Source organism: Actinomyces sp. zg328, assembly GCF_009829635.1.
GTDB classification, from domain to species: Bacteria; Actinomycetota; Actinomycetes; order Actinomycetales; family Actinomycetaceae; genus Actinomyces; species Actinomyces marmotae.
The window spans coordinates 1-54,222 of the sequence record NZ_VWPE01000008.1; the positions used below are offsets into that span (position 1 = coordinate 1).

Here is a 54,222-nt window from a genome sequence, read left to right on the forward strand (position 1 = left end):
GGTCGAAAATAGGAGCGAGACCGGTCCGCGGACCGGTCTCGCTCCTATTTTCGACCGGTCTCGGCGTAGGGGGAGGGCGGGTTTAGCGCCGGGGGCCCTGGGCGCGGAGGCGCTGCCGGGCACGAGGGAGGTGCTCAGCGACGTCGAGGGCCGCGATGGGACGGCCCTCACTCCCCCTCCCCAGCCCCTCCCCGCTGGCCAGGCGGCCGGCGTCGGCGTGGAGGCGCACGGCCGCGGCCGCCGCGAGCGCGACCGCGTCCCCCAGGGACAGGCCCGCCGCACCGATGCCGGGCTCACCGCGCTGATGGCCCTCACCGCGCTCGCGATCGGCGCGCACGGCCGCTAGCACCGCCCCGAGGGCTCCCGCGAGAACGTCCCCGCTGCCCGCCGTCGCCAACCAGCCCGGCCCGGCGTCGAGCGAGAGCAGCGGCCCGCCGCCGGGGCGCGCGATAAGCGCGGGCACGGCTTTGAGGATCACCGTCGCCCCGGTCGCCTCGGCGAGCCCGCGCGCGGCCGAAGCGGGGGCGGCCTCGACCTCCTCGCGCGTCGTCGGCTGCCCGAGGCCGCTGAGGAGGGCGGCGGCCTCTCCCGCGTGAGGCGTGAGGACATGCTCTGGGCCGCAGACGAGCCCCTCGGCGATCAGATCGGGCAGGAGCCCGAGCGCCCCGGCATCGATCACCGCCCACTGGCGCTCACCACCGCCCCGGCGCAGCGCGGCGCGCAAGACGCCGCGCAATTCCGCGGCCCGGAGCTGATCAGCACGATGGGTGCCCGGACCAACGACGATCGCCTGGCACCGCCCAGTCGCGGGGACCGCCTCGGGGCGAGAGGCGAGGACGAGGTCGACGGCCCGCCTGGACGCCTGGATCCGGGCCATGCCGGCCCCCGCCCGGATGGCGCCGCTGACGGCGAGGACCGCGGCCCCGGGATAGGCCTCGCTCCCCGCGTGGAAGCCGACGACGCCGCGCGTGTACTTGTGGTCGGCGGCGCCGGGGGCGCGCAGGAGCGCGGCGAGCAGAGCCGGATCGGGGACCAGGGCGAGGGGCTCGCTCCCAGCCGGCACCGGCAATCCGAGATCGACGACGTCCACGCGCCCGCTCAGGGGCGCCGCGGGCGGCAGGAGGTGGGCGCCGCGCGGGCAGGTGAAGGTGACGGTGCGGTCGGCGGCGAGCACAGGGCCCGGCAGGGCGCCGTCGTCCACGCCGACGCCGGACGGGACGTCCACGGCGATGACCCGGAACGCCCGCTCCTCGGGCGCGCCCGCGGCGATGAGGGGCGCGATGAGAGCGGCGGCGGGCGGGCGCAGGGGCCCGCTGGCGCCGATGCCGGTGAGCCCGTCGATGACGAGGTCAGCCGCGACGCCGCCGCCGACGGGCGAGGGGGTGGGAGCGTCCGCGACCGCGACCCCGGCGGCGCGGGCCCGGCTCAGCGCCGGCCCGTGCGGGTGGTCGGTGGCCAGTTGGGCCTCCACGCGGGCGCCGCGGCGGGCGAGGAAGGCCCCGGCGAGGAGGGCGTCGCCTCCGTTGTGCCCACCGCCGGCCAGGACGAGGACTCGACTGCCGGCGACCGCGCCGCGTGACTCGCGCAGTTCGGCGAGGCAGGCGCTGGCGACGGCGTGGGCGGCCCGCCGCATGTACTGGTCGGTGCCGGCGGTCAGCGGCGCCTCGGCCCGCGCGATGGCCCGAGCCGGATGGGCGGCGCGGCGGGCGAGCGTGCCGGTGGTCGCGGGCTCGGCGGCTTCGGGGACGCGGGCGTCGCTCGTGGCGGTGGTCATGGCGGTGGCGCGCTCCTCCTCACTCCACGGTGACGGACTTGGCCAGGTTCCTGGGCTGGTCGATGTCCAGTCCCTTGGCGCCGGCGAGCGCGGCAGCGAAGATCTGCAGCGGAACCACGGTGAGCAGCGGCGCCATGAGGGTGGGGGTGGCGGGGATGCGGATGATGTGGTCGGCGAAGGCGTCGACGGCGTCGTCCCCCTCCTCGGCCACCACGATGGTGCGCGCGCCGCGAGCGCGGATCTCCTGGATGTTGGACAGGACCTTGTCGTGCAGGGTGGGGCGGCGCGGGGTGGGCACGATGACGAAGACCGGCAGCCCCTCCTCAACCAGGGCGATGGGCCCGTGCTTGAGCTCTCCCGCCGCGAAGCCCTCGGCGTGGACGTAGGCGAGTTCCTTGAGCTTGAGCGCGCCCTCGAGCGCCACCGGGAATCCCACATGGCGGCCCAGGAACAGGAAGGAGGAGCGGTCCGCGAGCTCGGCGCCCAGCGCCCGCACGGCGCTCTCCTGCTCATCGAGGATCCACTGGACCTTGTCGGGCATCTCGCCGAGCTTGGCGAGGTAGTCGGCCACCTCGTCGGGCCACTTGTGGCCGCGCAGCTGCGCCAGGTAGAGGCCCAGCAGGTAGCAGGCGGTGATCTGGGCGAGGAAGGCCTTCGTGGAGGCCACCGCGACCTCGGGCCCGGCGTGGGTGTAGAGCACGGCGTCGGCCTCGCGGGCGATGGTGGAGCCGTAGGTGTTGACGATGGCGAGCACGCGACTGCCCTGCTCGCGGGCGTGGCGGATGGCCTGGATGGTGTCCATGGTCTCCCCGGACTGGGAGATCGCCACGGTGAGGGTCTTCTCGCTCACGACGGCGTCGCGGTAGCGGAACTCGTGGGCGAGCTCGATCTCCACCGGCACGCGGCACCAGTGCTCGATGGCGTACTTCGCAACATGACCGGCGTAGGCGGCGGTGCCGCAGGCGATGACGATGATCTTGTCGACGCTGCGCAGGACCGCGGGGTCGATGCGCATCTCGTCGAGCTGGATCTCGCCGCGCTCGTCCACCCGTCCGCGCAGGGTGTCGGCGACGGCGGCGGGCTGATCGTGGATCTCCTTGTCCATGAAGGTCTCGTAGCCGCCCTTGACGGCCGCGGAGGCGTCCCAGGTGACCTCCCAGGTCTTGGGCTCCACGACGACGCCGTCCTTGTCCCACACGGTGACCGAGTCGGGGCGCAGGAGGAGGATCTGATCGTCGTCGACCTCGGCGGCGCGGGAGGTGAAGGCCACGAAGGCGGCGACGTCGGAGCCCAGGAAGTTCTCGCCGTCGCCCAGGCCGATGACCAGCGGGCTGGAGCGGCGGGCGGCGACGATCGCCTCGGGCGCCAGGGGGGTGACAGCCAGGAGCGCGAAGGCGCCTTCGAGGCGCTCGGTGACAGCGCGCATGGACTCCACGAGGACCCGCGCGGGATCGGCCGCGGGATCGGCCGCGGTCGCCTCGGCCAGGCGGGCGGTGAAGTCCATGTCGAGGATGTGGGCGGCGATCTCGGTGTCCGTGTCGGACAGGAGCGGGCGGCCCGCCTCCTCGACCTCGGCGCGCAGGGCCCGGAAGTTCTCGATGATGCCGTTGTGGACGACGGCGATGTTGCCGGCGCGGTGCGGGTGGGCGTTCTCCGTCGTCGGCCCGCCGTGGGTGGCCCAGCGGGTGTGGCCGATGCCGGCGGTGGCGGGGGCGGGCGGCTCGGCCGCGATGGCGGCGCGGAGGTTCTCGAGCTTGCCCGCCGCCTTGGCGACCTGCATCCCGGACGGGCCGACGAGGGCGACGCCGGCGGAGTCGTAGCCGCGGTACTCCAGGCGGCCCAGGCCGTCGAGGAGGACGGATAGGGTGCGCCACTCCGCCTCCGGGGTCGCGGCGGAGGAGATGACGGGGGCGAGGGGGCGGACATGCCCGACGATTCCACACATGGGGTGATCGAATCATGAGTGGAGCGCTCAGGAAAGCGTCATCCGCCGGGTCTTCTGTGATTCACGGCAATCGACTGCGCGGTCCTGCGCGCGAGCTTGACGCATGCGTCAGACTTGGGCAGTGACCTCCTCGCACTCCCCTTACATCGAGCTGTCGCGCGAGCAGTGGAGGGCCCTGGCCTCCTCCACTCCCCTGCCCCTGACGCAGGACGACGTCGTCAAGCTCCGCGGCCTGGGAGACCCCACGGACCTCACGGAGGTCGACGCCGTCTACCGCCCCCTGACCGCGATCCTTCAGGACTACATCCTGACCTCCCGGGAGCGGGCCCGCCGCATTGCCGAGCTCCTGGGCGTCGATGCCCGCCCCACGCCCTTCGTCATCGCGGTGGCCGGATCGGTCGCGGTCGGCAAGTCGACGGCGGCCCGCCTCATCGCCCACCTCCTGGCCCGCTTCCCGGGCACCCCTCGCGTGGACCTGGTGACCACCGATGGCTTCCTCCTGAGCAACGCCGAGCTGGAGGCGCGCGGGCTCATGTCGCGCAAGGGCTTCCCCGAGTCCTACGACCGGCGCGCGCTCGTGGACTTCGTTGCCGCGGTGAAATCCGGGGCGCCCCGCGTGGAGGCCCCCGTCTACTCCCACCAGGTCTACGACATCGTGCCCGGCCGCAGCGTCGTCGTCGAGAGGCCCGACGTCCTGGTGCTGGAGGGGCTCAACGTGCTCCAGCCCGCGCCGAGGGGGCGCGCGGCCGCGGAGCACCCCGATGAGCCGGGGGGCCACCCGATGGGCTCGGTGCTGGCGGTGTCGGACTTCATCGACTTCTCGATCTACGTCGACGCCGATCCCGCCGATATCCGCCGCTGGTACCTGGAGCGCTTCCTCACCCTCAAGCGCACCGCCTTCAATGACCCGGACTCCTACTTCCAGCGCTTCGCGTCGATCCCCGATGACATCGCCCTGACGGCGGCCAGTGGGATCTGGGAGACGGTCAACCTGGTGAATCTGCGGGAGAACATCACCCCTACCCGCGGGCGGGCGACCCTCGTGCTGGTCAAGGGATCCGATCACCACATGCGCCGCGTGCTGCTGCGCAAATCGTGAGCGCGTCGGGTGCGGGGGCCCCGGCCGGCTGACCGGGGCCCCTCCCCTTCGCCTTAGGTCGGCTCAGAGCGCGAGGCGCTCCTTGACGACGCCGGCGAGGCGTCCGGCGACGGCGTCGGCCCGCTCCTGGGTGGCGGCCTCCACCATGACCCGCACGAGGGGCTCGGTGCCGGACGGGCGCAGGAGGACCCGCCCGGTGTCGCCGAGTTCGGCCTCAGCGGCGGCGACGGCGTCCTGGACGCCCTGGTCCGTGCCCGCGGCGCCCTTGTCCACCCCCTTGACGTTGATGAGGGTCTGGGGAAGGCGGGTGACGACGCTGGCGAGCTCGGCGAGGCTCTTGCCGCTGCGCTTGACGCGGGCGGCGATGTGCAGGGAGGTGAGCACGCCGTCACCGGTGGTGGCGTGGACAGTGTCGATGACGTGGCCGGACTGCTCGCCGCCGAGCGTGTAGCCGCCGGCGAGCATCTTCTCCAGAACGTAGCGGTCGCCGACGCCGGTCTGGACGGTGCGGATCCCGTGGTCGCGCATGGCCAGGATGAGGCCCAGGTTGCTCATGACGGTGACCACGAGGGTGTCGGAGCCGAGCGTGCCGTCGGCCTTCATGCCCAGCGCGAGCAGGCCCATGATCTGGTCGCCGTCGACGAGGTTGCCGCGGGCGTCCACGGCGAGGCAGCGGTCGGCGTCGCCGTCGTAGGCCACGCCCATATCCGCGCCCACGGCGGGCACGTAGCGCTGGAGCTGCTCGGGGTGGGTGGATCCGCAGTCGGCGTTGATGTTGAGGCCGTCCGGGGAGGCGTTGATGACGATCACCTCGGCGCCCGCGGCGCGCAGGGCGGCGGGGCCCACGGCGCTGGCGGCCCCGTTGGAGGCGTCGACGACGATCCGCAGGCCCGACAGGTCCGTGGCCACGGAGTCGACGAGGTGGTTGATGTAGTTCTGGTCGGCGACCGTCTCTCCCTTGATGACCCGGCCGACGTCAGCGCCGGTGGGGCGGGCCTCGACGCCCCCGAGCAGCGCCTCGATCTCATCCTCGACGGCGTCCTCGAGTTTGTAGCCGCCGCGGGCGAAGAACTTGATGCCGTTGTCGGGGAAGGGGTTGTGGGAGGCGGAGATCATCACGCCCAGATCGATGTCCTGGGTGGCGGTCAGGTGGGCGATCGCCGGGGTGGGCAGGACTCCGACCCGGGTGACGTCCACGCCGGAGGAGGCCAGGCCCGCGCTGAGGGCGTGGTCGAGGAACTCACCCGAGGCCCGGGTGTCGCGCCCGACGATCGCGCGGGGCCGGGCGCCGCGGGAGCGCGCGCGAGCCTCCTTGGTCAGCACGCGGGCGGCGGCCTCGCCGAGCTGGACGGCGAGGGCGGGGGTGAGCAGGTCGTTGGCCAGGCCCCGAACGCCGTCGGTGCCGAAGAGTCGTGCCATGGATGGGCTCCTCTCGTGTCTGGATTCCGAGGAGCATCCTCCCACTGTCCGCCGCCTCGCGCACCGGCAACGACGCCGTCAGTGCTCTCGCGCATGACGAGCGCCGCCCCGTCGGCCTCGCATAAGAGCGGGCGGACGGGGCGGCGTCGTCGGCGTGGAGGCGGCGGCGCGGGGCCACCGACCCGAACCGGATCAGCGCTTGGAGTACTGCGGGGCGCGGCGAGCCTTGTGCAGACCGGCCTTCTTGCGCTCGACGATGCGGGCGTCGCGGGTCAGGAAGCCGGCCTTCTTGAGGGTCGGGCGGTTGGCCTCGCGGTCAATCTCGTTGAGGGCGCGGGCGATGCCCAGGCGCAGGGCGCCGGCCTGGCCGGAGACGCCACCGCCGTGGATGCGGGCCACGACGTCGAAGCGGCCCTCGAGGTCGAGGATGGTGAAGGGGGCGCGCACGAGCTGCTGGTGCAACTTGTTGGGGAAGTAGTCCTCCAAAGTGCGGCCATTGAGCGTCCACTTGCCGGTGCCGGGGACGAGCCGGACGCGGGCGACGGCCTCCTTGCGGCGGCCAAGGCCGGCCCCGGGGGCGGTGATGGACTGCCCGCGGCCCTCCACAGAGGTGCCGCCGGTCTCGGTGGTGTAGCTGGAGGGGGCGTTCTCCTCATCCAGCGCGTCGATGTCGACAGTGGTCTCAGCCACGATGTGTCCTTTGCTTGTCGCGGGTTGCCGAGCGCTGGAGCGCTTACTGGGCGACCTGGGTGATCTCGAAAGCTTGCGGGTTCTGCGAGGCGTGCGGGTGCTCGGGGCCGGCGTACACCTTGAGCTTCTTGAGCTGGGCGCGGCCGAGCTTGGTGTGAGGCACCATGCCCTTGATGGCCTTCTCGACGGCGCGCTCGGGGCGCGTCGCCAGCAGGTCGCGGTAGGAGACGGCCGTCAGACCACCCGGGTAGCCGGAGTGGCGGTAGGCGAACTTGCGGTCGGCCTTGCCGTTGGTGAGGGCCACCTTGTCGGCGTTGATGATGACGACGTAGTCACCGCAGTCGGCGTTGGGCGTGAACTGCGGCTTGTGCTTCCCACGGAGCAGGTTCGCGGCCTGAGCCGCGAGGCGGCCGAGAACGACGTCGGTGGCGTCAATGACGTACCAGTTCTTCTCGACGTCGCCGGGCTTCGGTGTGTACGTGCGCACGGGCGTTGCCTTCGTTTCTCTTGGCGAGCGGTCACGTCGACGAGCGTTGAAGCGTCGCTGTTCGACGGGACCGCCATGGTCAGGTGAGGTGGTCGGAGCACTCGCGCCCCGGGGCGAGTGGGATGGCACCGCGGTGGCGCGTTCAGCGTGCTGCACGACGGTTGCCCACACTACCGGCGCTTGTTAGGGGGGTCAAAAGGAGGGGCCGCGCTGCCGCCGTGAATCCCGCCACGCCCCCGCCCGCCCGCCCGTCCCCCTCACCGAGACCGGTCGTTATCACGAGCGAGACCGGTCGTTATCACGATCGAGACCGGTCGCGCTTCCACAGCCCGACCGGGACGGAGCGAGCCTCGCCGCCCCTGTGGACGGCGAACCGGTCTCGGTCCTGTTTTCGACCGGTCTCGCTCATGATTTCAACCGGTCTCGGCGCAGGGGGCGGGGAGGGACCGCAGGGCCCTGGCGCGCTCGGCCCGGGCGGCCAGCCCGTCATCCGCGGGGTAGCTCACCCGCTCCAGAGTCAGGCCATGGGCGGGGGCGACCGGCGCCGCCGCGTCCCGGCTCGCGCTCAGGAGGATCCGCGCGGGCCAGTCCTCGCCCCTGCGCCCCTGGCCGACGGCGAGGCAGGCGCCCACGAGGGAGCGCACCATCGAGTGGCAGAAGGCGTCGGCGACGACGTCGAGCACCACCAGGCCCTCATCGGCCCCCTCGCGGCCGGTGGCGCCAGCGGGGACGCGCGACCACTCCAGGCGCTTGAGCGTCCGGATCGTGGTGGCGCCCTCCCGGGGCTTGCAGTAGCCGAGGAAGTCGTGCTCGCCGAGCAATGGCGCGGCGGCGCGGCGCATGGCCCCGACGTCGAGGGCCTCGGGGATCCACAGCACGCTCCCCCGCCGCCAGGGGTCCCGCGACCCGGCTGCGGGGCCGCCATCGGCGATCCGGTAGCGGTAGGCGCGCTCGGTGGCGGAGAAGCGCGCGTCAAAGCCCTCGGGGGCCTCGCGAGCCCCGCTCACGACGATGTCGCTCGTCCCCCTGGGCGCGGTCCCGCCTCTCGCATTAGCGGCGCTCTCGCGCGCCTCGCGGGCCAGGACACCGGCCAGCCGGGTGAGCAGCGCCTGCCCGGGCGCCCGGTCGGAGCGGCCGGGGAGCGCCCGCCAGGCCGCCGGGGCGACATCGAAGTGCGCGACCTGGGCCGCGGCGTGAACGCCCGCATCCGTCCGCCCCGCGACGGTCAGCCGCACGGGCACGCGCAGCACCGTGCCGAGCGCCTCGGTGAGCACCCCCTCCACGGTGCGCAGGCCCGGCTGCGCGGCCCAGCCCGCGAATCCCGCGCCGTCATAGGCCAGATCCAGCCGCACGCGCACCAGCGCGTCGTCGCCGCTTAGCTCCTTGGACTCCTCCATGCCCCTATTCGACCACGGCGCGAGCGCTTCCCGAGCAGGCCGCCCCACCGCCCCGCTGCCCGACCCCGGCCCCGGCCCCGGCCCGGCCAACTCGGGGCGTCGTCCCTACCTTGGAGGTAGCGTCGTCCCCGTGAGCACGAATCCCGGGGCCCCGAGCCAGGCGAGCCAAGCGAGTCATCCCAGTCCTTCCTCAGTGACCACGTTGTCCGTCGACTGCGGGGGCGGCGGCATCAAGGCCTCCGTCCTCGACGCCGAGGGGACCATCTGCTCTCGCGCCGTGCGCACGCCCACCCCCTACCCGCTCCCCCCGTCGAAGCTGGTCGAGACGATCGCCGGCCTCGCCGAGCAGCTGCCCCGGGCCGACCGGGTGACGGTGGGGATGCCGGGGATGATCCGCCACGGCGTCGTCGTCGCCACCCCGCACTACATCACGAAGGACGGCCCGCGATCCAAGGTGCTCCCCGAGCTCGCCGAGGCGTGGCACCGCTTCGACATGGGCGCGGCCATCGCGCAGCGCCTCGGCCTGCCCTCGCTCATCCTCAATGACGCGGAGGTCGCCGGCGCCGGAGTCGTCACCGGCCACGGCCTTGAGATGATCGTGACCCTGGGGACGGGCCTGGGAAACGCGGTCTTCGACAACGGCGTCCTGGCCCCGCATGTCGAGGTCTCCCAGGGCCCCGTCCGCTGGGGCCTCACCTACGACGACTACATCGGTGAGCACGAGAGGCTGCGCCTGGGCGACGCCCATTGGTCGCGCAGGGTGCGCCACGTCGTCGACGGCCTGCGCCCCATGTACCTGTGGGACCGCCTTTACCTCGGGGGCGGTAACTCCCGGAGGATCACGGCGCTCCAACTCACCCGCATGGGCGACGACGTCGTCGTGGTGCCCAATGAGGCGGGGATGACCGGCGGGGCGCGCTGCTGGACCATGGCTCGCCCCTGAGCCCAACCGCGCCCGGCGGCTCCCGCGCCCGGCGGGCGGGCCCCTCGGCCGGACCGCCCGCCCGAGGGCCCGCCCGCCAACGCAGGCATGAGAACCCGCCCGCCAGCGCAAACGCGAGGGGCCCACCCGGATGGTCCGGGTGGGCCCCTCGTCTCAGTCCGGGTCAGTTTTCACTGGCCGGGACCGGGTGTGGATCAGGCGCGGCGTCCGCGACGAACCAGGACGACGCCGCCGCCGATGACGGCGCCCGCGATGAGCGCCGGCACCAGGATGCTGGCACCGGTCTTCGCCAGCGAGGGCTTCGACGTCGGCTGGCTGTTAGCCGGGGCCGCGGGAACGGCGTGGCTCTTGGGGGCCTGGGTGCCGAGCTGCTGCGGGCCGGGCGCCGCGGCAGCGGCCTGGGTGGTGGCCGGGGCAGTGGGGGCGGCAGGGTCCTTCGGGGCCTGGGGGCCGGGCTGCTGCGGGGTGACCCGCGGAGCGGCGGCCTGGGTGGTGGCCGGGACGGTGGGCAGCGCGGGGTCGGAGGGCGCCGCGCTCTCGGAGGCCGACGGCGTCGGGGCCGGCACCGTGGTCTCGGGGGCGGACGGCGCCGCAGACGGCGTGGCGCTCTCAGAGGCCGACGGCGTCGGAGCCGGCGTCGCACTCTCGGAAGCCGACGGCGTCGGAGCCGGCGTCGCACTCTCGGAAGCCGACGGCGCCGCGGACGGCGTGGTCGTCTTGGGGCTCGGCGCCGGGGCGGGGTTCTTGCCGCCCAGCGCGTTGCCGGAGCCGGCCTCGGTGGCGGTGATGCCGCTGCGCGAGTAGGTCTGGCCGTTCACCGTGGCGGTGTTGGCCTGGGCGGCCTTCGTGGGCTCGGTCGTGGTGTAGAAGCGGACGCGGCACACCGCCTCAGCGGAGGGGGCGTCGAACTCGACCTGCTCCTGGGGCCAGCCGGGGGCGACCTTCACGTTGGCCACGCCCTTGCCCTCCTGCCAGGAGCCGGTGGTGCACAGGACGGAGTTGGCGACATAGGTGGCGCCCGGGTCCTTGACGACCCAGTGGGTGTTCTTGGCGCCGCCGGTGTTCTGGGCGCGCACCTCCCACATGAAAACGTACTTGCCCTGGTCGTTGACGCCGTTGAACCAGCCGGACTTGAAGGGGTTGGGCTCGGGGTAGTTGGGCTTGACGCCGTCGCAGCCGGTGTCGCAGGTGCCGTCGCCGTTGGAGTCGCCGAAGACGATGGGCGCGGTGGTCGGGCCCACCTTGACGGTGCTCTGCTTGAGGCCGATGCCCTTGTTGTTGATCTGGGCCTGAGCGATGAGGGTGCCGTTGGTGAGCTTGTCCCACTTCTCCGCGCCGGCGGTCAGGGTGCAGGTCATGTCCTGAGAGCCGACGGTGAACGTGCAGTTGCCGACGTCGGAGCCGTTCTGGTCGAGGAGGTCAAAGCCGAGCGATCCGGACCACTCCAGGCCGTCGCCGAGCTTGACGGTGAAGGAGTTCCCGGCCTTGGGGGCGGTGGCCTCCCACTTGGCCTGGAGGCTCACCTTGTCCCAGGCCTCGACGGCGACGCCGTTGACCGGGCGCTGGCGGGCCTCGGAGGTGACCTTGACGTCGGTCACCTTGATGTTGTCGGAATCAGCGGCTTGAGCTTGCGTGCTCACGGCGGCGGGAACGAAGGCGCCTGCGGCGACGAGCGCGCCGGCGGCCAGAGCGGAAGACCGTCTCATGACTCTCCTCGTGCGAATAAGGGACTGGTTGGCTGATCTGGGCACACCGCGCCTTAGACGCGGTCACATGTCCAAACTAACGGATTCAGAGGCGGATGTCTCGCCCACGTCACGGAATAACTGGCGAATCACATCCCCGTCACGTAGTCGCGCGCCACCGCAGGTCAGCGAGATTCCGCGAAATAATGGAGGGCTGGGGACCTCACGGACCCCAGCCCTCCATGTCTATGCGACACGAATCACATTCGTGCGCCTCAGGCGTCGACCTTCTGCGCGGCCGCGCCACCGGCGGGGGCGAAGCCGGCAGCCTCGGCCTCCTCCACGGTGGCAAACCAGACCTCGGCGACCGTGGCGTCGTACCAGCGCGAGCCGGGGACGTGGTACTTCATCGAGTCCTCGTTGCCCTTGATGCGGTGCTCGTCGTCGGGAGCGTCGGCGGAGCCCTCGTCGACGCGGACGGCGCCGGCGAACGCGACCTTCTCAGTCTTCGCGCCAGCCTCCTTCGCGGCGGGGGCCTCGGTCTTGGCGTCCGCGGCCTCATCACCCTTGGCCTCGGCGACAGCGTCCTGCGCGGCCTTCTTCGCGGCGGACTTGGCGGTCTTGACCGCGTCCTCGACGACGGCCTTCTTGGCCACCGGCTCAAGCACGAGGGAGATGACGGCCATGGGGGCGTTGTCACCCTTGCGGGGGGCGGTCTTGATGATGCGGGTGTAGCCGCCGTCGCGGCCCTCCATCTTCGGGGCGATCTCCTCGAAGAGGCGGTACACGGCGTACTTGTCCGTGATCTTCTTCATCACGGTGCGGCGGGCGTGGAGGTCCCCACGCTTGCCCTTGGTGATGAGCTTCTCGGCGTAGGGGCGCAGGCGGCGGGCGCGGGCCTCCGTCGTCGTGATGGACTCGTGGATGAAGAGCTGCCGGGCGAGGTTGGCCAGCAGGTGGCGCTCGTGCTGGGCGGAGCCGCCCAGGCGGGGTCCCTTGGTGGGGCGAGGCATTGTTGTCTCCTAGATCGTGACGAGCCGGGGCTCAGGCCTGCTCGTCGCTGAAGGTGGGGTTGGTGTAGTCGTCCTCGGCGAGGTAATCGAGGGGGGATCCCTTGAGGGACAGGCCCAACTCGGCAAGCTTGTCCTTGATCTCGGAGATCGACTTGGCACCGAAGTTGCGGATGTCGAGCAGGTCCGCCTCGCTGCGCGAGACGAGTTCGCCGACCGTGTGGATGCCCTCGCGCTTGAGGGCGTTGGAGGAGCGCGCCTGGAGGTCCAGTTCATCGATCATGAGGGCGAGGTCCTGCTGGAGGGCCTGGTCCATGGGCGACGGGCCCACCTCGATGCCCTCGGCCTCGACGTTGAGCTCGCGGGCCAGGCCGAAGAGCTCGACGAGGGTCTTGCCCGCCGAGGCGAGCGCGTCACGGGGCGTGATGGAGGCCTTCGTCTCAACGTCGACGATGAGTCGGTCGAAGTCGGTGCGCTGCTCGACACGGGTGGCCTCGACGGCGTAGGAGACCTTCTTGACCGGCGAGTAGATGGAGTCGACCGGGATCCGGGAGATCTCCGCGTTCGGGTCCTTGTTCTGGTTGGCCGAGACGTAGCCGCGGCCGCGCTCGACGGTCAGCTCGATCTCCAACTTGCCCTTCTCGTTGAGGGTCGCGATGACCAGCTCGGGGTTGTGGACCTCGACGCCGGCAGGCGGGGTGATGTCACCGGCGGTGACGGCTCCCGGGCCGGACTTGCGCAGGTACATGACGACCGGCTCATCGTTCTCACTGGAGAGGACGATCTCCTTGATGTTGAGGATGATCTGGGCGACATCCTCCTTGACCCCGGGGATCGTGCGGAACTCGTGGGGGACCCCGTCGATGCGCACGGAGGTGACCGCCGCGCCCGGGATGGACGACAGCAGTGTGCGGCGCAGGGAGTTGCCCAGTGTGTAGCCGAAGCCGGGCTCGAGGGGCTCGATGATGAACCGCGCGCGGCGGTTCTCCTCGACGACCTCCTCGGTGAGAGTGGGACGCTGTGCGATGAGCACTGTCGGTTTCCTTTCGTCGCGGCGCCCGCTATATGACGCCGTTCCTCATGGTTGTCGCCGCTGGGCCCTCAACTGCCGGGGCGGCGGCCCCGCGCGGCGGGGCGATTCACGGGCCGACGGCGCCCGCCGCGCTGGGAGGCGGGGCGCCGTCGGACCGGTCGTCTCAGACGCGGCGACGCTTCGGGGGGCGGCAGCCGTTGTGCGCCTGGGGGGTGACGTCCGTGATGGAGCCAACCTCAAGACCGGCGGCCTGGAGGGAGCGGATCGCGGTCTCACGGCCGGAGCCGGGGCCCTTGACGAAGACGTCGACCTTCTTCATGCCGTGCTCCTGGGCGCGGCGCGCGGCGGCCTCGGCAGCGAGCTGGGCGGCGTAGGGAGTCGACTTGCGGGAGCCCTTGAAGCCGACCTGGCCGGAGGAGGCCCAGGCGATGACGGCGCCCTGCGGGTCCGTGAGGGACACGATGGTGTTGTTGAAGGTGGACTTGATGTAGGCGTTGCCGTGAGTGACGTTCTTCCGGTCCTTACGACGCGGCTTGCGCACGGCGGTGCGGGTCTTCGGAGGCATTCTTCCTTCTTCTTCTCAAGATCGGGTCGCGCGGTGGGCATCGGCGCCCGGACCGCGGCTCAACTGCTTACTTGGCCTTCTTCTTGCCGGCCACGGTGCGCTTGGGGCCCTTGCGGGTGCGCGCGTTGGTCTTGGTGCGCTGGCCGTGCACCGGGAGGTGACGGCGGTGGCGCAGACCCTGGTAGCAGCCGATCTCGACCTTGCGACGGATGTCGGCCTGCACCTCGCGGCGCAGATCGCCCTCCACCCGGTAGTTGGAGTCGATGTGGCCGCGCAGGGCCACGAGCTCGTCCTCGGTGAGGTCCTTGACGCGAGTGTCGGGGTTGACCCCCGTTGCCTTGAGGGTCTCGTCCGCGCGAGTGCGGCCGATCCCGAAGATGTAGGTAAGCGCGACCTCGACCCGCTTCTCGCGGGGGAGGTCGACGCCGGAAATGCGTGCCACGGTGGTGGTTCTCCTGTGTGCTCCCGGAGGTCGTCACCCACCTCCCCCGCCCCCTTGGGGCGGCCCCGGCCTCCAGGAACCGGGGGTTGCGGGGCGCCGGCCGTTCAGGCCGGCGCTATCGCTGGGGTGGGCGCTGATCGGTGGCCACGGCTCGCGTGGCCGGTGCGCGGGGCCTCAGCCCTGGCGCTGCTTGTGCCGCGGGTTCTCGCAGATGACCATGACACGGCCGTGGCGACGAATCACCTTGCAGTTGTCACAGATCTTCTTGACGCTCGGCTTGACCTTCATGATTGTCCTCCGCCGGCCCGGGGGCCGACTTGTCACTTGTACCGATAGACGATGCGGCCGCGCTGGAGGTCGTAGGGACTCATCTCCACGACGACGCGGTCCTCGGGGAGGATGCGGATGTAGTGCTGCCGCATCTTTCCGGAGATGTGCGCGAGCACGACGTGCCCGTTGCTCAACTCCACCCGGAACATCGCGTTCGGAAGGGCCTCGACGACCGATCCCTCGACCTCGATGACGCCGTCCTTCTTTGCCATGTTCCTCCGTCGGTTTTCTCGCTCGAGTTCTCCGGCGACGACGCCGCCGGTTGGGCGCGCGCCCCGGCCCGGCCGGAGGGCTCGGGTCAGGAACGGTAGACGCACCGAGGGCCAACGATACGACACCTCGATACCGCGCCACCACGCGGGAAGGGGCTCCCGGCCGGTGTTCCCGAACACATCGGCCAACGCGCTCGACGGCGGCGGGCGGGACGCGACGCGATCAGCCGCGCTCGGCCAGGGGGCGGGGCTCGATGCCGAAGGGCGCCAGGCCCTCGGCCCCGCCGTCGGGGGCGGTGAGCACCCACACCCCCCCGGGCACGATCGCGACGGTGTGCTCCCACTGGGCGGCGCGCGAGCCGTCCTGGGTGACGACGGTCCAGCCGTCGTCGAGCTCGCGGACCTCGGGCCCGCCGGAGGTGAGCATCGGCTCAATGGCCAGCACCATGCCGGGGCGCAGCTTGGGCCCCTTGCGCTTGATCGAGTAGTTGAGGACGTCGGGGGCCTGGTGCATGGCGGTGCCGATACCGTGGCCGACGTACTCCTGGAGGATGCCGAGCCGGGCCTCGGGATGGCCCTGACCGGCGGCCTGGGCCAGGGCGCGGTCCACGGTGGCCTCGACGGCGTCGCCAATGGCGTTGAGTCTCGCGGCGCGCCCGCTCGTCCGGCCCGCGGCCGCCCGGGCGACGGCGGCGATCGCCTCCCACAGGGCCTGCCGGGTGGTGGTGTCCAGGAGCCGATCGGAGGCCGAGGCGTACTCGCCGCCGACCACGGTGGTGAAGGCCGCGTCGCCGTGCCACTGCTGGCCGCCGTCGAGGATGTAGGCGCCGCAGTCGAAGGTGACGAGGTCGCCCTCCTTGAGGACTCGCGGCCCGGGGATGCCGTGAACGACCTCGTCATTAACCGAGACGCACACCGTGGCCGGGTAGTCGTGGTAGCCCAGGAAATTCGAGTGGGCGCCGGCAGCCTCGATGGTCGCAGCGCACACGGCGTCGAGCTCGGCGGTGCTCACCCCCGGGCGGACCGCCTCCCTCAGGGCGGCGTGGATATCGGCGACGACGAGGCCCGCTCGCCGCATGAGCCGGACCTGGTCCGGGGTCTTGATCTCGATCTGCTCGCGCGCCAGCACCGCGCGCCCCCTCTCTGGCAGGCAGTGGCGCGGGCCCGACCGGTCCCGCGCCACTGAGGATTGCTCGCTCAGGCCCTGACGCCCGCGGAGGCAAGGGCCGTCATGATGCGCTCGGTGACCTCGTCAATGTCGCCGATACCGTCGACGCGCACGAGGAGGCCCTTGGCCTCGTAGAGGGCGGCCAGCGGCTCGGTCTGCTCGGCGTAGACCTCCAGGCGGCGCCGGATGACCGGCTCGGTGTCGTCGGCGCGGTTCTGCTCGGTGGCGCGCTTGAGGAGCCGCTCGACGACCACCTCGGAGTCGGCGGTGATCTCCAGGACGACGTCGAGGGCGAGGCCCTTGGCGGCCAGCATGGAGTCGAGCTCGTGGACCTGGGCCTCGGTGCGCGGGTAGCCGTCGAGGAGGAAGCCGGAGGCGGCGTCGTCGGCGGCGATGCGGTCGGCGACCATGGCGTTGGTGACCGAGTCGGGGACGTACTCGCCCTTGTCCATGTACTCCTTGGCCTTGAGGCCGAGCTCGGTGGCGCCGGCCACGTTGGCGCGGAAGATGTCGCCGGTGGAGATCGCGGGGATGGACAGGCGCTCGCTGATGCGGGCCGCCTGGGTGCCCTTGCCCGCCCCGGGGGGGCCGAGGAGGACCATGCGTGCGCTCATGAGAGGAACCCTTCGTAGTGTCGCTGCTGGAGCTGGGAGTTGATCTCCTTGACGGTCTGGAGGCCGACTCCCACCATGATGAGGATAGTCGTGCCGCCGAAGGGCAGGGACTGCGACAGCCCCAACTCGATGACCGCCAGGGTGGGCACCAGCGCGAGGATCACGAGGTAGATCGAGCCGACGACGGTCACCCGGTTGATGACGTAGGAGAGGTACTTCACGGTGGGCTCGCCCGCGCGGATGCCGGGGATGAAGCCGCCGTACTTCTTCATGTTGTCCGCGATCTCCTCGGCGTTGAAGGTGATCGCCGTGTAGAAGAAGGTGAAGAAGAGGATGAGCAGGCCGTAGGCGACGAGGTAGATCGTGTCCGTCTGACGCAGGTTCTGCCCCACCCAGGCGGCCCAGGAGCTGTTCCGGGCGAACTGGGAGATGAGCTGGGGCATGGCCAGGATGGAGGAGGCGAAGATGACGGGGATGACGTTCGCCGTGTTGATCTTGATGGGGATGTAGGTGGTGGAGCCGCCGTACTGGCGCCGCCCGATCATCCTCTTGGCGTACTGCACCGGGATGCGCCGAGTGCCCTGCTCCACGAAGACGACGGCGACCGTGGCCACCAGGATGACGGCGATGACGATGGCGAACTTGGAGACGCCGCCGCTGCCGGTGAGGACCGAGCCGAGGTTCTGCGGGAAGCGCGCGACGATCGAGGTGAAGATGAGCAGCGACATGCCGTTGCCGATGCCGCGGTCGGTGATGAGCTCGCCGAGCCACATGATCAGGCCGGTGCCGGCGGTCATGGTGACGATCATGAGGGCGAGGGTGACCGGGCTGCTGCTCGGGATGACGGAGACGTTGCAGGTGGGGAAGAGCTGGCCGTTGGCGGCCGTGGCCACGATCGTGGCGGATTGCAGGACGCCCAGGCCGATGGTCAGGTAGCGGGTGTACTCGGTGAGCTTGGCGGTGCCGGACTGGCCCTCCTTGTGGAGCTCCTCGAAGCGGGGGATGACCACGCGCAGGAGCTGAATGATGATGGAGGCCGTGATGTAGGGCATGATCCCCAGCGCGAAGACGCTCAACTGCAGCAGGGCGCCGCCGGAGAAGATGTTGATGAGGCTCAGCAGGCTCGCGTCATCGGCCTGGCCGACGCAGGTCTGGACGTTCCGCAGGCTCACGCCCGGCGTCGGCAGGACCGATCCCAGGCGGAACAGGGCCATGATGCCGAGGGTGAAGAGGAGCTTCCTCCTCAGGTCAGGCGTCTTGAATGCCTGGACGAAGGCGCTGAGCACGCGGTCTCCTGTGGGCTCGGGGAATCGGCGTCGACTGGCCCTGAGGCGGGCCCGACGGCGGACGCGCAGGCGCGCGCCTGGCTCACACTACCCCGGAGCAGGGCCCCCCTTCGACGCCGTGACGGTTTCGGAAGGCAAGGCGTGCGTCACGCGCCGGCTTCCCCGCCCCTCCCCTCCCCCCGCCGAGACCGGTCGAAATGACGAGCGAGACCGGTCGAAAACAGGAGCGAGACCGGTCGAAATGACGAACGAGACCGGTTCAGGCGCGCCAGTCGCTCCTCCCCCGCCCGTGGGGCCGCGTCCGCCCCAGGGACCGCGCCCGCGGGGCCGCGCCTGGCCCGAGCGCAGCACGAGGCCCCGGTGAGGTGGGCCGAAGCCCGCCCTCACCGGGGCCTTGCCTTGCTCGCTTGGAGCGGATCAGTTCTCTGATCAGTCCTCGGAGAGCTCGATCGTGCCGCCAGCGGCCTCGATCTTCTCCTTGGCGGAGGCCGACCAAGCATCCGCCTTGACCGTCAGCTTGACGGAGACATCCCCGCCGCCGAGGACCTTGACCAGGTGCCCGTGGCGCACGGCGCCAGCGGCCACGAGGTCGGCAACCGTGACCGTCCCGCCCGAGGGGAACAGCTCGGCGATGCGGCCGACGTTGACCGGCTGGAACTCCACGCGGTTCGGGTTGCGGAACCCGCGGAGCTTGGGCAGGCGCATGTGCAGCGGCATCTGACCGCCCTCGAAGCCGGGGCGCACCTGGTAGCGGGCCTTCGTGCCCTTGGTGCCACGACCGGCCGTCTTGCCCTTGGAGCCCTCACCGCGACCCACGCGGGTCTTGGCCTTCTTGGCGCCCGGGGCGGGGCGGAGGTGGTGCAACTTGACGACGCGCACCTTCTCCGTCCCGGACTCAGCGGCGTTCTCGGCGGCCTTCTCAGAGGCCTTCTTGGTGTCTGCCATCTCAGACCTCCTCAACGGTCACGAGGTGGTGCACCGTCGCGATCATGCCGCGCACGGTGGGGGTGTCCTCGCGAACAGTGGACTGGCGGATCTTGCGCAGGCCGAGGGACTTAAGGGTCTCGCGCTGGCGGTGGGTGCCACCGATGCCGGAGCGGACCTGGGTCACCTTGAGCTGCTTCGTGCTCGCGGTCTTGGTGTCAGCCATCACGCCTCCACTCCTTCAGCGGCCTTCTCGGCCTCCTTCTTCTCCGCCTCGGCGCGCTTCTCAGCCTCTCCCTCGGCGCGGGCCCGCAGCATGGACTGCGGGGCGACGTCCTCCAGGGGAAGACCGCGGCGGGCGGCAACCGTCTCGGGCTGCTCAAGCTTCTTGAGCGCGTCGACCGTCGCGTGGACGATGTTGATCGCGTTCGAGGAGCCGAGCGACTTCGACAGGATGTCGTGGATGCCGGCGCAGTCCAGCACGGCGCGCACCGGGCCGCCGGCGATAACACCGGTTCCGGGGGAGGCCGGGCGCAGGAGGACGACTCCGGCGGAGTCCTCTCCCTGAACCAGGTGGGGGATGGTGCGGCGGATCATCGGGACGCGGAAGAAGTTCTTCTTCGCGAACTCCACGGCCTTGGCGATCGCGGCGGGCACCTCCTTCGCCTTGCCGTAGCCGACTCCGACCGTGCCCTCGCCGTCACCGACGACGACCAGCGCCGTGAAGGTGAAGCGGCGGCCGCCCTTGACGACCTTGGACACGCGGTTGATGGTGACGACGCGCTCAATGTACTTGTCGTCGTTGCCGCGGCCGGAGTTGCGGTCACGGCGGTCATTGCGGTCACGACGGCCGCGGCTCTCGCCACGGTTCTCGTCGTTGCGGGCCGAGCCGTCGGACGACGCGGACCTGTCTCGCTGCGGTGCAGCCATCAGATTCTCCTTTGCTTTCTCGTCGTCTCAGCGCTCAGAGCGCCAGGCCGCCCTCGCGGGCGCCGTCAGCGACGGCGGCGACGCGGCCGTGGTACTTGTTTCCACCGCGGTCGAAGACGACCGCCTCGATGCCCAGGGCCTTGGCGCGCTCGGCAACGAGTTCGCCGACCTTGCGGGCGGCCCCGACCTTGTGGCCCTCGACACCCTTGCAGGCCTCCTCGAGGGTCGAGGCGGAGCACAGGGTGTGGCCGATGGTGTCGTCGATGACCTGGGCGACCATGTGGCGGTTGGAGCGGGTGACGACGAGGCGCGGCCGCTCGGGCGTGCCATTGACGTGCTTGCGCACGCGCTGGTGGCGGATCTTGCGGGCGATCGCCTTGGACTTGCCCCTCTTGATCGAGTAAGCCATGGTCACTTACCAGCCTTTCCGACCTTGCGGCGCACGTTCTCGCCGGCGTAGCGCACGCCCTTGCCCTTGTAGGGTTCCGGCGGGCGGATCTTGCGGATGTTCGCGGCGACCTCGCCGACCTGCTCCTTGGAGATGCCGGAGACGGCGAGCTTCAGGTTTCCGTCCACCGTGAAGGTGATGCCCTCGGGGGGCTCGACGACGACGGTGTGCGAGAAGCCGAGGAAGAGCTCGATGGCCGAGCCCTTGGCGGCGACGCGGTAACCGGTCCCGACGATCTCAAGGTTCTTGACAAAGCCCTCGGTGACGCCGATGACCATGTTGTTGATGAGCGTGCGGGACAGGCCGTGGAGCGAGCGCGAGCGGCGCTCGTCGTTGGGACGGGTCACGAGGATCGTGCCGTCATCCTGCTTGGTCACGCTCAGGGGCGCGGAGATGACGCGGCTCAGGGTGCCCTTGGGGCCCTTGACGGTCACCTCGTTGCCGTTAATCGTGACGTCCACTCCGGCGGGAACCGGAACGGGGAGTCGTCCAATACGCGACATGGTGTTCCCTCCGTTCCTTTCTCTCACCAGACGTAGGCGAGGACTTCCCCGCCGACGCCCTTGTTCTCAGCCTGGCGGTCGGTCAGGAGGCCGGAGGAGGTGGACAGGATGGCCACCCCCAGGCCGCCGAGGACCTTGGGCAGGTTCGTGGACTTCGCGTAGACGCGCAGGCCGGGCTTGGAGATCCGCTTGAGGCCCTGGATGGCCCGCTGGCGGTTGGCTCCGTACTTGAGGCTCAGCGTGAGCGTCTTGCCGACCTCGGCGTCCGTGACCTCGTAGTCGGCGATGTAGCCCTCGGTCTTCAGCATCGCGGCGATGTTGACCTTGAGCTTGCTCGACGGCATCGAGACGGTGTCGTGGTAGGCGCTGTTTGCATTGCGCAGACGGGTCAGCATGTCTGCGATCGGGTCTGTCATAGTCATGAGTGGGCCTTGGCCCTTCCTCGTCGTGGTTTCCTCGTCGGACCTGCGACGTAAGTTCTTACCAGCTGGACTTGCTCACGCCGGGGAGCTCGCCACCAAGGGCCATCTCCCGCAGGCAGATACGGCACAGGCCGAACTTGCGGTACACCGAGTGCGGGCGGCCGCAGCGCTGGCAGCGCGTGTAGGCACGAACACCGAACTTCGGCTTCCGGTTCGCCTTCTGGATGAGAGCGGTCTTCGCCATGTCACTTCTCCTTGAAGGGGAAGCCGAGCCGCGCGAGCAGCGAGCGGGCCTCCTCATCGGTCTTGGCCGTGGTCACGATGGTGATGTCCATGCCACGGACGCGGTCGATCGAGTCCTGGTCGATCTCGTGGAACACAGCCTGCTCCGTGAGACCGAAGGTGTAGTTGCCGTTGCCATCGAACTGCTTGGGGCTCATTCCGCGGAAGTCGCGGATCCTGGGCAGCGAGATCGAGATGAGGCGGTCGAGGAACTCCCACATGCGGTCGCCGCGCAGCGTGGCGTGCGCGCCGATCGGCTGGCCCTCGCGCAGCTTGAACTGCGCGATGGACTTGCGGGCCTTCGTGATCTGGGGCTTCTGGCCGGTGATGGCGGCCAGGTCGCGAACGGCGCCCTCGATCATCTTGGAGTCGTGAGCGGCCTCGCCCACACCCATGTTGACGACGACCTTGGAGATGCGGCCGATCTCCATGACATTGGAGTGCTTGAACTCCTCGCGGAGGGCGGGGAGCACCTCCTCGGCGTACTTGGTCTTGAGACGGGGGGTGATCTTGTCGCTCATCAGAGGTCCTTCCCGCTCGCCTTGGCGTAGCGGACGCGAACGGTGCGCTTGCGGCCGTTGGGCCGCACGCCCTCCTCAACGCGGAAGCCGACGCGGGTGCGCTTCTTGGTCTGGGGGTCGATCGGCATCACGTTCGAGATGTGGATCGGGGCCTCGACGGTCTCAATGCCGCCGGTGCGGGCACCCTGGGCGGACTGCCCGACCTTGACGTGCTTGGTGACGCGCTGGACGCCCTCGACGACGACGCGATCGGTGTCCTTGATCACTTCCAGGACGCGGCCGGTCTTGCCCTTGTCCTTGCCCGCGATGACGATGACCTGGTCGCCCTTCTTGATGCGTGCCATATTCAGATCACCTCCATGGCGAGCGAGACGATGCGCATGAACTTCTTCTCGCGAAGCTCACGGCCGACGGGGCCGAAGATGCGCGTGCCGCGCGGCTCCCCATCGTTGTTCTTGAGGATGACGGCCGCGTTCTCATCGAAGCGGATGTACGAGCCGTCCGGACGACGGCGCTCCTTGCGGGCGCGGACGACGACCGCCTTGACGACGTCGCCCTTCTTGACGCTGCCGCCCGGGACCGCGTCCTTGACAGTGGCGACGATCGTGTCGCCGATGCCCGCATAGCGCCGACCCGAGCCGCCGAGCACACGGATGCACAGGATCTCCTTGGCACCGGTGTTGTCGGCGACCTTCAGTCGCGACTCCTGCTGGATCATAGGGTGTTCTCCTTCGTCGAGCCGGTTCTCGGGTCCCCCCGAGCCTTGCCGAACGTTCTTGGCGTTCTTGCGCGCTGCTCCCCCGGCCCGGGGGCGGGAGGAGTCCACGAGGCGTGGGTCCCATCAGACACAGGCGCAGGAGCGCGGGGTCTCTGATGGGCGCGCCGAGGGCGCACGCAACTCTCCCAGCCTAGTGCAGCGCCTAAGGCGCCGGATACCACAGGCCCCCTCAGGCCCCTGTGCCCTTCCTCACCAGCCTCCCCCTCCCACCGAGACCGGTCGAAATCACGAGCGAGACCGGTCGGTTTTCCACAGATTTCCCAGCCCCCTTTCATGAGCGAGCCTCAGCGGCGACGCTTGAGAGATGCACACCACCGATGATTTCAACCACATCCCCCTCCCCCACCCCAGCGCATTGGGCTCCCAGTCGGATCGCGAGACCGGCGCGATCCAGGCGATACGCCGCGGGACCGTGATCCGCACCGACCCGGACGAGCCCCACTGGCGCACATGCTCCCGAGCGAGGGAGGCGATCATCGAGTCCTGTGGCGCGGAGGGGCTTAACGGCGTCGTCTGCCAGGAGGCCGCCGCGCGCATCCACGGGGCGAGAGCGTTGTCCGAGGCTCATACGATCCATCTCGTGACCTCCTGGAAGCCCGGCGGTCTCCGGCGCATATCGGGCCCGCGCCACCCCGGGCGGGTCTCATCGCGCGACGCCTCGCGGGCCGAGCGCCGTCGGCTCCTCGAGGCCAGGCCGATCGTGCGTCACCACATGCCGCTGGACGAGCGCGACGTCGTCGACCTCGGCGGGCTGCGGGTCACCGGCCTGGAGCGCACGATCCTCGATTGCGCCCGCTTCCTTCAGCCCGATCGCGCGCTGGCCGTCGTCGATTCCCTCTTCGCCGTCGCGGTGGGCGCGGGCGAGCGCCCGTGGGATCACCGGCGCCGGATCGAGGCGGCGTGCGCCCGGCTGCGGCGTCGGCTGCTCGCGCGGTTGGAGGAGTGGACGGGTCAGCGGGGCTATCGGCGCGCCCAGGCGGTCGTGCTCGCCGCGACCGCGATGAGCCAGTCGGTGTGGGAGTCCGAGGCCCGGCGCCTGTGCCTGGCCTCGGGCATCACCGCCCCGCAGGTGCAGCTGGCCGTGCGCGGGGCCGACGGTCGCGCGTACTTCGCGGATCTCGGGTGGCTGCTCATCCGTCTTCTCCTGGAGGTCGACGGCGAGGTGAAGCTCGCGGAGGATCCCGACGGCGAGTTGCGGCGCCGGGCCGCCCGGGAGGAGGCGATCCGCGACGCCGGTTTCGACATGCTGCGGCTGACTCCCGAGGATCTGAGGGACGCCCGCGCGGCGGTGCGCCGCATCTGGGACGCGCTGCCGCCGTCGGCGCGCGACGCTCCTCCAATCACGGCGCTGCTGACCACCCATGAGCGTCAATCCGGGGGCCTGCGGCCCGTGTTCTGATGGCCGGCCTCCCGTCGGACCGGTTTCGCTCTTATTTTCGACCGGTCTCGCTCGGGGGACGACGGCGCCGCGGCGGCCCGCTGGGTGCGGGCGCCGCGGCGTCGTGATGCTGTTGATCAGCGGGAGGTCACTTGGCCTTCTCGATGATCTCCACGAGGCGCCAGTGCTTGGTGGCGCTCAGCGGACGGGTCTCCATGATCGAGACGAGGTCGCCGACGGCGGCCGTGTTGTTCTCGTCGTGGGCCTTGACCTTCTTGGACCGACGGATGACCTTGCCGTACAGGGAGTGCTTGTAGCGCTCCTCAACGAGGACGACGATGGTCTTGTCCATCTTGTCGGAGACGACGTAGCCGCGGCGGACCTTGCGCTGGTTGCGCTCGGGGGCGGCCTCGGTACTGGTGGTCTGCTCGCTCACTTGGACTCCTGGCTGCTCGGAGCGGTACGGATGCCGAGCTCACGCTCGCGCACGATGGTGTAGATACGGGCGATGTCGCGACGCACCGCCTTGAGCCGGCCGTGGTCCTCGAGCTGGCCGGTCGCCGAGGCGAACCGGAGGTTGAACAGCTCGGCCTTCGCCTTGGTGAGCTCCTCAGCGAGGCGCTCGTTGTCCATGCCGTCGAGGTCGGCGGGGGTCAGCCCCTGGGATCCGATAGCCATCAGACGTCACCACCCTCACGAGTCACGAAACGGGTCTTCATCGGGAGCTTGTGCATCGCGCGGCGCATGGCCTCACGGGCGAGCTCCTCGGGGACGCCCCCGAGCTCGAACATGATGCGGCCGGGCTTGACGTTGGCGATCCACCACTCCGGGGCGCCCTTACCGGAACCCATGCGGGTCTCGGCGGGCTTCTTGGTCAGCGGGCGGTCCGGGAAGATGTTGATCCACACCTTGCCGCCACGCTTGATGTGGCGGGTCATGGCGATACGGGCCGCCTCGATCTGGCGGTTGGTGATGTAGGCGGGCTCAAGGGCCTGGATGCCGAAATCACCGAAGGCGAGCTGGTTGCCGCCCTTGGACATGCCCGAGCGGTGCGGGCGGTGCTGCTTGCGGAACTTGGTCCGGCGGGGGATGAGCACGGCTCAGGCCTCCGTTCCCTGCGTGGCGGCAGCTTTCTCGGTGGCCGGCGCCTGCTCGACCTGCTGCTCGCCGCCCTGACGCGCGCCGCGCTCGCCGCGTCGCGCGCCGCGGCGGTCGCCGGAGCGCCCCCCACGGCCGCGCGGGGCGGACTCGGCCTGCTGGCGGGCGAACTCACGCTCGGTGAGGTCGCCCTTGTAGATCCACACCTTGACGCCGAGACGGCCGAAGGTGGTCTTGGCCTCGTAGAAGCCGTAGTCGATGTTCGCGCGCAGGGTGTGCAGCGGCACGCGGCCCTCGCGGTAGAACTCGGAGCGGCTCATCTCCGCGCCGCCGAGACGGCCGGAGCACTGGACGCGGATGCCCTTGGCGCCGGCGCGCAGGGCGGACTGCATGCCCTTGCGCATCGCACGGCGGAAGGACACGCGGCTGGCGAGCTGCTCGGCGATGCCCTGGGCGACGAGCTGGGCGTCCAGGTCGGGGCTCTTGACCTCAAGGATGTTGAGCTGGACCTGCTTGCCGGTGAGCTTCTCCAGCGAGCCGCGCAGGCGCTCGGCCTCGGCGCCGCGGCGACCGATGACGATGCCCGGGCGCGCCGTGTGCAGGTCGACGCGGACGCGGTCGCGCGTGCGCTCGATGTCGACCTTGGAGATGCCGGCCCGCTCCATGCCATCGGCCATGAGGCGGCGAATCTTGACGTCCTCCTCAACGAAGTCGCGGTAGCGCTGACCGGGCTTTGTCGAGTCCGCGAACCAGCGCGAACGGTGGTCCGTGGTGATGCCCAGGCGGAACCCGGTCGGGTTGACCTTCTGCCCCATTACCGGGCTCCTTCCTTGCGTGCGGTGTCGGCGCGGTCGCCGACGTAAACGGTGATGTGGCTGGTGCGCTTGAGGATCCGGCTCGCGCGGCCCTGGGCCCGCGGGCGGAACCGCTTGAGGGTCGGGCCCTCGTCGGCGAACACCTCGGTGATGAACAGATCGTTCTCGTCGAACCGCTCTCCCGCGGCCTCGGCCTTGAACCGGGCGTTGGCGATCGCGGACTCGATGACCTTGCGCACCGGCACGGCAGCGGCCTGCGGGGCGAAACGGAGCACGTTGACGGCCTCGACGGCGCGCTTGCCGCGGACGACGTCCACGACGCGGCGAGCCTTCATCGGCGTGCAGCGCACGTACTTGGCCTGCGCCTTAGCTTCCATAGTTCTTCTTTGCCTCTCAACTCTCCGCGCGTCAGCGGCGCGACTTGCGGTCGTCCTTGACGTGCCCGCGGAAGGTGCGGGTCGGGGCGAACTCGCCGAGCTTGTGGCCCACCATGGACTCGGTGATGAAGACCGGGACGTGCTTCCGGCCGTCGTGGACGGCGAAAGTGTGTCCGAGGAAGTCCGGCGTGATGACCGAACGACGGGACCAGGTCTTGATGACGTTCTTGGTGCCCTTCTCGTTCTGGGCGTCCACCTTCTTCTGCAGGTGGTCGTCGACGAAGGGACCCTTCTTCAGACTGCGCGGCATATCAGGCTCCTATCAGCGCTTCTTGCCGGTCCGACGACGACGCACGATGAGGCGGTCGCTGGACTTGTTGGGACGACGGGTACGGCCCTCGGGCTTGCCCCACGGAGAGACGGGGTGGCGACCACCGGAGGTGCGGCCCTCACCACCACCGTGCGGGTGGTCCACCGGGTTCATGACGACGCCGCGGACGGTCGGGCGGACGCCCTTCCAGCGCATGCGGCCTGCCTTGCCCCAGTTGATGTTGGACTGCTCGGCGTTGCCGACCTCGCCGACCGTGGCGCGGCAGGCGACCTCGACCATCCGGATCTCACCGGAGGGCATGCGCAGCGTGGCGTACTTGCCCTCCTTGGCGACGAGCTGGACGGAGGTGCCGGCGGAGCGGGCGATCTTCGCGCCGCCGCCGGGGCGCAACTCGACGGCGTGCACAACGGTACCGGTAGGGATGTTGCGCAGCGCGAGGTTGTTGCCGGGCTTGATGTCCGCGTTCGGACCGGCCTCGACGATGTCGCCCTGGGAGAGCTTGTTCGGGGCGATGATGTAGCGCTTCTCGCCGTCGCGGTAGTGCAGGAGGGCGATGCGCGCGGTGCGGTTAGGGTCATACTCGATGTGAGCGACCTTGGCGGGCACGCCGTCCTTGTCGTGACGACGGAAGTCGATCACGCGGTAGGCGCGCTTGTGGCCGCCGCCCTTGTGGCGGGCGGTGACGCGGCCGTTGTTGTTGCGACCACCGGTCTTGTGGAGCGGGCGAACGAGGGACTTCTCGGGCTCGCTGCGCGTGATCTCGACGAAGTCGGCCACGGAGGAGCCGCGGCGACCCGGCGTCGTCGGCTTGTACTTACGGATTCCCATGTCGATCCTTTACCTTCCGTGTCCGTGTCAGTTCGCCACGTCGCCGAAGATGTCGATGCTGCCCTCGCGCAGCGTGACGATCGCGCGCTTGGTGTCCTTGGACTTACCGAGCCCGGTGCGGGTGCGGTGGGTCTTGCCCTTGCGGTTGGCCGTGTTCACCGAGTCCACCTTGACGTTGAAGATGGACTCGATGGCCATCTTGATCTCGGTCTTGTTGGAGTTCGGCGCCACGAGGAACGTGTACTGGCCACGGTCCATGCAGGCGTAGGACTTCTCGGAGACGACCGGCGCGATGATGATGTCGCGGGGGTTCTTGGACTTCTCAAGGCTCACTTGGACTCCTCCTCGCCCTTGCCCAGGAACGAGTCCAGGGCAGCGGAAGTGAAGACGACGTCGTCGTTGACCAGGACGTCGTAGGTGTTGAGCTGGTCGGCCCACAGGACGTGCGCCTCGGGGGCGTTGCGCAGGCTCAGACGGCTCAGGTCGTCCTCGCGGGTGACGACGACGAGGGCCTTGCGGTCCGTCAGGTTGCGCAGCGCGCCGAGGGCCGACTTGGTGGAGGGCGTCTCGGTGGTGACGAACTCGGTGATGACGTGGACGCGGCCGTTGCGGGCGCGGTCCGACAGGGCCGAGCGAAGGGCGGCGGCCTTCATCTTCTTGGGCGTGCGCTGGGTGTAGTCGCGCGGCTGCGGGCCGTGGACGGTGCCACCGCCGGCGAACTGGGGGGCGCGGGTGGAGCCCTGGCGGGCGCGGCCGGTGCCCTTCTGGCGGTAGGGCTTCTTGCCACCGCCGCGGACCATGCCGCGGGTCTTGGTGGCGTGGGTGCCCTGGCGGGCCGCGGCGAGCTGGGCCACGACGACCTGGTGCATAAGCGGAATGTTGAGGTCGACGTCGAAGATCTCCGCGGGGAGCTCGGCGGTGCCCTTCTTGGCGCCCTTGGAGTCGACGATCGCGACGGTGAGGGTCTGGTTCTCAGCCATGGTCTCAGGCTCCCTTCACGGCCGTGCGGACGACGACGACCTGTCCCTTGGGGCCCGGGACGGCGCCGCCGACGAGGAGGTAGCCCTTCTCGACGTCGATGCCGCGGACCTTGAGGTTCTGGACGGTGGTGGTGGCGTGCCCCATGCGGCCGGCCATGCGCAGGCCCTTGAAGATGCGGCCGGGGGTGGCGCAGGCGCCGACGGAGCCGGGCTTGCGGTGGTTGCGGTGCGCGCCGTGAGAGGCGGAGACACCCTTGAAGCCGTGGCGCTTCATGACACCCGCGAAGCCCTTGCCCTTGGAGGTGCCGGTGACGTCGACGAGCTGGCCGACCTCGAAGATGTCCGCGCCGAGCTCCTGGCCCGGGGTGAACTCCGAGGCGATGGAGGTGCGCAGCTCGGCCACGTGGCGGCGGGGGGCGACCCCGGCCTTGGCGAAGTGGCCGGCGAGGGGCTTGGTGACCTTGCGCTCGTCGATCTCGCCGAAGGCGAGCTGGACGGCCTCGTAGCCGTCGGTCTCGACCGTGCGGACCTGGGTCACGACGTTGGAGTCGACGCGCACGACCGTGACGGGGCGGAGGACTCCGTTCTCGTCCCAGATCTGCGTCATGCCGAGCTTGGTGCCGAGGAGCGCCTTGGCAGGCGCGGCGGCTGCCGGCTTGTTAAGCGTAGTCATGGCGATGGTCCTCAGAGCTTGATCTCGATGTTGACATCGGCCGGGAGGTCGAGGCGCATGAGCGAGTCAACGGCCTTCGGCGTCGGGTCGATGATGTCGATCAGCCGCTTGTGCGTGCGCATCTCGAAGTGCTCGCGGCTGTCCTTGTACTTGTGGGGCGACCGGATGACGCAGAACACGTTCTTCTCGGTCGGCAGCGGCACCGGGCCCACGACCGTCGCGCCAGCGCGGGTCACGACGTCGACGATCTTGCGCGCCGAGGAGTCGATGACCTCGTGGTCGTAGGACTTGAGCCGGATGCGGATCTTCTGTCCCGCCATGGCGCCTAACCTCTCTTACTTTCGGGCGACCGGTCCACGCGCTCGGGCGTGTCGCAAGCGCGACGCTCCACGAGGCTCTCTATTGAGGGAGGGCGGGCCGGTCTGGACACACGGAAACCCGATCGATGATCGGCTCCGTCAGACTGGTTCCCGGGGCGACCCCGGGAGGTGACTGCCGGGACTGGCGGGCGCCACCGCGACGAGCGCGGCGGCAGGGCCAGGGCCCAGCGGCTGACCAACGCTATCAGGGCGGGGTGCGGGCCGGTCAACCTGAGAGCGGGGCCAAGACTGTGAGACCGACCACCGCCCCACGCGCTCGGGCGTGTCGCGCTCCGGCGGCGCCGGGACCCGTCGGCACGCGCCTGCCGCAGTCGTCACCGAATCGTGAGTTGAGGGGCGCGCTGCGGCGGCGCGATGGCACCCCTCGATGCGCCGGCGTGATTCGGGGCCAGGGGCGCCCATCGGATCTCCTCGGGCGAGAGCGCGGACCAGCCCCTGTCCAGGCCGGGAGGCGGCCCGGGATCGGGGTCCTCGGGCGTGACGGCGTTGCGCAGGGAGATCGCGCTGTGGACGCCGATCTGCGCGGGCGTCGCTCCGGCATCCTCGCCCGCGCCGCCACTGGTATCGGCGGCAGTGCTGGCAGTGCTGCCAGCGGGAGCAGACGCTGTGCTGGCGGTGCCGACGGCGGCAGTGCTGGCGGTGCTGGCGGTGCTGAGTGCGCCCGCCATGGTCGCGCTTATCCGGGGGCCGGTCCAGTAGCCCTCGGCGGCGGTCGTCTCGCCACGCGCCGCTGCGCCGTCCGGGTCATGCCCGTCGTCGGGGGCCTTCACGCCGGGGCGGGGGCCGTTGTCGTCGCCACCGCCGTTGGCGGCTGCGGCCTTGGGCGAGTAGCCGGTGCGCCAGAGGTAGAGGCCGACGGCGATGACGCCGCAGGTGATCCAGACCGCCCACCAGGGGAAGCCGGGGACCTCGGGCTTGGCGCCAGCGGCGGCGAGGTCTCCGGCAGGGGTGGGGGTGATGCGCTCGGCGGTAACGAGGATGCGGTGAGTGTTGATGCCCAGGGGCGTGCAGGTGACGAGCGTGACGAGGTCGCGGTCGGGGTCGGCCCGCAGGGACTCCGTCTCCTCGGGGGCGACGACCTTGGTCTCGATCACCTGGTAACTGAGGACCTCGCCGAAGACCTCAAGGGTGAAGGTGTCCCCGACTCCCACGCGGTCGAGGTTGTTGAACATGGTGGCGTTGGCGAGGCCGCGGTGGCCGGTGATGACGGAGCGCGTGCCCTTGCCGCCCACGGGCAGGGATGTGCCCTGGAGGTGGCCGAGGCCGGCGAGGAGGACCTGGTCGGAGGTGCCGTGGTAGATGGGAAGGTCGAGGTCGATGGTGGGGATGCGCAGGCGCCCCATGAGGCCGACGGCGTTGGCGGAGAGGATCTTGTTGTAGTCCGGGGACTCGTCGGGGTGCTCGCCAGCGCCGGTGGGCAGGTTGGTGTTGGCCTCCAGGACGGCGCCAGAGGAGAGGGCGTCGTTGTAGGAGTGGGCCTGGGAGAGTTGCTCGTCGGCGGCGGGCTTGGCGTTATCGACTTGCTCCTCGTAATTGGCGACGACTTTGGACTGGTTGTACTGACTGATCCAGGAGGCGACGCTGGGGTAGGAGAAGAGCGCGAGTCCGACCAGGGCGAGGACGGCGGGGATGAGGTTGATGATGCGGAGCCGCCAGCGGCGCTTGGATGAGCGCGTGGCGGGGGCGCCCGGGGCGGTGGGCGCGCTGCCGGGGGCGTCCGCGCTGCCAAGGCGATCGGGGCCGCTGGGGCTGTGGATGTCGCGTGCGGCGTCAGCTGTGCCAGTGGTGCTGCTCATGGCGGCTCGGGCTCCTGGTGGGTGGGATAAGGGGGGCGCGGGGGGGATCGATGGGCCGGTGGTTGGCCGATTGGAGGGCCGGCTGGGCGGAGGATCGGGGCGATGGCATGGGCGCGACGCGCGGAGGTGGCGGGGAGGCTGGTGCCTCCCCGCCACCTCATGCGTGGTTGAAGGGCTGATGCCACCCGGCGTGGGACGCGGTCACGCCCTCGCCGAAGCGGTTATCAGGCCTCGTTGACGCGGCGCTTGCGAGCAACGAGCACGAAGCCGACGGCGATCGCCATAAGCGACAGGCCACCAACCGTCATGAGGATCTTGCCCGCCGCACCCGTGAGGGGCAGCTGCGGGACGGTGGTCTTGGTGTTGTCGACCGTCACCTGGTTATCGGTGGTCTGCTGACCCGCTGTAACCTTGATCGGCGTCAACTCAGCACCGCCGGTCGGAAGGGTGAAACCCGCGGGGGCCTTGGTCTCCTTGAGCACGTAGCAGCGCGTGGTGTGGTCCACGTCCACCTTGTCAACGCCAGGGGCCCCCTCCTTCGAGTCGACGAACAGGCCCTTGATGTCGACCTTGCCCTGGGCATCAGTGGTGAAGACACTCTGGCCATCAACGGTGACCTTGGCCGACTCATCGATGGTGGTATTCGGATCGTTCTCGGCGATATCAGTGGTGCAGGAGTCCGCCCAAGGGTTCTTCGCGTTGTAGATCTCGAAGGTCGCCCCCTGAAGCGCCTGCTTGCTCTGCTTGTCCTGCTTCAGCAGGGACGCGGCGCCCCAGGCGGTGACAACCTTGTTGGAGGGCACGGGAGGGTCGCCAGCGGGAGGAGTGGTCGGCGGGTTCGCCGGAGGAATGGTGTGCGGAATGGTGTCGACGTAGAGGTTCGCCTGGTTGTTGATGGCGGCAGCAACCGACTGCGTCTTCGCAGTGAAGGTGACGGAAATGACGCTTCCAGGCTTTTCCTTCAACTTCTCCAGACCAGCCTGAGTAAAGGAGATGTTGACCTCGTTGCCGGTAACCGTAGCCTTGTACCAGGCCGGATCGATTGGGGTGCCATCGATGGTCACGGAGCCATCCTTCACGGCAGGCGACGTGTAGTTCACATCCATCGGGTCCGAGATCATGAAATACTTGAAGGAGCTGGTCGCGCCAATCTTCGGAACAGTCGCGGTCACCGGGAACTCAACCTGAGCCTCCCCGTTGAGACCGTAGGAGACCACATTGACCTTCTTGACCGGAGCGTCGACCACCACGTTCTTCGGGTAGACATTGACGTCGTAGATCCACTGGCCGTTGCTGTTCGGCGCAGCGCCGTTCTTCTCATTTTCCTTGGTGTTGGGGAAGGGAACGGTCACGACGAAGGGGGCCGCCTTCTCCACGACATTCGCAGGAGCCTCGGTCTCACAGACGAGGTAAGCGCCCACCGCGAGATTGTCAATGTTGGCCTTACCCGTGGCGTCCGTGGCGCCAGACTCGAAACGATCCGCAGCCTTAACCTTCAGGATGCCAACACTGTTCGCGGGGGTCCTGAAGTCAGATCCACAGGCGTCGCTCGGCACCGCCAGGTTGGACAGTGTAGTCCATGTGTCCTGGTCCTTAAGGTCGGCCTCCAGTTTGTAAGCGGTGAACTTCACCCCCGCGACCGGCGCGCCCTTGTCACCGGTTACCGTCCCGTCAGCGGTGCCGGGAGTAGCGGTTCCAGACTGAACGTGCTTGTGGATGATGAGCTTTCCAGTATGCTCGAAGTCGATGTTGCCAGGCCCGGAGGGAGCAGCCAGGGCCGTGGCGCCAAGGCCGGAAAGGCCCAGGCTAAGAACGCCGGCAACGCCAAGCGCTCTTCGGGATAAGCGTGTCGCACGCATGGGTGGTGACTTCCTTTCAGGATGTGCCCGGGGATGGGCAGGCGCCACGATTTGGGAGCATCGCGTGGGCTCTCATACGAGAGGCCCGTGCGCCAAGAATGTCGGAAACTCGTGGAAGGAGCCGGCAGCAACCGACCCTGGGATCAAGTAACCGTTCGATCAACCCACCTCTTCAACGCCGGACAAGCGCCAGCTCAGAACTGGGACTATCAGGATGGAGCATATCCGCTCACAGGCTCGCAAGAGTCCCGGGACGATTGCGATCCGATCTCTCATCGTCGTGGGAGCCCGTCTCGTGGCCTCGCCTAGTCGCCGACGAAACGCTCCCCACGGCTGCGGTGCCGTCCGAAGCCCTCACAGCCCTCCTCCCGCCGCCCTCTCCCCCTCCCGGGCGCTCCCAGGCGCTCCCGAGCGCTGCTGGCGCTCCCAGGCGCTGCTACCGCCTACTGACGCTCACGGGCGCTCCTGGACCCTCCCGGCGCGCTGCTGCCGCCTACTGACGCTCCCGGCACGCTGCTATCGCCTACTGGCGCTCCTGGCGCTGCGAGAAGGAGCCGCCGCCCTAGAGAAAAAGCGGTTCCCCCGGCACTCGCAAGAAGTGCCGGGGGAACCGGATGCTCAAGAAGAGCGGCTGCTCACGCAGCGATCATCACTTGATGATCTTGGTGACGCGGCCGGAGCCAACGGTGCGGCCACCCTCACGGATGGCGAAGCCGAGGCCCTCCTCCATGGCGATGGGCTGAATGAGCTCGACGCTCATCTCGGTGGTGTCGCCGGGCATGACCATCTCGGTGCCCTCGGGCAGCGTGATGACGCCGGTGACGTCCGTGGTCCGGAAGTAGAACTGCGGACGGTAGTTCGAGTAGAAGGGGTTGTGGCGACCGCCCTCATCCTTGGTCAGGATGTAGACGTGGCCCTCGAACTGGGTGTGCGGGGTGATGGAGCCGGGCTTGCAGACGACCTGGCCGCGCTCGACGTCCTCGCGCTTGGTACCGCGCAGGAGCAGACCGCAGTTCTCGCCGGCCCAGGCCTCGTCCATCTGCTTGTGGAACATCTCGATACCGGTGACCGTGGTCTTCTGGGCCTCGCGGATACCGAGGATCTCGACCTCGGAGTTGATCGGCAGCTTGCCGCGCTCGACACGGCCGGTGACGACGGTGCCGCGACCGGTGATGGTGAAGACGTCCTCGATGGGCATGAGGAACGGCTTGTCCATGTCGCGCTCGGGGGTCGGGATGAAGGTGTCGACCTCGTCCATGAGCTCCTTGATCTTGGCGGCCCACTCGGCGTCGCCCTCAAGGGCCTTGAGCGCGGAGACGCGGACCACGGGGGCGTTGTCGCCGTCGTAGTCCTGGGAGGACAGCAGCTCGCGGACCTCCATCTCAACCAGGTCGAGGAGCTCCTCGTCCTCCACCATGTCGGCCTTGTTGAGGGCGACGAGGAGGGCGGGGACGCCGACCTGGCGGGCGAGCAGAACGTGCTCGCGGGTCTGGGCCATCGGGCCGTCGGTGGCGGCGACCACGAGGATCGCGCCATCCATCTGGGCGGCACCGGTGATCATGTTCTTGATGTAGTCGGCGTGGCCGGGGGCGTCGACGTGCGCGTAGTGGCGCTTGTCGGTCTGGTACTCGACGTGCGCGATGTTGATCGTGATGCCGCGCTGGCGCTCCTCGGGAGCCTTGTCGATCTCGTCGAAGGGGGTGAAGGGGTTGAGCTCCGGGTACTCGTCGTGCAGAACCTTGGAGATCGCGGCGGTCAGCGTCGTCTTGCCGTGGTCGACGTGACCGATCGTTCCGATGTTGACGTGCGGCTTGGTCCGCTCGAACTTGGCCTTGGCCACTGGTGTCCTCCTGGGACTCGGGTAGTGCTCTTCGTCGGGATTCGACTAACACATGCTAGCCGGTCCCCCTGCCAGAGCCACTACAGGATGGTTGTTGGAAATCTTACTGGAATGCGAGCTCGGCGCCGAACGGCCCGAGCAGTCCCGGGGACCGGGCCGGATCAGTCCGGCCCCCGGGCTCATGGGGCCCCGTGCGGGGCCGAGGACTCAGGCGCCCTTCGCCTTGGCGACGATCTCCTCCTGAACGTTGCGCGGCACCTCGGCATAGGAGTCAAAGGTCATGGAGTACACCGCGCGGCCCTGAGTCTTGGACCGCAGGTCACCAACGTAGCCGAACATCTCGCTCAGCGGCACGTTAGCGCGAACCACCTTCACGCCAACGGCGTCCTCCATGGACTGGATCATGCCGCGGCGGGAGTTGAGGTCGCCGATGACGTCGCCCATGTACTCCTCGGGGGTACGGACCTCGACAGCCATGATGGGCTCAAGGATGACCGGGCTGGCCTTCTTCGCGCCCTCCTTGAACGCCATGGAGCCGGCGATCTTGAAGGCCATCTCGGAGGAGTCGACCTCGTGGTAGGCGCCGTCGATGAGGGTCGCCTTGATGTCCACCATCGGGTAGCCCGCCAGGACGCCGGTGAGCATGGCGTCCTGGACGCCGGCGTCGACGCTGGGGATGTACTCGCGGGGCACGCGGCCACCGGTGACGGAATTGACGAACTCGTAGTGGGCCTTCTCCTCGCCCTCGGCGGCTTCGACGACCTCCAGGGGCTCAAACGACATCTGCACCTTGGCGAACTGGCCGGAGCCACCCGTCTGCTTCTTGTGGGTGTACTCGACCTTGTCCACCTTCTTGCGGATGGTCTCGCGGTAGGCGACCATCGGGTTACCGACGTTCGCCTCCACCTTGAACTCGCGGCGCATGCGGTCCACGAAGACATCCAGGTGCAACTCGCCCATGCCGCCGATGACGGTCTGGCCGGTCTCCTCGTCCAAGCGGACGGTGAAGGTCGGGTCCTCCTCGGAGAGCTTCTGGATGGCCACGCCCAGCTTCTCCTGGTCGCCCTTAGTCTTGGGCTCGATGGCCACGTGGATGACCGGGTCCGGGAAGGTCATGGACTCCAGGATGATCGGGGCGCTCTGCGACGACAGGGTGTCACCGGTGGTGACATCCTTGAGGCCGATGAACGCGTAGATGTGGCCCGCGGAGGCCACCTCCACCGGGTTCTCCTTGTTGGAGTGCATCTGGAAGAGCTTGCCGATGCGCTCCTTCTTGCCCTTGGTGGCGTTGAGCACCTGCTCGCCCTGCGCGACCTTGCCGGAGTAGACGCGGACGTACACGAGCTTGCCGTAGAAGGGGTGCGTGGCGACCTTGAAGGCCAGGGCGGAGAAATCGGCCTTAGCGTCGGCCGGGCGGGAGTCGGCCTCCTCCTCATTGCCGGGCTTGTGGCCCTCGACCGCCGGGACGTCCAGCGGAGAGGGGAGGTAGTCCAGCACGGCGTCGAGAACAGGCTGGATGCCCTTGTTCTTGAAGGCCGAGCCGGCCAGCACCGGGAAGGCCTTGCCGGCGATGGTCAGCTTGCGGATGCCGGACTTGAGCTCGGCAACGCTGAGCTCCTCGCCCTCCAGGTACTTCTCCATGAGGGCGTCGTCGGCCTCGGCGACCGTCTCGACGAGCTCGGCGCGCAGCTCCTCGGCCTTGGACACGAGGTCAGCGGGGATCTCCTCGTACTCGACGACGGAGCCGCGGGTCTCCTTGCCATCGGCGTCCTTCTCGGGGAAGCGGATCGCCCGCATCTCCAGGACGTCCACCAGGCCGGAGAACTCGCTCTCGGCGCCGATGGGGAAGTTGATAACGATCGGGGTGGCGTGGAGGCGGTCCCGGATGGTCTGGACGGAGAAGTCGAAGTTCGCGCCCAGCTTGTCCATCTTGTTGATGTAGCACACGCGCGGGACGTTGTACTTGTCCGCCTGGCGCCACACCGTCTCGGACTGGGGCTCCACGCCCTCCTTGCCGTCGAAGACCGCGACGGCGCCGTCGAGCACGCGCAGGGAGCGCTCGACCTCGACCGTGAAGTCCACGTGGCCGGGGGTGTCGATGATGTTGATCTGGTTCTTCTTCCAGAAACAGGTGGTGGCGGCGGAGGTGATGGTGATACCGCGCTCCTGCTCCTGCTCCATCCAGTCCATCGTCGAGGCGCCGTCGTGGGTCTCGCCGATCTTGTAGTTGATACCCGTGTAGAAGAGGATGCGCTCCGTCACGGTCGTCTTGCCGGCATCAATATGGGCCATGATGCCGATGTTGCGGACCTTGGTGAGGTCGGTCAGCACGTCGAGTGCCACGTGTGGTGTCCTTCGTTCGAGAGATCTGTGGATTCGCGTCGGCCGGGGCGGGCCCGGTGGCCCGCCGGAGGGCCCCCGCGGGACTGGCTCCCGCGAGCGGCGGGCGGGCGCCGTCGGGCCCCGCCCCAGCCGACGATGGGCTTTACCAGCGGTAGTGCGCGAAGGCCTTGTTGGACTCGGCCATGCGGTGCATGTCCTCGCGGCGCTTGACCGCGGCGCCGAGGCCGTTGGAGGCGTCGAGGATCTCGTTCATGAGGCGCTCGGTCATGGTGTTCTCGCGGCGCTGCCGGGAGAAGTCGACCAGCCAGCGCAGGGCCAGCGTGGTGGCGCGGTTGGGGCGCACCTCGACCGGGACCTGGTAGGTCGCGCCGCCGACGCGGCGGGAGCGGACCTCAAGGGCCGGGCGGATGTTGTCCAGCGCGCGCTTGAGCACGGAGACCGGGTCCTGGTCCGTCTTGGCGCGGACGCCCTCGAGGGCGCCGTAGACGATGCGCTCCGCCGTCGACTTCTTGCCATCGAGGAGGACGCGGTTGACGAGCTGGGTGACGACCGGGGAGCCGTAGACGGGGTCGACGACGAGCGGGCGCTTCGGGGCGGGGCCCTTACGAGGCATTACTTCTTCTCCTTCTTGGCGCCGTACTTGGAGCGTGCCTGCTGGCGGTTCTTGACACCCTGGGTGTCGAGAGCGCCGCGCACGATGTGGTAGCGGACACCGGGAAGGTCCTTCACACGACCACCGCGGACGAGCACGATCGAGTGCTCCTGGAGGTTGTGCCCCTCGCCGGGGATGTAGGCCGTGACCTCAATGCCGGAGGACAGGCGCACACGGGCGACCTTCCGGAGGGCGGAGTTCGGCTTCTTGGGGGTCGTGGTGTACACGCGGGTGCACACGCCACGACGCTGCGGGCTGGCCTTCAGCGCGGGCGTCTTGGACGCGGAGCGCTTGGTCGAGCGGCCCTTGCGGACCAACTGCTGAATCGTAGGCACTACGGATTCTCCATCTTGAGTGCATGCTGACTGTGCTGCTGCCCTCACCGGCCCCGCCCCCGGTCCGCGACGACGCGCACCGCCAACTGGCGAGGCCGGCCCGCCCGGGGCACGGCCCTCGGACGCCCGGAGCCCTCCGGCCACTGGGGCGCGGGGAGGACCCGTCGGTTCCCGCCGCGGCAGACCCGCGTGGCGAGGGGCGAGGCGAGATGCCGCCGTGCCCTCCCGCTGGGAACGGAATGGAGATCGGAGCCCGCATGCGGGCACCAGGGGACACGGTACCCGGGCGGCGCCACCTGGGCCAGGCCGGCGGCTCCCGCCGCCGCATGATCCTCGCCACGCCCCCTCACGAGCGAGACCGGTCGTTATTACGATCGAGACCGGTCGTTATTACGAGCGAGACCGGTCGCGCACGCACTGCCCAACCGGCACGGGACTAGCACGCACCACTCCTGTGGACAGCGGACCGGTCTCGCGTCTGTTTTCGACCGGTCTCGCGCCTGTTTTCGACCGGTCTCGCGCCTGTTTTCGACCGGTCTCGGTGGGATCAGGCCTCGACGAGGACCGAGACGCCGTCGCCCAGGTCGATGACGTCGCCCGCGCGCAGCAGCGCCCGCTGGTGCTGGGTGAGGCGGCGCGGGGGCTCGGAGGGCCGCATGAGGATCGTGCCGTTCGTGGAACCCAGGTCCTCCACGCTCAGGTCCCAGTCATCCAGCCGCACCGCGCAGTGCGACTTGGAGATCGCCTTCGAGGGGCTGATGACCGCCATGAGGCGCGGCTGAGGATCGCCCTCCGGGGCGTCCGACTTGGGCACACGCCCGATGATGATGTCCCCGTCGATGGGCAGGACGGTGCCGTCGGAGGCGTGCAGCATGCCGAGCACGGGCCGGTTGACATGCCCGGTGCGGCTGGTCAGCGCCCCGCCGCACACCCGGCAGTGCGGGCCGTGGATCGGGTTCGGGTGACCCTCGGCGCAGAACGCGGCGAGGACCTTGACGGCGTTCTCCGGGACGGCCTCGTCCTCGCGCGCGGTGGCGGGGGACGGGGCGCCCGTCGCCGCGACGGCGCGAACCGCCTGCGACGAGTGCTCGGCGGCCCCCCCATCGCCCGACGGCCCCTCCACGGGCATGTTGGTGAGCGTCTGCCCGTCATGCGACCAGGCCTCCGCGGCCTGCTCACCGACGGCCCCGCCGGTCTGGACGGGGATCGGCAGGACCGGAGTGGGCTCCGCGGTGGCGGCGATCTCGGCCTCCGCATAGGCCTCAAGCCGCTTGGCGGCGCGAGTGAACTCGGACAGGTCGTTGGCGGCGGGTACGTCGTCGGCGCTGATGGGCTCGACGGCGGCGATCGGCTCAGCGGCATCGGACCGCGCCTGCCCGGCGGCGGGGACCGCCTCGTCATCGGCACTGGAGCGGCGCTCGGCCTGCCACCGGCTGATGACGGCGTCCTCGGGCGACCCGGTGGCGGAGAGCACCGGGGACTTCACGGAGGGAGCGCCCTTCAGGGCGGGCCGCGGGTCCGCGGCGGCATCCTTGCCCCGGATGGGGCCCGTGGCTCCGGCTCGGGAGGGGATCCCGACGATCGCGTCGATCTCGGCGAGGTCGGCCTGCGAGGGGTCCCCGGCGGGGGCCGGGGCGGCGGCGCGGCGGCCGCGGCCCTGAGCGGCCTCGGCGTCGGCCGCGGGGTCAGCGGTTCCCGCCTCAGTGGCGGCGGAGGAAGCGGAAGAATCAGAGTTGTCAGTGGTACCAGCGGAACCCGCTGGTCCAGCCTCCTCGTCGTCGGAGGACGGGGCCTCCGACCTCGATGACTTCCGAGAGCCCTCGGCCAGCGAGCCCAGGGCGACGGAGGACGCCGCGACAACGCCGGAGGCCACCGGCAGCGGGGCGGTGTCCGCGGAACCAGAGTCGGTGAGCTCCAGGCCGATGCCGCGCACGCCGCGCAGGCGGACCTCCTCCCAGGCGAGCACCTCGGGGGCGGAGATCGTCCGCATGCCCTCGTCAGTGTCGACGATGAGCTTGAGGCTTCCGCGAACGGCCGCGGTCAACTCGCCATCCTCCAGGACGGCGACGACGAACTCGGGCAGGTCGAAGACGCTGCCTCCGTGGGTGTCCATGAGCCCGTGAAGGAGATCGATGAGGGGGGCGCCATCGAGCATCGAGGCCCAGAGCCGGGGGACGTCCTCGACGGAGGCCTGACCGCCGGGGGCGGAGGCGACGGCGGCGAGGCCGCGCTCGCAGATGGCGGTGCGGGTCGATCCAGGGATGTGGAGGGCGGCGGCATGACCAGGGATGCTCTGCGCGTGCCTCATGAGGGGTACTCCTTGTTGCTGTGCTGCTCCCGCGCTCGGGGCAGCGTGTCGTGCTTCGCCGACGGGATCGTCGAACTGTCCACGTCCGTCGCCGCGTCCGGCGCAGCGGGCGGAACATGGGTAACGTCAATGACGATAACTGTCGCATTGTCTTTACCACCAGCCCCCAGGGCAGTGGTGATCAGCGCATCCGCCGTCTCCTGAGGCCCCTGGCCTCGGTGAATGATCTCTGCGAGGGAATCGTCATCTATCTCACCACTAATGCCGTCGGTGCACACGATGAGCCGGTCGCCTACCCGCGCGGGGATGAGGAAGTGATCGGCGAGGGCCACGGGGCCGATGCCCGCGCCCAGCGCGCGAGTGATGACGTGGCGGCGCGGGGAGGCCTGCGCCTGCCCCTCGGTGAGCTGGCCGGAGGCCATGAGCTCCTGGACCTCCGAGTGATCCACCGTGATCTGCTCGACGCCGTCGGGCGTCATCCGGTAGGTCCGGGAATCCCCGATGTTGATGACCCGCAGGCAGGGGCGCCCATCGACGCTCGTGACGACGACGCCGCTTAGGGTGCAGCCCGGGAGGCCCCTGAGGGGGTCGCGGCCAGCGCCGAGGGCGTCGACGTCGCGCGCGGCGCGCCCCAGGCACTCCACGAGCGCGTCGCCGGTGATCTCAGGGGCGCCGACGCACGGGGCGAAGGCCGCCAGGGCCGTCTTGGAGGCCGTGTCCCCGGCCTCATGGCCGCCCATCCCGTCCGCGACGAGAAAGACAGGACGGGCGGCGAGGTAAGAGTCCTCGTTGTGGCTGCGGATGAGGCCGGTATCGGTGGCGGCGCCATGCTCCAGGAGGATCTCGTCGGCGCTCGCCCCCGTCTCGCCTGCTCGCCGCATCTCAGGCTTCCACTCGCGCCGTGCGCTCGCCCAGCCGGATCGTGGCGCCGATGGGCACGGAGACCATCATGCCGGGCAGCACCTGGGTGGCGGCGCCGTTGGGCTCCACGACGACCGTCCCGTTGGTGGACTGGAGGTCCTGGATGACGAGGCGGACGCCATCGTAGGTGATGACGGCGTGCGTCTTGGAGATGGAGAAGGCGGGGTCATCCACGGGCACCGGCTGGGCCTGCGCCCAGGGCCCCGCGGCCACGGGGGCGCGTCCGATGAGGGAGGTCCCGCCGAGCTGGACCACCTGGCCGGTGTCGAGCGCGAGGCGCGGCGCGGGGGCGCCGATCCCCGCCTGCTGGGCGGAGGACCGGTCGAACACGACGGTGGCCGCGGCGCCGGCGACCTGGGCCTCGTAGGCACTCGGGGCCTGGGGCGCCGGGGCGCCGTCCTGAGGGGACTGGGACGACGCCGCTCCCACGGGCTCGGCCCCCCGGGCGGGCTCGGCCCCCTGGGCGGGGACGCCCGGCTGAGCGGGCACGCCCGGCTGGGCAGGCACGCCCGGCTGGGCCTGCGGGAACGCCGACTGGAAGGGGGCCGGCTGCTGGGGGCCGGGCTGCTGGAAGGGCTGCGCGGGCTCCGCCGCGCCGGGGGCCTGGTAGGCCTGGCCGGGGGCCTGGTGAGGCTGCTGGGGGGCCTGCGGGAACCGCTGGCCGGTCTGATAGGCCTGCGCGAGCTGGTCGGCCGGGGCGAATCCTTGCTGGAGGGGCTGGGCGGCCTCGGGGACGGCGGGGGCCTGGTCCCACCCGCCGGGCTGCCAGCCGCCCGAGGTGGGAATGCCCTCAGGGCCGGTCTGGGGGGCCTGCGGCTGAGCGGATTGGAGAGCGGAGAGCCAGCCGACGTCGGAGGGGGCCGGGGCGCCGGGGGCCGGCGCCTGCGACTCGGGAGAGGGCCACTGCCCCGACGTCCCGGCGCCGGAGGGGGCCACCGGGGCCGACGGGGCCTGGGGGGCCGACGGGGCCTGGGGGGCCGACGGGGCCTGGGGGGCCGACGGGGCCTGGGGGGCCGACGGGGCCTGGGGCGCCTGGGGGGCCGGGGCGGCTTGAGCGCTCTGGGGACGGTCGGATGAGTCGTCGAGATGGCCCTGGGCGCCCTCGAAGGCGGCGCGGGCCGAGTTTTGATCGATGTAGGTGGTCTGCGCCTGGAGGGGGGCGAGCATCTCAGCGGGGTCGGGCGCGGAAGCGCCCTGCCAATCGGCCGTCCCCATGGCCTGGGCGTCCTGCTGCCCGTCGGCGGGCACGACCCCTTGTGGTGAGTAGGGCCCCTGTCCCGGCTGCCCGGACTGCTGCCAGGGCGCCTGCGCCCCGAGGCCGGGGGCCTCAGTGCGCGGGGCGGAGTCGGGGCCGAACTGCCAGTGGCCGGCCGAGGACTCCGCGCCAGCGGCGCCACCCATCGGAGCGCCACCCATGGCGGCGCCACCCATCGGAGCGCCACCCATGGCGGCGCCACCCATCGCGGCGCCACCCATTGGGGCCAGGAGCGATCCGGCGTCGTCGTAGGCGGGGGCCACCGCGATGGGCTCCTGCCCCCAGGGCAGGGAGGCGCTCTTGGCATCAGCGGCGTAGATGTCGGTGACCCGGTCGAACCAGAAGCGGTTGTGCTCGTCGCGGGTGAGGAGGTAGACGATGATCGTCCCAACGTTGGCCGTGAGCGCGCCGATGAGCACCTGAACGATCTTCTTGAGCAGGCCCTGCCGCCCGGGGTAGTCGGGGTAGGACCAGCGGACCCAGGTCACGCCGGCGATGCGCATGCCGGGCGTGGTCCCCGCCCTCATCAGCGCGATAATCCAGTACTTGATGAACGCCCACAGGAAGAGGATCGCTCCGACCACGCCCCCGATCGCTCCCCCAGTCGCGTCGGCCGCCATGGCGCCGACGCCGACGGCCACGCCCACGACGAGGCCGAGCAGCCCCACGAGGATGTTGTCGAGCAGCAGGGCGAGGAATCGCGCTGACAGCCGCGCTGGCGGCGCGCTTGTGAGATGCGGCGGGAGCAGCCCGGGACCGCTGGTGCTGGTGAGGGTCATAGTCACGTCCATCCTGATCGGCGCCGCCCGGCCAGTGGCTGGGGCGAGGATTGCAGAGCCTTCCGCGCCCTGACAGGCCCGGAATCGGATGCGGCGCGCCGCCGTCGTCCTGGATGGATGACGGGAATCTTCACCGATCCGTGATCAGAGCGTAGCGAGAACTGACCGCTCGCGCTTCCCCCCTGCACGAGGATGGACTCGTCCGCGGACGTGGGATGGCTCGCCCCGCGGATGGCCCGCGAGCCATCCGCGGGTCGGAATCGGCCCCTCAGGGCGTCACGGCGCCACGTCGTCACATGCGGGCGGTGGGCGCCGGGATCTTCTCGACGGCGGCCGTGATGACCTGCGTGGCCGTGGCCCCGGCGAACTCGGCGTCGGGATCCATGACGAGGCGGTGCGCCCACACGACCTCCGCGAGGGCCTTGACGTCGTCGGGCAGGACGTAGGCCCGTCCCTGCGAGGCGGCCCACACGCGGATCGCGCGCGTCATGGCGATCGCGCCACGAGTGGACACGCCGAGCCGAGTGGAGGGGTCTTCCCGCGTGGCCTCAACGAGCGCGCCGATGTAGTCCAGCACGGCGGGCTCCACGTGGTTCTCCGAGGCCAGATCGGACATGGAGGCGACGGCGGAGGAGGAGATAACCGCGGGAATCTTCTGCGAGCGGTCGGGCCGGGCCGAGTCGGAGAGCACCTTGGTCAGGGCGGAGCGGTCCGGGTACCCCACGGAGGTCTTCATGAGGAAGCGGTCGAGCTGGGCCTCCGGGAGCCGGTAGGTGCCCGCCTGCTCCACGGGGTTCTGCGTGGCGACGACCATGAAGGGGCGGCCCGCGTCGTGGCGGACGCCGTCGACCGTCACATGCGACTCCTCCATGACCTCCAGGAGGGCGGACTGCGTCTTGGGCGAGGCGCGGTTGATCTCATCGGCCAAGACGATCGAGGAAAAGACGGGGCCGGGGTGGAAGTCCCAGGAGCCGGTCTTCTGGTCGTAGACGGTGACGCCAGTGATGTCACTGGGCAGGAGGTCGGGGGTGAACTGGATGCGCGAGTGCGTGCCCTGCACGGTGGCCGCGATGGCGCGGGCCAAGGCCGTCTTGCCGGTTCCCGGGGCGTCCTCCAGGAGGAGGTGCCCCTCGGCGAGCATCGTGGTCAGGGCGAGGCGGATGACATCCTCCTTGCCCAGGAGGGCCTGGCCGACGTTGTCGACCATCTTGCCGAAGGTCTCGGCGAACCAAGTCGCGTTCTCCTGGGTGATGGGCATGGCTGGGTTCCTGTTCGGGTCACGTGCGAGAGGAGGCTAGGGACGGGAGGGCTCCACTGGAGCTCAGGCCCACTCCCGAGGCATCCCACGCGCCGGGCCCGTTTGTTCAGGGAGATGCGGGCCGACTCGTCAGGATGCCTCCGTTCGCGATGGATTCTCCCACACTCGTGGGCGCCGGCCGCGGCAGGAGCCGCCCCGCGAGGCCACGAATTGGACTCAATGATGAATGCCCAGGTGACACACCAGAACAACTGATGGCCGGAGTCGCATGAGCATGGCCGTGGGCCGGCCCCCTTTTCTTGGGGCCGGCCCACGGCCGTCGTCCACGCTCCAGGGCGCGGCCCGGGGCAAGCAACCCGGGCGCGCCCGCGGGGCGGTCAGAACTCCACGTCCTGACTGTTGAAACCCGTGCGGAAGTCGTCGGAGAAATCCGCGCGGAAGTCGCCGCCGAAGGAGAAGTCGTCCAGCGCGACGCTCTCCCCCACGCCGAACATGTCCTCGGAGAAGCCGGTGCGGGAGAAGACCTCCGCCTTCGTCTCCTCGGTGGGCTCCACCTCGATGTCCGAGTAGCGGGCCAGGCCCGTGCCGGCGGGGATGAGCTTACCCAGGATGACGTTCTCCTTCAGGCCCACCAGCGGATCCGACTTGCCGTTCATGGCGGCCTCGGTGAGCACACGCGTGGTCTCCTGGAAGGAGGCGGCGCTCAGCCAGGAGTCCGTGGCCAGCGAGGCCTTGGTGATGCCCATGAGCTCGGTGCGCCCGGAGGCGGTCTTGCCACCCTCGGCCACGACGCGGCGGTTCTCCGAGCGGTAGGTCATGACGTCCACCAGGTCGCCCTGCAGCAGCGTGGTGTCGCCCGGGTCGAGCACGGTCACGCGACGCAGCATCTGGCGCACGATGACCTCGATGTGCTTGGAGTGGATGTCCACGCCCTGGGAGCGGTAGACCTCCTGGACCTCGTCCACGAGGTGGCGCTGGGTGGCGCCGACGCTGCGCAGGCGCAGGATCTTCTTGGGGTCCACCGGGCCCTCGGTGAGCGCCTGGCCGGGCTCAAGGCGCTGGCCGTCGGCCACCAGGAGGCGGCGGCGCGAGGAGACGGGGACCACCAGGTCCTCCTCGCCGTCGTCGCGCTTGATGACCAGGCGCTTGCCGTCGGCGTCCTGCTCGATGGCAAGCGTGCCCGCGGCCTCGGCCACGACGGCCTCACCCTTGGGCGTGCGGGCCTCGAAGAGCTCCTGCACGCGGGGAAGGCCCTGCGTGATGTCCGCGGCGCCGGCGGCGCCACCGGTGTGGAAGGTGCGCATCGTCAGCTGCGTGCCGGGCTCGCCGATGGACTGGGCGGCGATGATGCCCACGGCCTCGCCGATGTCCACGCGCTTGCCGGTGGCCAGGGAGCGGCCGTAGCAGGCCGCGCAGGTGCCGACGGCGGAGTCGCAGGTCAGCACGGAGCGGACCGTGACCTCCTCGATGCCGGCCTCGATCGCGGCATTGGCCTCGGCGGTGCCGATGTCGGCGCCGGCGGGGATGATGACGTTGCCCTCGGCGTCGACGACGTCACGGGCGGCGGTGGTGCCGATGACCGTGGTGTCAAGGATCTCCGAGACGTCCTTGAAGCGCTCGCCCTCGGCGTCCTTCCAGGTGAAGAGGCGCTTGGTGAGGCCCTTGCGGGTTCCGCAGTCGTCCTCGCGCACGATGACGTCCTGGGACACGTCCACCAGGCGGCGGGTGAGGTAGCCGGAGTCGGCGGTCCGCAGGGCGGTGTCCGCCAGGCCCTTGCGGGCGCCGTGCGTGGCGATGAAGTACTCCAGGACGCTCAGGCCCTCGCGGTAGTTCGACTTGATGGGGCGCTCGATGAGGCGCTGCTTCGGGTCCGCCACCAGGCCGCGCATGCCGGCGAGCTGGCGGATCTGGTCCCAGTTGCCTCGCGCCCCGGAGACCACCATCTGGTAGACGGTGTTGCGGTGCGGGAAGTTCTCGCGCATGGCCTCGGCGACCTCGGCCGTGGCCTTGGTCCAGATGTCGATGAGCGAGGAGTAGCGGTCCTCCTCGGTCAGTGCGCCGAGCTCGAACTGCTCCTCGATCTGGGCGGCCTCGGCCTCATGGCGAGCCAGGATCCCCGCCTTGGCCTCCGGGGAGACGACGTCGGCGAAGGCGACCGTGATGCCGGACCAGGTGGACCAGTAGAAGCCGTTCGACTTGAGCATGTCGAGGGAGGCGGCCACGTCCACGCGCGGGAAGGACTCGGCCAGGGTGTTGACGATGTTGCCCAGGGCCTTCTTGTCCACCGTGTAGTTCACGTAGGGGAAGGCCTCGGGCAGCGCCGTGTTGAACAGGGCCCGGCCCAGCGAGGTGCGCAGGGTGATCGGGTCGCCCTCGCTCCAGCCCTCGGGGGCCTGCCATCCCTCGGGGGCGACGATCCCCTCGGAGAAGCGGATGTCGCAGGTGGCGTTGACATCGAGCCTGCCGAAGTCATGCGCCATGACCGCCTCCGCGAAGGAGGAGAAGGCCGGGACGATCTCCTCACCGTTGGCGTCCTTGGCGACCTCGACGGCCGGGTCGGGCTCCTGGGTGAGGTAGTAGGTGCCGATGATCATGTCCTGGCTGGGCATGGTGACCGGGCGGCCGTCGGAGGGCTTGAGGATGTTGTTGGACGAGAGCATGAGGATGCGGGCCTCCGCGGAGGCCTCAGCGCCCAGCGGCAGGTGGACCGCCATCTGGTCGCCGTCGAAGTCCGCGTTGAAGGCGCCGCACACGAGCGGGTGCAGCTGGATGGCCTTGCCCTCGATGAGCTGGGGCTCGAAGGCCTGGATGCCCAGGCGGTGGAGGGTGGGGGCACGGTTGAGCAGCACGGGGTGCTCGCGGATCACCTCGGCCAGGACGTCCCAGACCTTCGGGTTGGCGCGCTCCACCATCCGCTTGGCGGCCTTGACGTTCTGGGCCTCCTTGAGCTCGACGAGCCGCTTCATCACGAAGGGCTTGAACAACTCCAGGGCCATCTGGCTGGGCAGGCCGCACTGGTGGAGCTTGAGCTGGGGGCCCACCACGATGACGGAACGGCCCGAGTAGTCCACGCGCTTGCCCAGGAGGTTCTGGCGGAAGCGGCCCTGCTTGCCCTTGAGCATGTCGGACAGGGACTTCAGCGGACGGTTGCCCACGCCGGAGACGGGGCGGCCGCGGCGGCCGTTGTCGAAGAGGGCGTCGACGGCGTCCTGGAGCATGCGCTTCTCGTTGTTGACGATGATCGTCGGGGCGCCCAGATCCATGAGCCGCTTGAGGCGGTTGTTGCGGTTGATGACGCGGCGGTAGAGGTCGTTGAGGTCGGAAGTAGCGAAGCGGCCTCCGTCGAGCTGCACCATGGGGCGCAGGTCCGGCGGGATGACCGGGATGTTGTCCAGGACCATCGACTCCGGCTTGGTGCCGGTCATGCGGAAGGCGTTGATGACCTTCAGGCGCTTGATGGCGCGGGTCTTGCGCTGCCCGGCGCCGGAGGCGACCACCTCGGACAGGGCCTCGGCCTCGGCCTCCAAGTCGAAGCCGCGCAGGCGGTCCTGGATGGCCTGGGCGCCCATGGCCCCCTTGAAGTAGATGCCGTAGTCCGCCTGCATGTCGCGGTAGAGGACCTCGTCACCCTCCAGGTCCCCGACCTTGAGGCCCACGAAGCGGTCCCAGACCTTGTCCATGTGCTCCAGCGTCCGCTGGTTCTTGCGGCGCATGGCGCCCATCTCGCGCTCAGCGGTCTTGCGGAGCTTGTCGCGCTGGGAGGCCTCGGCGCCCTCCGCCTCGGCGGCGGCCAGGTCCTCCTCCAGGCGGCGCTGGCGGGCCTCGATGTCGGCCTCGCCGGCCTGCTCGACGTGCTTCTTCTTCACCTCGAACTCGGAGCGCAGGGAGGGAAGGTCGTCGTGGCGGCCCTCCTCATCGACCTCGGTGACCATGTAGGCCGCGAAGTAGATGACCTTCTCCAGGTCCTTGGGGGCGAGGTTGAGCAGGTACCCCAGGCGCGAGGGCACGCCCTTGAAGTACCAGATGTGGGTGACGGGGGCGGCCAACTTGATGTGGGCCATCCGCTCGCGGCGCACCTTGGAGCGGGTGACCTCCACGCCGCAGCGCTCGCAGACGATGCCCTTGTAGCGCACGCGCTTGTACTTGCCGCAGGCGCACTCCCAGTCCCGGGTGGGGCCGAAGATCTGCTCACCGAACAGGCCGTCCTTCTCCGGCTTGAGCGTGCGGTAGTTGATGGTCTCGGGCTTCTTGACCTCACCGTGCGACCAGGACTTGATGTCCTCCGCGGTGGCCAGTCCGAGCTGGATGCGATCGAAGACGTTGGCGTCGAGCACAGTTCCTACTTCCGATGGGTCAGATCTCGTCGATGGTGGAGGCCATGGCCCCGCCCGGGCGGCGGCCCAGGTCGAAGCCGAGCTCCTCGGAGGCGCGGCGGCCGTCGTCGTCGGTGTCGTCCAGGCCGATGACATTGCCCTCGGCGTCCAGTGCCTCGACGTTCAGGCACAGGGACTGCATCTCCTTCATGAGCACCTTGAAGGACTCGGGGATGCCGGGCTCGGGGATGTCCTCGCCCTTGACGATCGCCTCGTAGACCTTGACCCGGCCCACGACGTCGTCGGACTTGACGGTGAGCAACTCCTGGAGGGCGTGGGCGGCGCCGTACGCCTCCATGGCCCACACCTCCATCTCGCCGAAGCGCTGACCACCGAACTGGGCCTTACCGCCCAGCGGCTGCTGCGTGATCATCGAGTACGGGCCCGTGGAGCGGGCGTGGATCTTGTCATCCACGAGGTGGTGGAGCTTGAGGATGTACATGTAGCCGACCGAGACCGGGTACGGGAAGGGCTCGCCGGAGCGGCCGTCGAAGAGCCGGGCCTTGCCATTGGGAGCGACGAGCTGCTTGCCGTCGGCGCCCGGGATGGTGGAGTCCAACAGGCCCATGAGCTCGTCATCGCGCACGCCATCGAAGACCGGAGTGGCCACGGGGGTGCGCGGCTCGGCGGTCACGCCGTTGTCCGGCAGCCGCAGGGCCCACTCCTCCCCCGCCTCGCGGGCCGCCGTGGCGTCCCATCCGCGGGAGGCCACCCAGCCCAGGTGGAGTTCGAGGACCTGGCCAATGTTCATGCGGCTAGGCACGCCCAGGGGGTTGAGGATGACGTCCACGGGGGTGCCGTCAGCGAGGAAGGGCATGTCCTCCACGGGGAGGATCTTGGAGATGACGCCCTTGTTGCCGTGGCGGCCCGAGAGTTTGTCGCCCACCGTGATCTTGCGGCGCTGGGCGATGTAGACGCGCACCATGCGGTTGACGCCGGCGGGCAACTCGGCGTCCTCGCTGGCGGCGTCGAACTCGCGGACGCCGGTGACGATGCCGTACTCGCCGTGGGGGACGCGCAGGGAGGTGTCGCGCACCTCGCGGGCCTTCTCACCGAAGATGGCGCGCAGGAGGCGCTCCTCGCTGGTCAGCTCGGTCTCCCCCTTGGGGGTGACCTTGCCGACGAGAATGTCACCGCTGCGGACCTCGGCGCCGATGCGGATGATGCCGCGCTCATCGAGGTTGGCCAGGGTCTCCTCGGAGACGTTGGGGATGTCCCGAGTGATCTCCTCGGCGCCCAACTTGGTGTCGCGGGCGTCAACCTCGTGCTCCTCGATGTGGATGGAGGTCAGGATGTCCTCGGAGACGACCCGCTGGGACAGGATGATGGCGTCCTCGAAGTTGAGGCCCTCCCAGGTCATGAAGGCCACCAGGAGGTTCTGCCCCAGGGCGAGGTCGCCCTCGGCGGTGGCGGGGCCGTCAGCCAGGACGGTGCCCTCCTCCACGCGCTCGCCCTCGGAGGCCACGACGCGCTGGTTGTAGCAGTTGCCCTGGTTGGAGCGCAGGAACTTGGCGACCTTGTAGACCGTCTCGGAGCCGTCGTCGTTGGCCACGCGCACGAAGTCCGCGCAAACCTCGGTGACCACGCCCGCCTTGGAGGCCACCAGGACATCCCCGGCGTCGACGGCGGTGCGGCGCTCCATGCCCGTGCCCACGAGGGGGGCGTCGGGGCGGATGAGCGGCACGGCCTGGCGCTGCATGTTGGCACCCATGAGGGCGCGGTTGGCGTCGTCGTGCTCCAGGAAGGGGATGAGCGAGGTGCCCACGGAGACCATCTGGCGGGCGGAGATGTCCATGAGGTCCACCTGGTCCGCGGGGACCAGGGCGGGCTCGCCGCCGGTGACGCGGCACAGGACGTGGTCCTCGGCGAAGCGCCCCTCCGCGGTGAGCTCCACGTTGGCCTGGGCGATGACGTGGCGGTCCTCGTCGTCGGCGGTCAGGTAGTGGGTCTCATCGGTGACCAGGCCGTCCTTGACCACGCGGTACGGGGTCTCGATGAAGCCGAAGGGGTTGATGCGGGCGAAGGTCGCCAGTGAGCCGATCAGGCCGATGTTCGGACCCTCGGGGGACTCGATGGGGCACATGCGCCCGTAGTGCGAGGTGTGGACGTCACGGACCTCCATGGAGGCGCGCTCGCGGGACAGGCCCCCGGGGCCGAGGGCGGACAGGCGGCGCTTGTGCGTCATGCCGGCCAGGGGGTTGTTCTGGTCCATGAACTGGCTCAGCTGGGAGGTGCCGAAGAACTCCTTGATCGCGGCCGTCACGGGCCGAATGTTGATGAGGGTGTTCGGCGTGATGGCCTCGACGTCCTGGGTGGTCATGCGCTCGCGCACCTGGCGCTCCATGCGGCTCATGCCGGTGCGCACCTGCGCCTGGATGAGCTCCCCGACGGCGCGGATGCGGCGGTTGCCGAGGTGGTCGATGTCGTCGTACTCCACCGGCATGTCCACGATCTCGCCACCACGCAGCCCCTCGATCGTCTCGGCGCCGGCGTGCAGGGCGAGCAGGTACTTGATCGCGGCGGTGAGGTCCTCGATGCGCAGCACCGAGTCGGTCAGGTCCGCGTCCAGGCCCAGTTTCTTGTTGATCTTGTAGCGGCCGACCTTGGCCAGGTCGTAGCGCTTGGGGTTGAAGTAGAAGTTCTCGATGAGGGTGCGGCCGGCCTCGACGCTCGGCGGCTCGCCCGGGCGGATCTTCTTGTAGATGTCCAGTAGGGCCTCGTCCTGGGTCGTGATCTTGCGGTCCTCGTCCAGGGCGACGGTCAGCGCGGGGTAGTCGGCGAACTCCTTGCGGATCTCCGCCTCGTCCATGCCCAGGGCGAGCAGGAAGACGGTGATGTCCTGCTTGCGCTTGCGGTCGATGCGCACGGCGACGCGGTCCGACTTGTCGATCTCGAACTCGAGCCAGGCGCCGCGCGAGGGGATGAACTTGACGTTGTAGACGTACTTGTCAGTGGTCTTCTCGGTGGTGCGCTCGAAGTAGACCCCCGGGGAGCGCACGAGCTGGGAGACGACGACGCGCTCGGAGCCGTTGACGATGAAGGTGCCCTTGTCCGTCATGAGGGGGAAGTCGCCCATGAAGACGGTCTGAGACTTGATCTCGCCGGTGGAGAAGTTCTCGAAGTCGGCCACCACGTACAGGGGGGCGGAGTAGGTGAGGTCCTTCTCCTGGCACTCCTCGGCGGTGTACTTGGGCTCCTCAAAGCGGTGGTCGTGGAACGACAGCGCCATGGTCTCGCCGAAGTCCTCGATCGGGGAGATCTCGTCGAAGATCTCCTCCAGGCCCGAGGTCTCGGGCAGAGAGCCGGGGCGGGCGGCGTTGGCGGCGTTGACGCGGGCGCGCCACTTCTCGTTGCCGACGAGCCAGTCGAAGGACTCGGTCTGCAGGGCGAGGAGGTTGGGAGCCTGCATGGGCTCGGGGATCTTCGCGAAGTTGATGCGCCGTGACGCGGTGCGCGCGGCGATGTCAGCGGCAGTGGGTGCAGAGGTGCGCGAGGCAGCCAAGTGGGGATCCTTCCCTCAGTCCGGGGATCACTCTCGCATCCGACGGCGTGGCCGGCACCGACTTTCCTCTGGAACGGCGATGATCATGGCAGGCTCTGACCGCGCCGTCCGAGGGGGCCATCGAGGACAGCACGCATACTGGACGCAAAGCGCTAGCGTACACGGCGGGTTTTGCACCTTCCACATCGGAACAGGACTCGGTCTTGCGATTCCCGCCACAGTCGCGCATACTGCCCCACCGCGAGGGCGGGTTCTCCGCGCGCTGGCGGGGGTTGGGGCGGTGCTGGGGGCGGCGGGCGCTGTGGCGCGGGCGCTGGGGGCCGCGGGCGCTGGGGGCCGCGGGCAGGGCGCGGGCGGCGGCAGGGATGGGGAGCCACCAGATCCACGTCACCCGCACCCTGCCCAACAGCCCGTGCACACCAGGCGGCGGCCCAGACGCGCGAGGCGGCAGCGCGGCACAGACCCAGGCGCACCAGGCGGCGGCTGCGAGAAGCCACACCGGACCTCCCACCATCCAGAGCATCACCCGGCCATCCCAAGCACCGCCCAACCCTTGCGAGCACCACCAGACCATCGACAGCAGCGCTCCCCGCGATGCTTTCAACACCCCAGCGCCGCCCACAACGGCCCAACGACGCTCACAACGAACCCACCATGCCGAGATCGAGTCAGACAAGGCATCCCCCAGCACACAGGGCGCGGGCGGCGGCGGCCACGAGAAGCCACGCCGGACCTCCCACCATCCAGAGCATCACCCGGCCATCCCAAGCACCGCCCAACCCTTACAAGCACCACCAGACCATCGACAGCAGCGCTCCCCGCGATGCTTTCAACACCCCAGCACCGCCCACAACGGCCCACCGATGCTCACAACGGCCCAACGACGCTCTCAACGACCCCACCATGCCGAGATCGGGTCAGACAAGGCATCCCCCAGCAGCCCGTGCACGCCAGGCGGCGGCCGCGAGAAGCCACGCCGGACCTCCCACCATCCAGAGCATCACCCGGCCATCCCAAGCACCGCCCAACCGTTACAAGCACCACCAGACCATCGACAGCAGCGCTCCCCGCGATGCTTTCAACACCCCAGCACCGCCCACAACGGCCCACCGATGCTCACAACGGCCCAACGACGCTCTCAACGACCCCACCATGCCGAGATCGGGTCAGACAAGGCATCCCCCAGCAGCCCGTGCACGCCAGGCGGCGGCCGCGAGAAGCCACACCGGACCTC

The 54,222-nt window shown here is 69.8% G+C and carries 52 protein-coding genes; 3 read left to right on the forward strand and 49 right to left on the reverse strand.

The window, feature by feature from the left end:
- Positions 1-82: 82 nt before the first annotated feature.
- Entirely contained in the window at positions 83-1,774 is a 1,692-nt protein-coding gene (locus GVV75_RS05305) for a bifunctional ADP-dependent NAD(P)H-hydrate dehydratase/NAD(P)H-hydrate epimerase (RefSeq protein WP_159813815.1), read from the reverse strand.
- Between the two features lie 19 nt (positions 1,775-1,793).
- The gene (gene glmS / locus GVV75_RS05310) at positions 1,794-3,719 is read right to left on the reverse strand and encodes a glutamine--fructose-6-phosphate transaminase (isomerizing) (RefSeq protein ID WP_159813817.1); all 1,926 of its coding nucleotides are present in this window, start codon (positions 3,717-3,719) and stop codon (positions 1,794-1,796) included.
- A gap of 103 nt (positions 3,720-3,822) precedes the next feature.
- Between glmS and coaA the strand changes: the two genes are divergently transcribed.
- Positions 3,823-4,818: a type I pantothenate kinase gene (gene coaA / locus GVV75_RS05315; protein WP_201288717.1), complete on the forward strand. Its 996-nt coding sequence runs from the start codon at positions 3,823-3,825 to the stop codon at positions 4,816-4,818.
- Between the two features lie 63 nt (positions 4,819-4,881).
- On the opposite strand, the gene glmM is transcribed toward coaA, so the two are convergent.
- From glmM to GVV75_RS05335, 4 genes are all read right to left on the reverse strand, one after another.
- The gene (gene glmM, locus GVV75_RS05320) at positions 4,882-6,237 is read right to left on the reverse strand and encodes a phosphoglucosamine mutase (protein ID WP_159813821.1); all 1,356 of its coding nucleotides are present in this window, start codon (positions 6,235-6,237) and stop codon (positions 4,882-4,884) included.
- 192 nt (positions 6,238-6,429) lie between these two features.
- Positions 6,430-6,927: a 30S ribosomal protein S9 gene (gene rpsI, locus GVV75_RS05325; protein WP_159524072.1), complete on the reverse strand. Its 498-nt coding sequence runs from the start codon at positions 6,925-6,927 to the stop codon at positions 6,430-6,432.
- A gap of 43 nt (positions 6,928-6,970) precedes the next feature.
- A complete protein-coding gene (rplM, locus tag GVV75_RS05330) occupies positions 6,971-7,414 on the reverse strand; it encodes a 50S ribosomal protein L13 (protein ID WP_017177291.1) in 444 nt (147 codons plus the stop codon).
- 413 nt (positions 7,415-7,827) lie between these two features.
- The gene (locus GVV75_RS05335; RefSeq protein WP_159524073.1) at positions 7,828-8,811 is read right to left on the reverse strand and encodes a tRNA pseudouridine synthase A; all 984 of its coding nucleotides are present in this window, start codon (positions 8,809-8,811) and stop codon (positions 7,828-7,830) included.
- A 193-nt stretch (positions 8,812-9,004) separates the two neighbouring features.
- Here GVV75_RS05335 and GVV75_RS05340 point away from each other — a divergent pair, with 193 nt between their 5' ends.
- Positions 9,005-9,754, forward strand: a complete 750-nt coding sequence (locus GVV75_RS05340) for an ROK family protein (RefSeq protein WP_159524087.1) — start codon at positions 9,005-9,007, stop codon at positions 9,752-9,754.
- Between the two features lie 194 nt (positions 9,755-9,948).
- Here GVV75_RS05340 and GVV75_RS05345 read toward each other — a convergent pair whose 3' ends face one another.
- The 20 genes from GVV75_RS05345 to rplN form a co-directional block, all read right to left on the reverse strand.
- Entirely contained in the window at positions 9,949-11,460 is a 1,512-nt protein-coding gene (locus tag GVV75_RS05345; RefSeq protein ID WP_159813823.1) for an Ig-like domain-containing protein, read from the reverse strand.
- Positions 11,461-11,714: 254 nt separating this feature from the next.
- Positions 11,715-12,452: a 50S ribosomal protein L17, sunset domain variant gene (gene rplQ, locus GVV75_RS05350; RefSeq protein ID WP_159625748.1), complete on the reverse strand. Its 738-nt coding sequence runs from the start codon at positions 12,450-12,452 to the stop codon at positions 11,715-11,717.
- Positions 12,453-12,483: 31 nt separating this feature from the next.
- A complete protein-coding gene (locus GVV75_RS05355) occupies positions 12,484-13,482 on the reverse strand; it encodes a DNA-directed RNA polymerase subunit alpha (RefSeq protein WP_080461926.1) in 999 nt (332 codons plus the stop codon).
- Between the two features lie 163 nt (positions 13,483-13,645).
- The gene (gene rpsK, locus GVV75_RS05360) at positions 13,646-14,047 is read right to left on the reverse strand and encodes a 30S ribosomal protein S11 (protein ID WP_159524076.1); all 402 of its coding nucleotides are present in this window, start codon (positions 14,045-14,047) and stop codon (positions 13,646-13,648) included.
- A 67-nt stretch (positions 14,048-14,114) separates the two neighbouring features.
- Positions 14,115-14,489: a 30S ribosomal protein S13 gene (rpsM, locus tag GVV75_RS05365; RefSeq protein ID WP_159524077.1), complete on the reverse strand. Its 375-nt coding sequence runs from the start codon at positions 14,487-14,489 to the stop codon at positions 14,115-14,117.
- A gap of 174 nt (positions 14,490-14,663) precedes the next feature.
- Positions 14,664-14,777 carry a 50S ribosomal protein L36 gene (rpmJ, locus tag GVV75_RS05370; protein ID WP_005987264.1) on the reverse strand — a complete coding sequence of 38 codons (114 nt, stop codon included), beginning with the start codon at positions 14,775-14,777 and terminating at the stop codon, positions 14,664-14,666.
- A 32-nt stretch (positions 14,778-14,809) separates the two neighbouring features.
- Positions 14,810-15,031: a translation initiation factor IF-1 gene (infA, locus tag GVV75_RS05375; RefSeq protein WP_017177298.1), complete on the reverse strand. Its 222-nt coding sequence runs from the start codon at positions 15,029-15,031 to the stop codon at positions 14,810-14,812.
- A 223-nt stretch (positions 15,032-15,254) separates the two neighbouring features.
- Positions 15,255-16,160, reverse strand: a complete 906-nt coding sequence (gene map / locus GVV75_RS05380) for a type I methionyl aminopeptidase (protein ID WP_159813825.1) — start codon at positions 16,158-16,160, stop codon at positions 15,255-15,257.
- A 68-nt stretch (positions 16,161-16,228) separates the two neighbouring features.
- Positions 16,229-16,813 (reverse strand): adenylate kinase, encoded by a 585-nt coding sequence (locus GVV75_RS05385; RefSeq protein WP_235905448.1) that lies wholly within the window; start codon positions 16,811-16,813, stop codon positions 16,229-16,231.
- Complete coding sequence (gene secY / locus GVV75_RS05390; protein WP_159524079.1) at positions 16,810-18,099, reverse strand: preprotein translocase subunit SecY; 1,290 nt, start codon at positions 18,097-18,099, stop codon at positions 16,810-16,812. The genes GVV75_RS05385 and secY overlap by 4 nt, the downstream gene beginning before the upstream one ends.
- A 429-nt stretch (positions 18,100-18,528) precedes the next feature.
- Complete coding sequence (gene rplO / locus GVV75_RS05395) at positions 18,529-19,044, reverse strand: 50S ribosomal protein L15 (RefSeq protein ID WP_159625743.1); 516 nt, start codon at positions 19,042-19,044, stop codon at positions 18,529-18,531.
- Position 19,045: 1 nt separating this feature from the next.
- Positions 19,046-19,249, reverse strand: a complete 204-nt coding sequence (gene rpmD, locus GVV75_RS05400) for a 50S ribosomal protein L30 (RefSeq protein ID WP_017177303.1) — start codon at positions 19,247-19,249, stop codon at positions 19,046-19,048.
- Positions 19,249-19,953 carry a 30S ribosomal protein S5 gene (gene rpsE, locus GVV75_RS05405; RefSeq protein WP_159524081.1) on the reverse strand — a complete coding sequence of 235 codons (705 nt, stop codon included), beginning with the start codon at positions 19,951-19,953 and terminating at the stop codon, positions 19,249-19,251. Before rpsE ends, rpmD begins: the two co-directional genes overlap by 1 nt.
- A gap of 34 nt (positions 19,954-19,987) precedes the next feature.
- The gene (gene rplR, locus GVV75_RS05410; RefSeq protein ID WP_159524089.1) at positions 19,988-20,362 is read right to left on the reverse strand and encodes a 50S ribosomal protein L18; all 375 of its coding nucleotides are present in this window, start codon (positions 20,360-20,362) and stop codon (positions 19,988-19,990) included.
- Between the two features lie 2 nt (positions 20,363-20,364).
- The gene (gene rplF, locus GVV75_RS05415) at positions 20,365-20,904 is read right to left on the reverse strand and encodes a 50S ribosomal protein L6 (protein ID WP_159524082.1); all 540 of its coding nucleotides are present in this window, start codon (positions 20,902-20,904) and stop codon (positions 20,365-20,367) included.
- Positions 20,905-20,927: 23 nt separating this feature from the next.
- Complete coding sequence (gene rpsH, locus GVV75_RS05420; RefSeq protein WP_017177307.1) at positions 20,928-21,326, reverse strand: 30S ribosomal protein S8; 399 nt, start codon at positions 21,324-21,326, stop codon at positions 20,928-20,930.
- A gap of 58 nt (positions 21,327-21,384) precedes the next feature.
- Entirely contained in the window at positions 21,385-21,570 is a 186-nt protein-coding gene (locus GVV75_RS05425) for a type Z 30S ribosomal protein S14 (RefSeq protein ID WP_017177308.1), read from the reverse strand.
- Position 21,571: 1 nt separating this feature from the next.
- Entirely contained in the window at positions 21,572-22,129 is a 558-nt protein-coding gene (gene rplE / locus GVV75_RS05430; RefSeq protein ID WP_159524083.1) for a 50S ribosomal protein L5, read from the reverse strand.
- Positions 22,129-22,473 carry a 50S ribosomal protein L24 gene (rplX, locus tag GVV75_RS05435; RefSeq protein WP_159524084.1) on the reverse strand — a complete coding sequence of 115 codons (345 nt, stop codon included), beginning with the start codon at positions 22,471-22,473 and terminating at the stop codon, positions 22,129-22,131. The genes rplE and rplX overlap by 1 nt, the downstream gene beginning before the upstream one ends.
- A 2-nt stretch (positions 22,474-22,475) precedes the next feature.
- Positions 22,476-22,847: a 50S ribosomal protein L14 gene (gene rplN / locus GVV75_RS05440; protein WP_159524085.1), complete on the reverse strand. Its 372-nt coding sequence runs from the start codon at positions 22,845-22,847 to the stop codon at positions 22,476-22,478.
- A 364-nt stretch (positions 22,848-23,211) separates the two neighbouring features.
- On the opposite strand from rplN, the gene GVV75_RS05445 reads away from it, so the two are divergent.
- On the forward strand, positions 23,212-24,306 hold the full coding sequence (locus GVV75_RS05445; RefSeq protein ID WP_159813827.1) for a hypothetical protein: 1,095 nt from the start codon (positions 23,212-23,214) through the stop codon (positions 24,304-24,306).
- 127 nt (positions 24,307-24,433) lie between these two features.
- Here GVV75_RS05445 and rpsQ read toward each other — a convergent pair whose 3' ends face one another.
- The 23 genes from rpsQ to rpoB all read right to left on the reverse strand — a co-directional run bounded on the left by rpsQ (position 24,434) and on the right by rpoB (position 52,988).
- Positions 24,434-24,721, reverse strand: a complete 288-nt coding sequence (rpsQ, locus tag GVV75_RS05450; RefSeq protein ID WP_017177313.1) for a 30S ribosomal protein S17 — start codon at positions 24,719-24,721, stop codon at positions 24,434-24,436.
- Positions 24,718-24,963 (reverse strand): 50S ribosomal protein L29, encoded by a 246-nt coding sequence (rpmC, locus tag GVV75_RS05455; RefSeq protein WP_017177314.1) that lies wholly within the window; start codon positions 24,961-24,963, stop codon positions 24,718-24,720. The genes rpsQ and rpmC overlap by 4 nt, the downstream gene beginning before the upstream one ends.
- Entirely contained in the window at positions 24,963-25,382 is a 420-nt protein-coding gene (rplP, locus tag GVV75_RS05460) for a 50S ribosomal protein L16 (protein ID WP_017177315.1), read from the reverse strand. The genes rpmC and rplP overlap by 1 nt, the downstream gene beginning before the upstream one ends.
- A gap of 3 nt (positions 25,383-25,385) precedes the next feature.
- Entirely contained in the window at positions 25,386-26,198 is an 813-nt protein-coding gene (gene rpsC / locus GVV75_RS05465; RefSeq protein WP_159524090.1) for a 30S ribosomal protein S3, read from the reverse strand.
- Positions 26,198-26,575 (reverse strand): 50S ribosomal protein L22, encoded by a 378-nt coding sequence (gene rplV, locus GVV75_RS05470; protein ID WP_073451442.1) that lies wholly within the window; start codon positions 26,573-26,575, stop codon positions 26,198-26,200. Before rplV ends, rpsC begins: the two co-directional genes overlap by 1 nt.
- Positions 26,576-26,606: 31 nt before the next feature.
- On the reverse strand, positions 26,607-26,885 hold the full coding sequence (rpsS, locus tag GVV75_RS05475) for a 30S ribosomal protein S19 (protein ID WP_009748893.1): 279 nt from the start codon (positions 26,883-26,885) through the stop codon (positions 26,607-26,609).
- A gap of 12 nt (positions 26,886-26,897) precedes the next feature.
- Positions 26,898-27,734, reverse strand: a complete 837-nt coding sequence (gene rplB, locus GVV75_RS05480; protein ID WP_159524091.1) for a 50S ribosomal protein L2 — start codon at positions 27,732-27,734, stop codon at positions 26,898-26,900.
- A 27-nt stretch (positions 27,735-27,761) separates the two neighbouring features.
- Positions 27,762-28,067 (reverse strand): 50S ribosomal protein L23, encoded by a 306-nt coding sequence (gene rplW, locus GVV75_RS05485; RefSeq protein ID WP_159524092.1) that lies wholly within the window; start codon positions 28,065-28,067, stop codon positions 27,762-27,764.
- On the reverse strand, positions 28,064-28,714 hold the full coding sequence (gene rplD, locus GVV75_RS05490; RefSeq protein WP_159524093.1) for a 50S ribosomal protein L4: 651 nt from the start codon (positions 28,712-28,714) through the stop codon (positions 28,064-28,066). Before rplD ends, rplW begins: the two co-directional genes overlap by 4 nt.
- A 4-nt stretch (positions 28,715-28,718) precedes the next feature.
- Entirely contained in the window at positions 28,719-29,387 is a 669-nt protein-coding gene (gene rplC / locus GVV75_RS05495) for a 50S ribosomal protein L3 (protein WP_159524094.1), read from the reverse strand.
- A gap of 11 nt (positions 29,388-29,398) precedes the next feature.
- Entirely contained in the window at positions 29,399-29,707 is a 309-nt protein-coding gene (gene rpsJ / locus GVV75_RS05500; RefSeq protein ID WP_005987219.1) for a 30S ribosomal protein S10, read from the reverse strand.
- Between the two features lie 374 nt (positions 29,708-30,081).
- Positions 30,082-31,563: a class C sortase gene (locus tag GVV75_RS05505; protein ID WP_159813829.1), complete on the reverse strand. Its 1,482-nt coding sequence runs from the start codon at positions 31,561-31,563 to the stop codon at positions 30,082-30,084.
- A 224-nt stretch (positions 31,564-31,787) separates the two neighbouring features.
- Complete coding sequence (locus GVV75_RS05510; protein WP_159813831.1) at positions 31,788-33,422, reverse strand: SpaH/EbpB family LPXTG-anchored major pilin; 1,635 nt, start codon at positions 33,420-33,422, stop codon at positions 31,788-31,790.
- 649 nt (positions 33,423-34,071) lie between these two features.
- Positions 34,072-35,262 carry an elongation factor Tu gene (tuf, locus tag GVV75_RS05515; protein ID WP_159524097.1) on the reverse strand — a complete coding sequence of 397 codons (1,191 nt, stop codon included), beginning with the start codon at positions 35,260-35,262 and terminating at the stop codon, positions 34,072-34,074.
- Between the two features lie 207 nt (positions 35,263-35,469).
- Positions 35,470-37,605, reverse strand: coding sequence for an elongation factor G (fusA, locus tag GVV75_RS05520; RefSeq protein ID WP_159524098.1), 2,136 nt, complete (start codon positions 37,603-37,605; stop codon positions 35,470-35,472).
- Between the two features lie 142 nt (positions 37,606-37,747).
- Entirely contained in the window at positions 37,748-38,218 is a 471-nt protein-coding gene (gene rpsG, locus GVV75_RS05525) for a 30S ribosomal protein S7 (RefSeq protein ID WP_006548368.1), read from the reverse strand.
- Positions 38,218-38,592, reverse strand: coding sequence for a 30S ribosomal protein S12 (rpsL, locus tag GVV75_RS05530; protein WP_017177329.1), 375 nt, complete (start codon positions 38,590-38,592; stop codon positions 38,218-38,220). The genes rpsG and rpsL overlap by 1 nt, the downstream gene beginning before the upstream one ends.
- A gap of 547 nt (positions 38,593-39,139) precedes the next feature.
- Positions 39,140-40,900 (reverse strand): FHA domain-containing protein, encoded by a 1,761-nt coding sequence (locus GVV75_RS05535; RefSeq protein WP_159813833.1) that lies wholly within the window; start codon positions 40,898-40,900, stop codon positions 39,140-39,142.
- The gene (locus GVV75_RS05540) at positions 40,897-41,781 is read right to left on the reverse strand and encodes a PP2C family protein-serine/threonine phosphatase (protein WP_159716959.1); all 885 of its coding nucleotides are present in this window, start codon (positions 41,779-41,781) and stop codon (positions 40,897-40,899) included. The genes GVV75_RS05535 and GVV75_RS05540 overlap by 4 nt, the downstream gene beginning before the upstream one ends.
- A 1-nt stretch (position 41,782) precedes the next feature.
- The gene (locus tag GVV75_RS05545) at positions 41,783-43,855 is read right to left on the reverse strand and encodes an FHA domain-containing protein (protein ID WP_159813835.1); all 2,073 of its coding nucleotides are present in this window, start codon (positions 43,853-43,855) and stop codon (positions 41,783-41,785) included.
- A 292-nt stretch (positions 43,856-44,147) separates the two neighbouring features.
- Positions 44,148-45,113 (reverse strand): AAA family ATPase, encoded by a 966-nt coding sequence (locus tag GVV75_RS05550; protein WP_159524102.1) that lies wholly within the window; start codon positions 45,111-45,113, stop codon positions 44,148-44,150.
- A 377-nt stretch (positions 45,114-45,490) separates the two neighbouring features.
- A complete protein-coding gene (locus GVV75_RS05555; protein WP_159524103.1) occupies positions 45,491-49,447 on the reverse strand; it encodes a DNA-directed RNA polymerase subunit beta' in 3,957 nt (1,318 codons plus the stop codon).
- Between the two features lie 19 nt (positions 49,448-49,466).
- The gene (gene rpoB, locus GVV75_RS05560) at positions 49,467-52,988 is read right to left on the reverse strand and encodes a DNA-directed RNA polymerase subunit beta (RefSeq protein ID WP_159813837.1); all 3,522 of its coding nucleotides are present in this window, start codon (positions 52,986-52,988) and stop codon (positions 49,467-49,469) included.
- Between the last annotated feature and the right edge of the window lie 1,234 nt (positions 52,989-54,222).

What these genes read in the sequence shown, in the direction of transcription:
- GVV75_RS05305 (WP_159813815.1), bottom strand. Translation starts at nt 1,774, where the DNA reads ATGACCACCGCCACGAGCGACGCCCGCGTCCCCGAAGCCGCCGAGCCC.
- glmS (WP_159813817.1), bottom strand. Translation starts at nt 3,719, where the DNA reads ATGTGTGGAATCGTCGGGCATGTCCGCCCCCTCGCCCCCGTCATCTCC.
- coaA (WP_201288717.1), top strand. Translation starts at nt 3,823, where the DNA reads ATGCGTCAGACTTGGGCAGTGACCTCCTCGCACTCCCCTTACATCGAG.
- glmM (WP_159813821.1), bottom strand. Translation starts at nt 6,237, where the DNA reads ATGGCACGACTCTTCGGCACCGACGGCGTTCGGGGCCTGGCCAACGAC.
- GVV75_RS05335 (WP_159524073.1), bottom strand. Translation starts at nt 8,811, where the DNA reads ATGGAGGAGTCCAAGGAGCTAAGCGGCGACGACGCGCTGGTGCGCGTG.
- GVV75_RS05345 (WP_159813823.1), bottom strand. Translation starts at nt 11,460, where the DNA reads ATGAGACGGTCTTCCGCTCTGGCCGCCGGCGCGCTCGTCGCCGCAGGC.
- rplQ (WP_159625748.1), bottom strand. Translation starts at nt 12,452, where the DNA reads ATGCCTCGCCCCACCAAGGGACCCCGCCTGGGCGGCTCCGCCCAGCAC.
- rpsK (WP_159524076.1), bottom strand. Translation starts at nt 14,047, where the DNA reads ATGCCTCCGAAGACCCGCACCGCCGTGCGCAAGCCGCGTCGTAAGGAC.
- rpmJ (WP_005987264.1), bottom strand. Translation starts at nt 14,777, where the DNA reads ATGAAGGTCAAGCCGAGCGTCAAGAAGATCTGTGACAACTGCAAGGTG.
- infA (WP_017177298.1), bottom strand. Translation starts at nt 15,031, where the DNA reads ATGGCAAAGAAGGACGGCGTCATCGAGGTCGAGGGATCGGTCGTCGAG.
- GVV75_RS05385 (WP_235905448.1), bottom strand. Translation starts at nt 16,813, where the DNA reads ATGAGCGCACGCATGGTCCTCCTCGGCCCCCCCGGGGCGGGCAAGGGC.
- rplO (WP_159625743.1), bottom strand. Translation starts at nt 19,044, where the DNA reads ATGGCAGACACCAAGAAGGCCTCTGAGAAGGCCGCCGAGAACGCCGCT.
- rpmD (WP_017177303.1), bottom strand. Translation starts at nt 19,249, where the DNA reads ATGGCTGACACCAAGACCGCGAGCACGAAGCAGCTCAAGGTGACCCAG.
- rpsE (WP_159524081.1), bottom strand. Translation starts at nt 19,953, where the DNA reads ATGGCTGCACCGCAGCGAGACAGGTCCGCGTCGTCCGACGGCTCGGCC.
- rplR (WP_159524089.1), bottom strand. Translation starts at nt 20,362, where the DNA reads ATGGCTTACTCGATCAAGAGGGGCAAGTCCAAGGCGATCGCCCGCAAG.
- rplF (WP_159524082.1), bottom strand. Translation starts at nt 20,904, where the DNA reads ATGTCGCGTATTGGACGACTCCCCGTTCCGGTTCCCGCCGGAGTGGAC.
- rpsH (WP_017177307.1), bottom strand. Translation starts at nt 21,326, where the DNA reads ATGACTATGACAGACCCGATCGCAGACATGCTGACCCGTCTGCGCAAT.
- GVV75_RS05425 (WP_017177308.1), bottom strand. Translation starts at nt 21,570, where the DNA reads ATGGCGAAGACCGCTCTCATCCAGAAGGCGAACCGGAAGCCGAAGTTC.
- rplE (WP_159524083.1), bottom strand. Translation starts at nt 22,129, where the DNA reads ATGAGCGACAAGATCACCCCCCGTCTCAAGACCAAGTACGCCGAGGAG.
- rplX (WP_159524084.1), bottom strand. Translation starts at nt 22,473, where the DNA reads ATGGCACGCATCAAGAAGGGCGACCAGGTCATCGTCATCGCGGGCAAG.
- rplN (WP_159524085.1), bottom strand. Translation starts at nt 22,847, where the DNA reads ATGATCCAGCAGGAGTCGCGACTGAAGGTCGCCGACAACACCGGTGCC.
- GVV75_RS05445 (WP_159813827.1), top strand. Translation starts at nt 23,212, where the DNA reads ATGCACACCACCGATGATTTCAACCACATCCCCCTCCCCCACCCCAGC.
- rpmC (WP_017177314.1), bottom strand. Translation starts at nt 24,963, where the DNA reads ATGGCTATCGGATCCCAGGGGCTGACCCCCGCCGACCTCGACGGCATG.
- rpsC (WP_159524090.1), bottom strand. Translation starts at nt 26,198, where the DNA reads ATGGGGCAGAAGGTCAACCCGACCGGGTTCCGCCTGGGCATCACCACG.
- rplV (WP_073451442.1), bottom strand. Translation starts at nt 26,575, where the DNA reads ATGGAAGCTAAGGCGCAGGCCAAGTACGTGCGCTGCACGCCGATGAAG.
- rpsS (WP_009748893.1), bottom strand. Translation starts at nt 26,885, where the DNA reads ATGCCGCGCAGTCTGAAGAAGGGTCCCTTCGTCGACGACCACCTGCAG.
- rplB (WP_159524091.1), bottom strand. Translation starts at nt 27,734, where the DNA reads ATGGGAATCCGTAAGTACAAGCCGACGACGCCGGGTCGCCGCGGCTCC.
- rplD (WP_159524093.1), bottom strand. Translation starts at nt 28,714, where the DNA reads ATGGCTGAGAACCAGACCCTCACCGTCGCGATCGTCGACTCCAAGGGC.
- rplC (WP_159524094.1), bottom strand. Translation starts at nt 29,387, where the DNA reads ATGACTACGCTTAACAAGCCGGCAGCCGCCGCGCCTGCCAAGGCGCTC.
- rpsJ (WP_005987219.1), bottom strand. Translation starts at nt 29,707, where the DNA reads ATGGCGGGACAGAAGATCCGCATCCGGCTCAAGTCCTACGACCACGAG.
- GVV75_RS05505 (WP_159813829.1), bottom strand. Translation starts at nt 31,563, where the DNA reads ATGAGCAGCACCACTGGCACAGCTGACGCCGCACGCGACATCCACAGC.
- GVV75_RS05510 (WP_159813831.1), bottom strand. Translation starts at nt 33,422, where the DNA reads ATGCGTGCGACACGCTTATCCCGAAGAGCGCTTGGCGTTGCCGGCGTT.
- rpsG (WP_006548368.1), bottom strand. Translation starts at nt 38,218, where the DNA reads ATGCCTCGTAAGGGCCCCGCCCCGAAGCGCCCGCTCGTCGTCGACCCC.
- GVV75_RS05535 (WP_159813833.1), bottom strand. Translation starts at nt 40,900, where the DNA reads ATGAGGCACGCGCAGAGCATCCCTGGTCATGCCGCCGCCCTCCACATC.
- GVV75_RS05540 (WP_159716959.1), bottom strand. Translation starts at nt 41,781, where the DNA reads ATGCGGCGAGCAGGCGAGACGGGGGCGAGCGCCGACGAGATCCTCCTG.
- GVV75_RS05545 (WP_159813835.1), bottom strand. Translation starts at nt 43,855, where the DNA reads ATGACCCTCACCAGCACCAGCGGTCCCGGGCTGCTCCCGCCGCATCTC.
- GVV75_RS05550 (WP_159524102.1), bottom strand. Translation starts at nt 45,113, where the DNA reads ATGCCCATCACCCAGGAGAACGCGACTTGGTTCGCCGAGACCTTCGGC.